General features: G+C 64.6%; 52 protein-coding genes and 1 pseudogene (1 of these 53 cut by a window edge). 35 read left to right on the top strand and 18 right to left on the bottom strand.

The annotated features are described in order from the left end of the window. Positions 1-1,244 carry the 3' portion of a phosphate regulon sensor histidine kinase PhoR gene (gene phoR / locus BLV20_RS04860; protein ID WP_256577672.1) on the top strand. Its footprint begins 49 nt before the window's first position, so only the last 1,244 of its 1,293 coding nucleotides appear in the window; its start codon lies beyond the left edge, outside the window; the stop codon is at positions 1,242-1,244. A gap of 116 nt (positions 1,245-1,360) precedes the next feature. Next, positions 1,361-2,701 carry a hemolysin family protein gene (locus BLV20_RS04855; RefSeq protein WP_092297764.1) on the top strand — a complete coding sequence of 447 codons (1,341 nt, stop codon included), beginning with the start codon at positions 1,361-1,363 and terminating at the stop codon, positions 2,699-2,701. Between the two features lie 202 nt (positions 2,702-2,903). On the opposite strand, the gene BLV20_RS04850 is transcribed toward BLV20_RS04855, so the two are convergent. The 11 genes and pseudogenes from BLV20_RS04850 to BLV20_RS04800 all read right to left on the bottom strand — a co-directional run bounded on the left by BLV20_RS04850 (position 2,904) and on the right by BLV20_RS04800 (position 14,980). Beyond that, a complete protein-coding gene (locus BLV20_RS04850; RefSeq protein ID WP_092297761.1) occupies positions 2,904-3,800 on the bottom strand; it encodes a peptidoglycan DD-metalloendopeptidase family protein in 897 nt (298 codons plus the stop codon). 62 nt (positions 3,801-3,862) lie between these two features. Beyond that, complete coding sequence (locus tag BLV20_RS04845) at positions 3,863-4,177, bottom strand: helix-turn-helix domain-containing protein (protein WP_175540140.1); 315 nt, start codon at positions 4,175-4,177, stop codon at positions 3,863-3,865. Between the two features lie 7 nt (positions 4,178-4,184). Next, positions 4,185-4,505, bottom strand: a pseudogene (locus BLV20_RS04840) (type II toxin-antitoxin system RelE/ParE family toxin); the annotation flags it as partial. 171 nt (positions 4,506-4,676) lie between these two features. Next, entirely contained in the window at positions 4,677-4,952 is a 276-nt protein-coding gene (locus BLV20_RS04835) for a hypothetical protein (RefSeq protein ID WP_092297755.1), read from the bottom strand. A gap of 383 nt (positions 4,953-5,335) precedes the next feature. After that, on the bottom strand, positions 5,336-6,292 hold the full coding sequence (locus BLV20_RS04830) for a response regulator (protein ID WP_092297752.1): 957 nt from the start codon (positions 6,290-6,292) through the stop codon (positions 5,336-5,338). A gap of 167 nt (positions 6,293-6,459) precedes the next feature. Continuing rightward, positions 6,460-7,221 (bottom strand): phosphate signaling complex protein PhoU, encoded by a 762-nt coding sequence (gene phoU, locus BLV20_RS04825; protein WP_092297750.1) that lies wholly within the window; start codon positions 7,219-7,221, stop codon positions 6,460-6,462. A 71-nt stretch (positions 7,222-7,292) separates the two neighbouring features. Beyond that, entirely contained in the window at positions 7,293-8,126 is an 834-nt protein-coding gene (pstB, locus tag BLV20_RS04820; protein ID WP_092297747.1) for a phosphate ABC transporter ATP-binding protein PstB, read from the bottom strand. A 176-nt stretch (positions 8,127-8,302) separates the two neighbouring features. Then, positions 8,303-9,973: a phosphate ABC transporter permease PstA gene (gene pstA, locus BLV20_RS04815; RefSeq protein ID WP_092297744.1), complete on the bottom strand. Its 1,671-nt coding sequence runs from the start codon at positions 9,971-9,973 to the stop codon at positions 8,303-8,305. A gap of 15 nt (positions 9,974-9,988) precedes the next feature. After that, positions 9,989-12,274 carry an ABC transporter permease subunit gene (locus BLV20_RS04810; protein ID WP_092297741.1) on the bottom strand — a complete coding sequence of 762 codons (2,286 nt, stop codon included), beginning with the start codon at positions 12,272-12,274 and terminating at the stop codon, positions 9,989-9,991. 156 nt (positions 12,275-12,430) lie between these two features. After that, positions 12,431-13,429, bottom strand: coding sequence for a phosphate ABC transporter substrate-binding protein PstS family protein (locus BLV20_RS04805; RefSeq protein WP_092297738.1), 999 nt, complete (start codon positions 13,427-13,429; stop codon positions 12,431-12,433). A 252-nt stretch (positions 13,430-13,681) separates the two neighbouring features. After that, positions 13,682-14,980 carry an MFS transporter gene (locus BLV20_RS04800; RefSeq protein ID WP_092297735.1) on the bottom strand — a complete coding sequence of 433 codons (1,299 nt, stop codon included), beginning with the start codon at positions 14,978-14,980 and terminating at the stop codon, positions 13,682-13,684. Between the two features lie 387 nt (positions 14,981-15,367). Between BLV20_RS04800 and BLV20_RS04795 the strand changes: the two genes are divergently transcribed. Beyond that, complete coding sequence (locus BLV20_RS04795; protein WP_003229628.1) at positions 15,368-15,772, top strand: acyl-CoA thioesterase; 405 nt, start codon at positions 15,368-15,370, stop codon at positions 15,770-15,772. A 72-nt stretch (positions 15,773-15,844) separates the two neighbouring features. Continuing rightward, entirely contained in the window at positions 15,845-16,744 is a 900-nt protein-coding gene (locus tag BLV20_RS04790) for a D-hexose-6-phosphate mutarotase (protein WP_092297732.1), read from the top strand. A 132-nt stretch (positions 16,745-16,876) separates the two neighbouring features. Here BLV20_RS04790 and BLV20_RS04785 read toward each other — a convergent pair whose 3' ends face one another. The 5 genes from BLV20_RS04785 to BLV20_RS04765 form a co-directional block, all read right to left on the bottom strand. Further along, positions 16,877-17,413, bottom strand: coding sequence for a DUF3299 domain-containing protein (locus BLV20_RS04785; protein WP_092297729.1), 537 nt, complete (start codon positions 17,411-17,413; stop codon positions 16,877-16,879). Between the two features lie 86 nt (positions 17,414-17,499). Then, entirely contained in the window at positions 17,500-17,745 is a 246-nt protein-coding gene (locus BLV20_RS04780) for a GlsB/YeaQ/YmgE family stress response membrane protein (protein WP_092297726.1), read from the bottom strand. Between the two features lie 107 nt (positions 17,746-17,852). After that, positions 17,853-18,935, bottom strand: coding sequence for a 5-(carboxyamino)imidazole ribonucleotide synthase (locus BLV20_RS04775; protein ID WP_092297723.1), 1,083 nt, complete (start codon positions 18,933-18,935; stop codon positions 17,853-17,855). Between the two features lie 11 nt (positions 18,936-18,946). Next, a complete protein-coding gene (gene purE, locus BLV20_RS04770) occupies positions 18,947-19,438 on the bottom strand; it encodes a 5-(carboxyamino)imidazole ribonucleotide mutase (protein ID WP_020298262.1) in 492 nt (163 codons plus the stop codon). A gap of 307 nt (positions 19,439-19,745) precedes the next feature. Further along, the gene (locus BLV20_RS04765) at positions 19,746-20,663 is read right to left on the bottom strand and encodes a LysR substrate-binding domain-containing protein (protein ID WP_092297720.1); all 918 of its coding nucleotides are present in this window, start codon (positions 20,661-20,663) and stop codon (positions 19,746-19,748) included. A 181-nt stretch (positions 20,664-20,844) separates the two neighbouring features. Here BLV20_RS04765 and aspA point away from each other — a divergent pair, with 181 nt between their 5' ends. From aspA to BLV20_RS04625, 28 genes are all read left to right on the top strand, one after another. Continuing rightward, complete coding sequence (aspA, locus tag BLV20_RS04760; protein WP_092297717.1) at positions 20,845-22,269, top strand: aspartate ammonia-lyase; 1,425 nt, start codon at positions 20,845-20,847, stop codon at positions 22,267-22,269. 373 nt (positions 22,270-22,642) lie between these two features. After that, positions 22,643-23,368 (top strand): hypothetical protein, encoded by a 726-nt coding sequence (locus BLV20_RS04755; protein WP_092297714.1) that lies wholly within the window; start codon positions 22,643-22,645, stop codon positions 23,366-23,368. Positions 23,369-23,444: 76 nt separating this feature from the next. Then, a complete protein-coding gene (locus BLV20_RS04750; RefSeq protein WP_092297711.1) occupies positions 23,445-24,104 on the top strand; it encodes a YcxB family protein in 660 nt (219 codons plus the stop codon). Between the two features lie 377 nt (positions 24,105-24,481). Then, the gene (locus BLV20_RS04745; protein ID WP_256577671.1) at positions 24,482-25,318 is read left to right on the top strand and encodes an ABC transporter ATP-binding protein; all 837 of its coding nucleotides are present in this window, start codon (positions 24,482-24,484) and stop codon (positions 25,316-25,318) included. Positions 25,319-25,357: 39 nt separating this feature from the next. Continuing rightward, positions 25,358-26,350 carry an ABC transporter substrate-binding protein gene (locus BLV20_RS04740; RefSeq protein ID WP_092297706.1) on the top strand — a complete coding sequence of 331 codons (993 nt, stop codon included), beginning with the start codon at positions 25,358-25,360 and terminating at the stop codon, positions 26,348-26,350. Positions 26,351-26,378: 28 nt separating this feature from the next. Then, a complete protein-coding gene (locus tag BLV20_RS04735) occupies positions 26,379-27,155 on the top strand; it encodes an ABC transporter permease (protein ID WP_092297703.1) in 777 nt (258 codons plus the stop codon). Beyond that, positions 27,155-27,919 (top strand): SDR family oxidoreductase, encoded by a 765-nt coding sequence (locus tag BLV20_RS04730; RefSeq protein ID WP_092297700.1) that lies wholly within the window; start codon positions 27,155-27,157, stop codon positions 27,917-27,919. The genes BLV20_RS04735 and BLV20_RS04730 overlap by 1 nt, the downstream gene beginning before the upstream one ends. 13 nt (positions 27,920-27,932) lie before the next feature. Then, complete coding sequence (locus BLV20_RS04725; protein ID WP_085532783.1) at positions 27,933-28,472, top strand: cupin domain-containing protein; 540 nt, start codon at positions 27,933-27,935, stop codon at positions 28,470-28,472. Between the two features lie 4 nt (positions 28,473-28,476). Next, the gene (locus BLV20_RS04720; RefSeq protein ID WP_092297697.1) at positions 28,477-29,355 is read left to right on the top strand and encodes an alpha/beta fold hydrolase; all 879 of its coding nucleotides are present in this window, start codon (positions 28,477-28,479) and stop codon (positions 29,353-29,355) included. Next, positions 29,352-30,185, top strand: coding sequence for an IclR family transcriptional regulator (locus BLV20_RS04715; RefSeq protein WP_092297694.1), 834 nt, complete (start codon positions 29,352-29,354; stop codon positions 30,183-30,185). Before BLV20_RS04720 ends, BLV20_RS04715 begins: the two co-directional genes overlap by 4 nt. Before the next feature lies 1 nt (position 30,186). Next, positions 30,187-30,984, top strand: a complete 798-nt coding sequence (locus BLV20_RS04710) for an SDR family oxidoreductase (protein ID WP_092297691.1) — start codon at positions 30,187-30,189, stop codon at positions 30,982-30,984. After that, positions 30,977-32,659: a thiamine pyrophosphate-binding protein gene (locus BLV20_RS04705; protein WP_092297688.1), complete on the top strand. Its 1,683-nt coding sequence runs from the start codon at positions 30,977-30,979 to the stop codon at positions 32,657-32,659. The genes BLV20_RS04710 and BLV20_RS04705 overlap by 8 nt, the downstream gene beginning before the upstream one ends. Positions 32,660-32,669: 10 nt before the next feature. Continuing rightward, complete coding sequence (locus BLV20_RS04700; RefSeq protein ID WP_092297685.1) at positions 32,670-33,473, top strand: aspartate dehydrogenase; 804 nt, start codon at positions 32,670-32,672, stop codon at positions 33,471-33,473. An 11-nt stretch (positions 33,474-33,484) separates the two neighbouring features. Beyond that, entirely contained in the window at positions 33,485-34,981 is a 1,497-nt protein-coding gene (locus tag BLV20_RS04695; protein ID WP_092297682.1) for an aldehyde dehydrogenase, read from the top strand. Further along, positions 34,978-35,943: a VOC family protein gene (locus tag BLV20_RS04690; protein ID WP_092297679.1), complete on the top strand. Its 966-nt coding sequence runs from the start codon at positions 34,978-34,980 to the stop codon at positions 35,941-35,943. The genes BLV20_RS04695 and BLV20_RS04690 overlap by 4 nt, the downstream gene beginning before the upstream one ends. Before the next feature lie 13 nt (positions 35,944-35,956). Next, on the top strand, positions 35,957-37,099 hold the full coding sequence (locus tag BLV20_RS04685; protein ID WP_092297676.1) for an FAD-dependent monooxygenase: 1,143 nt from the start codon (positions 35,957-35,959) through the stop codon (positions 37,097-37,099). A 2-nt stretch (positions 37,100-37,101) separates the two neighbouring features. After that, positions 37,102-37,419 carry a hypothetical protein gene (locus BLV20_RS04680; protein WP_092297673.1) on the top strand — a complete coding sequence of 106 codons (318 nt, stop codon included), beginning with the start codon at positions 37,102-37,104 and terminating at the stop codon, positions 37,417-37,419. A gap of 1 nt (position 37,420) precedes the next feature. Further along, positions 37,421-37,648: a recombinase-like helix-turn-helix domain-containing protein gene (locus BLV20_RS04675; protein ID WP_092297670.1), complete on the top strand. Its 228-nt coding sequence runs from the start codon at positions 37,421-37,423 to the stop codon at positions 37,646-37,648. A gap of 21 nt (positions 37,649-37,669) precedes the next feature. Beyond that, positions 37,670-38,704: an aromatic ring-hydroxylating oxygenase subunit alpha gene (locus tag BLV20_RS04670; protein ID WP_007928484.1), complete on the top strand. Its 1,035-nt coding sequence runs from the start codon at positions 37,670-37,672 to the stop codon at positions 38,702-38,704. Continuing rightward, complete coding sequence (locus BLV20_RS04665; protein ID WP_092297667.1) at positions 38,701-39,147, top strand: Rid family hydrolase; 447 nt, start codon at positions 38,701-38,703, stop codon at positions 39,145-39,147. The genes BLV20_RS04670 and BLV20_RS04665 overlap by 4 nt, the downstream gene beginning before the upstream one ends. Continuing rightward, positions 39,140-40,099, top strand: coding sequence for a PDR/VanB family oxidoreductase (locus BLV20_RS04660; protein WP_092297662.1), 960 nt, complete (start codon positions 39,140-39,142; stop codon positions 40,097-40,099). The genes BLV20_RS04665 and BLV20_RS04660 overlap by 8 nt, the downstream gene beginning before the upstream one ends. Positions 40,100-41,255: 1,156 nt before the next feature. After that, complete coding sequence (locus BLV20_RS04655; RefSeq protein WP_092297659.1) at positions 41,256-42,485, top strand: hypothetical protein; 1,230 nt, start codon at positions 41,256-41,258, stop codon at positions 42,483-42,485. Between the two features lie 490 nt (positions 42,486-42,975). Continuing rightward, positions 42,976-44,430, top strand: a complete 1,455-nt coding sequence (locus tag BLV20_RS04650) for an alanine/glycine:cation symporter family protein (RefSeq protein WP_092297656.1) — start codon at positions 42,976-42,978, stop codon at positions 44,428-44,430. A 102-nt stretch (positions 44,431-44,532) separates the two neighbouring features. Beyond that, positions 44,533-45,582 (top strand): asparaginase, encoded by a 1,050-nt coding sequence (locus BLV20_RS04645; RefSeq protein ID WP_092297653.1) that lies wholly within the window; start codon positions 44,533-44,535, stop codon positions 45,580-45,582. Between the two features lie 136 nt (positions 45,583-45,718). Continuing rightward, positions 45,719-46,711 carry an AraC family transcriptional regulator gene (locus BLV20_RS04640; protein WP_092297650.1) on the top strand — a complete coding sequence of 331 codons (993 nt, stop codon included), beginning with the start codon at positions 45,719-45,721 and terminating at the stop codon, positions 46,709-46,711. A gap of 71 nt (positions 46,712-46,782) precedes the next feature. Further along, on the top strand, positions 46,783-48,702 hold the full coding sequence (locus BLV20_RS04635) for an ankyrin repeat domain-containing protein (RefSeq protein ID WP_092297647.1): 1,920 nt from the start codon (positions 46,783-46,785) through the stop codon (positions 48,700-48,702). Between the two features lie 162 nt (positions 48,703-48,864). After that, on the top strand, positions 48,865-49,896 hold the full coding sequence (locus BLV20_RS04630) for a histone deacetylase family protein (RefSeq protein WP_092297644.1): 1,032 nt from the start codon (positions 48,865-48,867) through the stop codon (positions 49,894-49,896). A gap of 14 nt (positions 49,897-49,910) precedes the next feature. Continuing rightward, positions 49,911-51,011, top strand: a complete 1,101-nt coding sequence (locus BLV20_RS04625) for a polyamine ABC transporter substrate-binding protein (RefSeq protein WP_092297641.1) — start codon at positions 49,911-49,913, stop codon at positions 51,009-51,011. A gap of 152 nt (positions 51,012-51,163) precedes the next feature. Here the strand turns inward: BLV20_RS04625 and BLV20_RS04620 are convergent, their stop codons facing one another. Together BLV20_RS04620 and BLV20_RS04615 are read right to left on the bottom strand one after the other, a co-directional pair. After that, positions 51,164-52,375 carry a YeeE/YedE family protein gene (locus BLV20_RS04620; protein ID WP_092298491.1) on the bottom strand — a complete coding sequence of 404 codons (1,212 nt, stop codon included), beginning with the start codon at positions 52,373-52,375 and terminating at the stop codon, positions 51,164-51,166. A gap of 40 nt (positions 52,376-52,415) precedes the next feature. After that, positions 52,416-53,978, bottom strand: coding sequence for a MocR-like pyridoxine biosynthesis transcription factor PdxR (locus BLV20_RS04615; protein WP_092297638.1), 1,563 nt, complete (start codon positions 53,976-53,978; stop codon positions 52,416-52,418). A 122-nt stretch (positions 53,979-54,100) separates the two neighbouring features. Here BLV20_RS04615 and BLV20_RS04610 point away from each other — a divergent pair, with 122 nt between their 5' ends. Genes BLV20_RS04610 through BLV20_RS04600 form a run of 3 tightly spaced genes read left to right on the top strand, consistent with a single transcriptional unit; the run spans position 54,101 to position 55,869 of the window. Continuing rightward, positions 54,101-54,736, top strand: a complete 636-nt coding sequence (locus BLV20_RS04610; protein ID WP_092297635.1) for an FMN-binding negative transcriptional regulator — start codon at positions 54,101-54,103, stop codon at positions 54,734-54,736. Next, on the top strand, positions 54,733-55,179 hold the full coding sequence (locus tag BLV20_RS04605; RefSeq protein ID WP_092297632.1) for a GNAT family N-acetyltransferase: 447 nt from the start codon (positions 54,733-54,735) through the stop codon (positions 55,177-55,179). The genes BLV20_RS04610 and BLV20_RS04605 overlap by 4 nt, the downstream gene beginning before the upstream one ends. Before the next feature lie 18 nt (positions 55,180-55,197). Further along, positions 55,198-55,869, top strand: coding sequence for a GNAT family N-acetyltransferase (locus tag BLV20_RS04600; RefSeq protein ID WP_092297630.1), 672 nt, complete (start codon positions 55,198-55,200; stop codon positions 55,867-55,869). Positions 55,870-55,961: the final 92 nt, after the last annotated feature.

Raw genomic sequence — 55,961 nt, 5'->3', positions numbered from 1 at the left:
TCTACGGCTGGAGCCTGGCCGTCGGCCTGGGAATCTACCTGGCCTGGACCCTCAAGCAACTGCTGCGCCTGCATGAATGGCTGCGCCTGCACCAACCCGATGAAGCACCGCCCGATGGCTACGGCCTGTGGGGCGAGGTGTTCGACAGCATCTATCACCTGCAACGCCGCGACCAACGGGTGCGCGGGCGCCTGCAAGCGGTGATCGACCGGGTCCAGGAGTCCACTGCGGCGCTGAAAGACGCAGTGATCATGCTCGACAGCGACGGCAACCTGGAATGGTGGAACCGCGCGGCGGAAACCCTGCTGGGCCTGAAGACCCCGCAGGACAGCGGCCAGCCGGTGACCAACCTGGTGCGCCATCCGCGCTTCAAGGAATATTTCGAGCAGGACAATTACAACGAGCCGCTGGAAATCCCCTCGCCGACCAACGACCGGGTACGCATCCAGCTGTACATCACCCGCTACGGCAACAATGAACACCTGATGCTGGTGCGCGACGTGACCCGCATCCACCAGCTGGAACAGATGCGCAAGGACTTCATCGCCAACGTTTCCCACGAACTGCGCACGCCGCTGACGGTGATCTGCGGCTACCTGGAGACCCTGCTCGACAACGTCGACGAAGTGAACCCGCGCTGGAACCGTGCCCTGCAGCAGATGCAGCAGCAAGGCGAGCGCATGCAGACCCTGCTCAACGACCTGCTGCTGTTGGCCAAGCTGGAAGCCACCGACTACCCGTCGGACAACCAGCCGGTGCCGATCGATGTGCTGCTGCAATCGATCAAGAGCGATGCCCAGGCCCTGTCCGGCGAGCGCAACCAGCGCATCACCCTGGAAGCCGACGCGCAGGTCCAGCTCAAGGGCAGCGAGGCGGAGCTGCGCAGCGCCTTTTCCAACCTGGTGTTCAACGCGGTGAAATACACCCCGGCCGAGGGCAACATCCGCATCCGCTGGTGGGGCGACGAGCAAGGCGCGCACCTGAGCGTGCAGGATTCGGGAATCGGCATCGACAGCAAGCACCTGCCGCGCCTGACCGAACGTTTCTACCGCGTCGACTCCAGCCGCAACTCCAACACCGGCGGCACCGGCCTGGGCCTGGCCATCGTCAAGCATGTGCTGCTGCGCCACCGGGCGCGCCTGGAGATCAGCAGCGTACCGGGCCACGGCAGCACCTTTACCTGCCATTTCGCCCCGGCCCAGGTGAAAAGATTCCGTGCCGACGCCCTGACCGACCAGCAGTGACCGCCACGCACCACTAGGCAATCGCCCTGCCAGCCGCTACATTGGCTGGCTTGCGCCTGCCATTGCGTCGCGCATTTCTCTCTTTTTCGAATACACGGAACCCGCAAAACTCCATCATGGACCCTTCCCCTGGTTTTACCCTCGCGTCTCTTTTCGCCGACTTCGGCATGATTCTTTTTGCACTGCTCCTGGTTCTGCTCAACGGCTTTTTCGTAGCCGCCGAGTTCGCCATGGTCAAACTGCGCTCGACCCGGGTCGAGGCCATCGCCCACAAGAACGGCTGGCGCGGGCAGATCCTGCGTACCGTACACAGCCAGCTGGACGCCTACCTTTCCGCCTGCCAGCTGGGTATCACCCTGGCCTCCCTCGGCCTGGGATGGGTCGGTGAACCGGCCTTCGCGCACCTGCTGGCGCCGCTGCTCAGCGCCGTGGGCGTGGATTCGCCGGAAGTGGTCAAGGGCGTGTCGTTCTTTACCGCCTTCTTCATCATTTCCTACCTGCACATCGTGGTCGGCGAGCTGGCGCCCAAGTCCTGGGCCATCCGTAAACCCGAGCTGCTGTCGCTGTGGACGGCAGTGCCGCTGTACCTGTTCTACTGGTTGATGTACCCGGCGATCTACCTGCTCAACGCCAGTGCCAACACCATCCTGCGCATCGCCGGCCAGGGCGAGCCCGGCCCGCATCACGAGCATCACTACAGCCGTGAAGAACTGAAGCTGATCCTGCACTCCAGCCGCGGCCAGGACCCCAGCGACCAGGGCATGCGCGTCCTGGCTTCGGCCGTGGAAATGGGCGAACTGGAAGTGGTGGACTGGGCCAACTCCCGGGAAGACCTGATCAGCGTGGAATTCAACGCGCCGCTGAAGCAGATCCTCGCGCTGTTCCGCCGCCACAAGTTCAGCCGCTACCCGGTCTACGACAGCGAGCACAACGAGTTCGTCGGCCTGCTGCATATCAAGGACCTGCTGCTGGAGCTGGCCGCGCTGGACCACATCCCCGAGTCGTTCAACCTGGCCGAGCTGACCCGCCCACTGGAACGCGTTTCCCGGCACATGCCGCTGTCGCAGTTGCTGGAGCAGTTCCGCAAAGGCGGCTCGCACTTCGCCCTGGTGGAAGAAGCCGACGGCAAGATCATCGGCTACCTGACCATGGAAGACGTGCTGGAAGTGCTGGTCGGCGATATCCAGGACGAACACCGCAAGGCCGAACGCGGCATCCTCGCCTACCAGCCCGGCAAACTGCTGGTGCGCGGCGATACCCCGCTGTTCAAGGTGGAACGCCTGCTGGGCATTGACCTGGACCATATCGAGGCCGAAACCCTTGCCGGCCTGGTCTACGAAACCCTGAAACGGGTGCCGGAAGAAGAAGAGGTCATGGAAGTCGAAGGCCTGCGCATCATCATCAAGAAGATGAAAGGCCCGAAAATCGTCCTGGCCAAGGTATTGATGCTCGATTGAGCACGGCCTGAGCCCCCATCGCGAGTAATCGACGCTCGATTGCTCGCGATCCCCTCCCGATACCACCTGCTCCGCCGATCACCCTGTAGCCGCTGCCGAAGGCTGCGATCGACCTGGGCGACACTCCGACGAAGCGGGCGCAGGATCTAGAGATCGCTGAAGGCCTACGGCCTTATCGCAGCCTTCGGCAGCGGCTACATGGCTATTTTTTGCCCAGCGCGAAGTTCGGCAGGCTGCCGATGGGCTGGTTGAATTGATAGGGAATCGACACCAGCCCCAGGCCGGTATTGCGCTGCACCACGAAGTGCAGGTGCGGGCCGCTGCTGTTGCCGGTGTTACCCGACAGCGCCAGCGGGCTGCCTACCACCACCCGCTGGCCTTCTCGCACGCGCACCGAGCCCCGCTTGAGATGCAGGTACACGCCCATGGTGCCGTCGTCGTGCAGCACCCGCACGAAATTGCCGGAGGGGTCGGTGCCGCGCCCGCTTTGGCGGTTCTCGGTCTTCACCACCACTCCACCGCGCGCCGCGATGATCGGCGTGCCCTCGGGCATGGCAATGTCCATGGCGTAACGGCTCTTGGGGCCGAAATGGCTGTATCGACCGTTGGCCCCCTGGGTCAGGCGAAACGGACCGCCCCGCCAGGGCAGCGGATAACGATAAACCTGCGCAGTGCCTGACGGGTCACCCAGGGAATAACGGAACTGCGGGGTATAGACCAGCGGTCTGTCCGGCTGCTTGGCCATGAGCAACGCCAGGCGCTGTTGGCTGCGGGCCGGCAGCACACGGCGGATCGGCTGTTGCGGCGCGCCCCTGACATTCTTCAGCCCGGTGAACCCCAGCTCGATCTCCACGGGCGCATGCAGCTCGTTGCGCACGAACACGCTGTCCACTCCTTTCCTCTTCTGGATATCCAGGCGTACCTGGCGCTCCAGGTGTTCGACCATGCCGTCGCGAAACACGAACACCTGGGCGCCCGGCGACGGACGGTCGCTGTAGGACACCACGCCGTTGGCGTCGGTGGACTTGTAGATGGTCATCGCCATGGCCGAGGTGGCAATCAGCAACAGACCGCAGGACAACAGCAGATGCGTGAACATGGGCAAGGTTCTGAGAAAAAGCCTGAAGTCAGGCTAGCAGCCCGACGTGGACTTTGTATGAATCAACCCGGCACCAGAGGTTCCGTTCCCGACGGACTGAAGCTGATATCGACGCCCATTTGCGCGGCGTCGGACAGATTGACCAGCGCATCCAGGGAGAATTTGTTGATCTTGCCGCTGAGCACATCGTTGAGGCGCGGCTGGGTGATGTTGAGCCGCTTGGCCGCCTCCTTCTGCGAAACGCCCCAGGCCTTGATGGTCTTGCCCAACTCCAGCATGAGCTTGGAGCGCAGGCGCATATTGGCGGCTTCCTGGGGCGAACCTTCGAGCGCGTCCCAGACACTGGCGAAACGCTCGGTATGCATGTGATCGGTCATGGCGTGCACTAATCTCCTGAAGTCTGGCCCGGGCCAGTTCGATGTCCCGCGTTTCGGTTTTCCGGGTGGTCTTGCGCGCGGCGTGCAACACATAAATGGCCGCAGGCCGGTTGGCCACGTAAAACACCCGAAACGCCCCTGAATCCTCACTGATCCTGATCTCGAACACCCCTGGGCCCACGGTTTTCATCGACCGGCAGTCATAGGGCTGCTCACCCTGCTGCAACAAGTCCAGCTGAAAACCCGCCGCTCTTCGCGCATCCAGCGGAAAAGCCCGGAGGTCCCGGAGCGCGCTCCCGACAAACACCACGTCCTTGTGCCTAGGCATCGAACCTCTCCTCGTGACTGACCCAGAGAGGTTAAACAGCCGACCGCCACAGCGCGCGGCCGGGTTGTTTCAAAGCGTGGCCAGGCACAAGAAAAGCCAAAAGCACAGATCACAAGCTATATCTGTACGGATATAAATCAACCTGAAAAACCGAGAATCGGACGCACGGCATCAAACCACCGCCCCCTCCCCCAACGCCTTGCACTGCGCCGCCTGCAACACATCACACCCATCATCCAGCAACAGATACAACGCCTGAGTGACACGCCCAAGATCACCCTCGTCAGCGTGCAAAAGCGTGGTACAGGAAAGTGTTTGCAGCAGGTTTCGCGCCGCATTCAAACGCAAACTGGCACTGGCCTGCAGATCGACCAGCGACGCATCCGGGTTGATCAGCAGAACGGGCGAGTCGCCGGTATTGGACTTGAGGGGAATTGGCTTGGACATCGATAACGCTCCTATTTTGGGAGCTGTCAGCCATCGTCGCCAAACGATAGGGTGGCAGCTGTACGCAGGTTGGCGAACCGGGTAAATAGGAAAACCGGCAGACCCGAAGGTCTCCCACGCACAGCCGCCATAACACGGCGAACACGAAATGCCCGACATGATACATGGCGCTGTTACGCCTATTAACACGAGTCGCCAAACCCGGTCGCGGAATTGGCCGCGACAAACCAGAGCCTAGGTTTGAGCCCAGAAGGAAGCAATCGAGGGATTGTGTGGGGATGTGAAAGGTCGGGGGCCAGCCGTCCGGAAAATGCAGGGGCAGGACGGACGTCATCGCGGGCAAGCCTCGCTCCTACGGAAGCGTGGCTGCCCGTGATGTGGCATCAGGCGCCGGGGACGAAGTGCTTCTGGGCGGTGCCGCGGGCGATCAGGCGGGAGATGTAGTCGAGTTTCTGTGCGTCCTGGTCGACGAAACGGAAGGTCAGCTGCAGCCACTCGCTGTCCGGCTTGGGCTCATAAGCCACCACGGCATGCAGGTAGCCGTTCAGGCGGGCCACTTCGGCATTGTCGCCCTGCTCCAGGTCCAGCACGGCACTGTCGAGCACCTGGGGCAGCGTGTCAGTGCGTTTCACCACCAGCAGCGCCTCCTTGATGCTCAGCGCCTTGATCACGCATTGCTGATTACCGCTGGGCAGGCGCAGTTGGCCCTGGCCACGACCACCGGCCGCGGCAGCAGCGGCGGGAGCCGGCGCCTTCACCGGCGGGCTGTTGAGCAAACCACGGGCCGGTGCAGCCGTTGGAGCCGAGACGACGGCGGGCTTGGCGAACGGATTGACCACCGCGGCCGCCGGCGCGCTGCCAAGCACTTCCGCCTTGCCGCCGGTCAGGGCGCTCAGGGAGTCATTGCCAAAGGCCGAGTTCATCTTGGTCGGCGCGCTGTTCATCAGGGTGTCGAGCTTGCCGACCTTGTTCAGCGCCTGCTTGACCTTGGTCAGCAGCTGCTCGTTGGTGAACGGCTTGCTGACGTAGCCGGAGACGCCCGCCTGGATCGCCTGCACCACGTTCTCCTTGTCGCCACGACTGGTGACCATGATGAACGGCATGGCCTTCATGGTTTCCTGGCCGCGACACCAGGTCAGCAGCTCCAGGCCGGACATTTCCGGCATTTCCCAGTCGCACAGGACCAGGTCGAAGGCTTCACGGGCCAGCAGGGCCTGGGCTTTACGGCCGTTGATGGCGTCCTCGATCTTGATGCCAGGGAAGTAGTTGCGCAGACATTTCTTCACCAGGTCACGAATGAACGAAGCGTCATCCACCACCAACACACTTACCTTACTCATCGACCACCCCTTTAAAAATCCCGGCTAGCATAACGCTTTACTGATGGCACTTTGCCAAAACTCTTCAGTCACGCCAGGACTTTTCGTTCGCGGGCGCTGCTTTTCAAGTTCGATCCCCATAAACGAAAACGCCCGGCCAAAAGGCCGGGCGCTTCTCTCGGGCAACCTTACTTATCGTCAGCTTCACCCGGAACATTAGCGGTTTCGGCACTTGTGCCTTCAACTTCTTCCTTCATCCGCTTGAGCCCCAAATGACGCACATCGGTGCCGCGGACCAGGTAGATCACCAGCTCCGAGATGTTGCGCGCATGGTCGCCGATCCGCTCCAGCGAGCGCAGGACCCAGATGATGCTCAGAACGCGCGAGATCGAGCGCGGATCTTCCATCATGTAGGTGGCCAACTCGCGCAGCGCGGTCTTGTACTCGCGGTCGATGATCTTGTCGTACTGCGCCACCGACAGCGCCAGGTCGGCGTCGAAGCGGGCAAAAGCGTCCAGCGCATCGCGGACCATGTTGCGCACCTGGTCGCCGATATGCCGCACTTCCACGTAGCCGCGTGGGGCTTCGCCTTCTTCGCACAGCTGGATGGCGCGACGGGCGATCTTGGTCGATTCGTCGCCGATGCGCTCCAGGTCGATCACCGACTTGGAGATGCTGATGATCAGGCGCAAGTCGGAAGCGGCCGGCTGGCGACGGGCAAGAATGCGCAGGCATTCTTCGTCGATGTTGCGTTCCATCTGGTTGATCTGTTCGTCGATCTCGCGCACCTGCTGGGCAAGCCCCGAGTCGGCTTCGATCAGCGCGGTGACGGCGTCGTTGACTTGTTTCTCGACCAGCCCGCCCATCGCCAGGAGGTGGCTGCGCACCTCCTCGAGTTCGGCGTTGAACTGCTGGGAGATGTGATGCGTGAGGCCTTCTTTACTAATCATGGTTGGCGTCCTTGGAGCGTCCGGTAAGGTGCGGTGGACCGCAGCGTCAGTTCAGTGAGCAATACAGCTTCCTAGCCGTAACGACCGGTGATGTAGTCTTCGGTCTGCTTCTTCGCCGGATTGGTGAACAGGGTGTCGGTGTCGCCGAATTCCACCAGTTTGCCCATGTACATGAACGCCGTGTAGTCGGAGACACGCGCGGCCTGTTGCATGTTGTGGGTCACGATCACGATGGTGAACTTCGATTTCAGTTCGTAGATCAGTTCTTCGACCTTCAAGGTGGAGATCGGGTCGAGCGCCGAGCACGGTTCGTCGAGCAGCAGCACTTCCGGTTCCACGGCGATGGTGCGGGCGATCACCAGACGCTGCTGCTGACCACCGGACAGGCCGAGTGCCGATTCATGCAGGCGATCCTTGACCTCCTCCCACAGCGCCGCGCCCTTGAGGGCCCACTCGACGGCTTCGTCGAGGACGCGCTTCTTGTTGATGCCCTGGATGCGCAGGCCGTAGACCACGTTCTCGTAGATGGTTTTCGGGAACGGGTTGGGCTTCTGGAACACCATGCCCACACGGCGACGCAGCTCGGCGACGTCTTCGCCCTTGCGGTAGATGTTGTTGCCGTAGAGGTTGATCTCGCCTTCCACGCGGCAACCGTCCACCAGGTCGTTCATGCGGTTGAACGTGCGCAGCAGGGTCGACTTGCCACAGCCGGACGGGCCGATGAAGGCGGTCACGCGCTGCTTCGGAATGTTCATGCTGACGTCGAACAGCGCCTGCTTTTCACCGTAGTACAGGCTCAGGCCCGGGACTTCGATGGCCACGGTCTCCTGGTCCAGGCTCAGGCTCTGCTTGTCCCGGCCCAAGGCCGACATGTTGATGCCGTGGGTATGTGCTTCTTGCTGCATGGGTCACTCCCTACGCTAACAAATTCGTTTCAGTGAGCCGCTGGCCTCACAAGATGGGCCAGCGGTGTTGCCGTTTTGCAGGAGCGAGGCTTGCCCGCGAAGGCGTCGGCACATTGGATAATGATGCGACTGACAGACAGCTTTCGCGAGCACGCTTCGCTCCTACAGGGGCGGTATTAACTATCCAGTGCCTTGTATTTCTCGCGCAGGTGGTTGCGAATCCACACCGCCGACAGGTTGAGCGTCGCGATCACCAGCACCAGCAGCAGCGCCGTGGCGTACACCAGCGGCCGCGCGGCCTCGACGTTCGGGCTCTGGAAGCCGACGTCGTAGATATGGAAGCCCAGGTGCATGATCTTCTGGTCCAGGTGCAGGTACGGGTAGTTGCCGTCCACCGGCAGCGACGGCGCCAGTTTCACCACACCCACCAGCATCAGCGGCGCCACTTCACCGGCGGCACGGGCCACCGCGAGGATCATGCCGGTCATCATCGCCGGGCTGGCCATCGGCAGCACGATCTTCCACAGGGTTTCCGCCTTGGTCGCGCCCAGGGCCAGGGAACCTTCACGCACGGTGCGGGGAATCCGCGCCAGGCCTTCCTCGGTGGCCACGATCACCACCGGCACCGCCAGCAGCGCCAGGGTCAGGGAAGCCCAGAGCAGGCCCGGAGTACCGAAAGTCGGGGCCGGCAGCGCCTCGGGGAAGAACAAGCGGTCGAGCGAGCCGCCCAGCACATAGACGAAGAAGCCCAGGCCGAACACGCCGTAGACGATGGCCGGAACGCCCGCCAGGTTGTTCACGGCGATGCGGATCACCCGGGTCAGGGTGTTCTGCTTGGCGTATTCGCGCAGGTACACCGCTGCCAGCACGCCGAACGGGGTGACGATCATCGCCATGATCAGGGTCATCATCACGGTGCCGAAAATCGCCGGGAAGATACCGCCCTCGGTGTTGGCTTCACGCGGGTCGTCGCTGAGGAACTCCCAGACCTTGCTGAAGTAGAAGCTCAACTTGGTCAGGGTGCCCATGGCGTTCGGCTGGTAGGCATGCACCACCTTGCCCAGGCTGATTTCCACTTCCTTGCCGTTGGCATCGCGAGCGGTCAGGCTGTCGCGATTGAACTGCGCGTGCAGGTCGCTCAGGCGCGCCTCGATGTCCTGGTAACGGGCATTGAGCTCGGCGCGGTCGCTTTCCATGTCGGCCTGGGCAGCGGCATCGAGCTTGCCGTCCAGTTCCAGCTTGCGGCTGTGCAGGCGGATGCGTTCGAGGCCGGCGTTGATCGCGCCGATGTCGACTTTCTCCAGGGTCTTGAGCTGGGCTGCCAGCGCGTTCACCCGGTCGATGCGTGCCTGCAGCTCCGGCCAGGCGGCTTCGCCCTCAGCGATGACCTTGCCATCCTGCTTGACGTTGACCAGGTAGCCGTAGAAGTTGCCCCACTCGCGACGCTCGATGGCCATCAGCTCCGGCGGCGTGGTCTGGTTGGTCAGCCAGTCGCCGACGATCCACGTGAAGTCGTTGCCGTTCAGGTCACGGTTGCCGACCTTGAGCAGCTCGCGGGTCATGAACTCGGGGCCTTCGTCCGGCACCGGCAGGCCGGCGCTCTTCAGGCGTGCGCGTGGCACTTCTTCCTTCTGTACCACTTCGCCGATGATCAGGTGGTTGGCCTGGCCCGGCACATCGTAGTGGGCATGCACCAGGTCCGCCGGCCAGAAGTGGCCCAGACCGCGCACGGCGATCACCGCCAGCAGGCCGATGGTCATGATGACCGCGATGGACACTGCGCCACCGCTGATCCAGACGCCCGGGGCGCCGCTCTTGAACCAGTCTTTTAGGGAGTTCTGTTTCACAGACTTCTACCTTTCTTAAAGCGACGAGTATTTCTTGCGCAGACGCTGACGGATCAGCTCGGCGAGGGTGTTCATGATGAAGGTGAACAGCAGCAGCACCAGCGCCGAGAGGAACAGCACGCGGTAGTGGCTGCCGCCGACTTCCGACTCCGGCATTTCCACCGCGACGTTGGCCGCCAGGGTGCGCAGGCCTTCGAACAGGTTCATTTCCATGACCGGGGTGTTGCCGGTGGCCATCAGCACGATCATGGTTTCGCCGACCGCGCGGCCCATGCCGATCATCAGCGCCGAGAAGATGCCCGGGCTGGCGGTGAGGATCACCACGCGGGTCATGGTCTGCCACGGCGTGGCGCCCAGAGCCAGGGAGCCCAGGGTCAGGCCGCGCGGCACGCTGAACACGGCGTCTTCGGCGATCGAGTAGATGTTCGGGATTACCGCAAAACCCATGGCCAGGCCGACCACCAGGGCGTTGCGCTGGTCGTAGGTGATGCCCAGGTCGTGGGAGATCCACATGCGCATGTCGCCGCCGAAGAACCAGTTCTCCATGAACGGGCTCATGTACAGCGAGAACCAGCCCACCAGGATGATTACCGGGATCAGGATCGCGCTTTCCCAGCCGTCCGGCACCTTGAGGCGCAGCGACTCGGGCAGGCGGCTGAAGATGAAGCCGGCCAGCAGGATGCCGATCGGCAGCAGCATCAGCAGGCTGAAAATGCCCGGCAGATGGCCTTCGACATAAGGCGCGAGGAACAGGCCGGCGAAGAAACCGAGGATCACCGTCGGCATCGCTTCCATCAGCTCGATCACCGGCTTGACCTTGCGGCGCATGCCCGGAGCCATGAAGTAAGCGGTGTAGATCGCCGCGGCCACCGCCAGCGGGGCTGCCAGCAGCATCGCGTAGAACGCCGCCTTGAGGGTACCGAAGGTCAGCGGCGAGAGGCTCAGCTTGGGTTCGAAGTCGGTGTTGGCCGCGGTCGATTGCCAGACGTATTTAGGCTCGTCGTAGTTCTCGTACCAGACCTTGCTCCACAGTGCGCTCCAGGACACTTCCGGGTGCGGGTTGTCGAGCACCAGCGGTTGCAGCTTGCCACCGGCTTCGACGATCACCCGGTTGGCCCGTGGCGACAGACCGAACAGGCCTTCGCCTTCGACCACCTGGTCCACCAGCAGAGTGCGATGCGCGGTGCTGTGGAACACGCCGAGCTTGCCCGAGGCATCCAGGGCGATGAAGCCCTTGCGGCGCTCCTCGGCAGTGATTTCGGTGATCGGCGTGGTGCCCATCTGGAAGGTACGGATCTGCTTCAGGCGCAGCTCGCCGTCCGGGTCGCGGGCCATGAACCACTGGGCCAGGCCGCCTTTGGAGTTACCGATGATCAGCGAGATGCCGCCCACCAGCTGGGTACTGGCCGTCACTTCGGTATCGGCGTCATCCAGCAGCTTGTAGCGACCGTTGAGGCTCTTGTCGCGCAGGCTGAAGACGTCGGCCTGGGCGCGCCCGTTGATCACGTACAGCCATTGCTGGCGTGGGTCGATGTACATGGCCTTGACCGGTTCGGTCATCTGCGGCAGCTCGATACGGTTCTGCTCGCTGGTGACTTCGCCGGTCATCATGTTTTCTTCGCGGGTCAGCTGCAGCACGTGCAGTTGCGCGCCGCTGGAACCGGCCACCACCAGCGCCGAATCGGTGGCGTTGAGGTTAACGTGCTCCAGCGCACCGCCCTGCTCGTTCAACACGATCGGGGTTTCGCCGTAGGGGTATTCGATGGCCGGCGAGATGGTTTTCTTGCCGTCCGGGTAGCTGACCTTATAGGTGTGACGGAACACCAGCGCCTGGCCGTTGGACAGGCCAACCACCACCAGCGGGCTGCCCGGCTGATCCTTGCCGATGGCGGTGACGGTGGCGCCGGCCGGAATCGGCAGGTCGACGCGGCTCAGCTGGGCACCGCTGTCGATGTCGAAGAACAGCGCCTGGCCCTTGTCGGAAACCCGCATGCCGACCTGGTTCTGCTCTTCCAGGGAGAACATCAGCGGCTTGCCGGAGTCCTGCATCCAGGCCGGTGTCAGCGGTTCCTTGGCGGTCAGGTCGGCACCCTGGAACAGGGGCAGCACGATGTAGGCAAGAAAGAAGAAGATCAAGGTGATCGCGGCCAACACGGCCAGGCCGCCGACGAGGACGTACCAGCGGGTCAGGCGATCTTTCAGCGCACGGATGCGACGCTTGCGTTGCAGCTCAGGCGTATTGAAGTCAATGCGCTTGGGGGGAGAAGTCGGAGTCATGGTGGAGTTGGCCAGATCATTCATGCGCACACCCTAGCGATCCTGTATGACAGAAAGATGACAATGCAGTGACGCAAAAAATCCGCCGCGTAGCAGAGCTGGCAGCGGATCGAAAATTGGGAGTGTAGGAGCGAGCTGGCTCGCTCCTACAGGGCCCGGGGCAAGCCCGGGCCTAAGGTGTTACTTCTTTACGACGTTGCCGCCTTCTTGCAGGCCCAGGTCAGCCAGTGCCTTGGCGGCGACTTTGGCTGGCAGTGGGATGTAACCGTCTTTCACCACCACTTCCTGACCCTGCTTCGACAGAATCAGCTTCACGAACTCGGCTTCCAGTGGGGCCAGAGGCTTGTTCGGGGCCTTGTTGATGTACACGTACAGGAAGCGCGACAGCGGGTACTTGCCGTTCAGGGCGTTTTCTTCGGTGTCTTCGATGAATTCGCTGCTGCCTTTCTTGGCCAGGGCCACGGTCTTCACGCTAGCGGTCTTGTAACCGATGCCCGAGTAGCCGATGCCGTTCAGCGAGGAGCTGATGGACTGGACCACGGAAGCCGAACCTGGCTGTTCGTTGACGTTAGGCTTGTAGTCGCCTTTGCACAGGGCTTCTTCCTTGAAGTAGCCGTAGGTGCCGGATACCGAGTTACGGCCGAACAGTTGCACTGGCTTGTTGGCCAGGTCGCCGGTCACGCCCAGGTCGCCCCAGGTCTTGACGTCGGCCTTGGCGCCGCACAGGCGGGTCGACGAGAAGATCGCGTCAACCTGTTCCATGGTCAGGTGCTGGATCGGGTTGTCCTTGTGCACGAACACGGCCAGGGCGTCCACGGCCACCGGGATGGCGGTTGGCTTGTAGCCGTACTTCTGCTCGAAGGCCGCCAGTTCGGTGTCCTTCATCTTGCGGCTCATCGGGCCCAGGTTGGAGGTGCCTTCGGTCAGCGCAGGTGGCGCGGTGGCGGAGCCAGCGGCCTGAATCTGGATGTTTACGTTCGGGTATTCTTTCTTGTAGTGCTCGGCCCACAAGGTCATGAGGTTGGCCAGGGTATCGGAACCGACGCTGGACAGGTTGCCCGACACACCAGTGGTCTTGGTGTAGCTCGGGATAGCAGGGTCAACAGCGGCAACCGCGTGGGCAGTCGCAACGCCAGCAGCGACAAAAGTCATTGCCGCCATCAAACGCTTCAGTTTCATGCCTTACTCCTAGCAGATAGGGTGTGTTAAGTCGGGCCAAGTATCTGTAGGCCGTGTGAACACTCTATGGCTGAAATATGACAATTAGATGAAAGGCCAGCATTCGCGATGGAAGGCTGGCCTTTCTTTATAGGGCGTTTTGTAGCCGCTGCCGCAGGCTGCGATAGGGCCGCAGGCCCTTCTGCGCACTGAAGGTCGTCGCGCCCCTTCGGGTCGTTCGCAGCCTTCGGCAGCGGCTACAGGGTCACAGGATCAGCGATCCTTTTTCCACAGGTACAGGCCGACCAGGATTCCGATGCTGCAAATAACCGCAACATAATAAGCCGGGCCCATCGGGCTCTCCTTGAGCAGCGCGGTCACCACCATCGGCGTCAGGCCACCGAAGATCGCGTAGGCCAGGTTGTAGGAGAACGACAGGCCACTGAAGCGCACCACCGCAGGAAAGGCCTTGACCATCACATACGGCACCGCGCCGATGGTGCCCACCAGCAGGCCGGTCAGCGCGTACAGCGGGAACAGCCAGTCCGGGTGATCCAGCAGGCTGTGATAGAAGGTCCAGGACGTCGCCAACAGCAGTGCGCTGCCGAAAACGAACACCCGGCCGGCGCCAAAGCGGTCGGCCAGCACGCCGGACATCACGCAACCCAGGCTCAGGAACACGATCGCCAGGCTATTGGCCTGCAACGCGGTGGTCGGGCTGAAATGGTAGACGGTCTGCAGCACGGTCGGGGTCATGAGAATGACCACGATGATCCCGGCGGACAGCAGCCAGGTCAGCAGCATCGAAAGAATGATCGCGCTGCGGTGGTCGCGCAGCACCGCGCGCAGCGGCACTTCCTCGGCCAGCGCCTTGCGCAGTTGCAGCTCGGCGAACACCGGGGTTTCGTGCAGCCAGCGGCGCAGGTACACCGAGAACAGGCCGAACACGCCGCCCAGCAGGAACGGAATCCGCCAGGCGTAATCGGCGACTTCAACCGGCGTGAAGAGGCTGTTGATCGCGGTGGCCACCAGCGAGCCCAGAAGGATGCCGGCCGTCAGGCCCGACGTCAGGGTGCCGCAGGCGTAGCCGATATGCCGCTGTGGCACATGCTCGGAAACGAACACCCAGGCGCCCGGGACTTCCCCGCCGATGGCCGCGCCCTGGATCACCCGCATCAGCAGCAACAGGATCGGCGCCCACATGCCGATCTGCGCGTAGGTCGGCAGCAGGCCCATGATCAGGGTCGGCACCGCCATCATGAAAATGCTCAGGGTGAACATCTTCTTGCGCCCGAGCAGGTCGCCGAAGTGCGCCATGACGATCCCGCCCAGGGGCCGGGCCAGGTAACCGGCGGCGAAGATGCCGAAGGTCTGCATCAGGCGCAGCCACTCGGGCATGTCCGCCGGGAAGAACAGCTTGCCGACCACCGTGGCGAAGAACACGAAAATGATGAAGTCGTAGAACTCCAGCGCACCGCCCAGGGCAGACAGCGACAGGGTCTTATAGTCATTGCGGGTCAACGGACGAGCAGGTTGCGCGGGCTGCGCGACGCTCGAGGGCACAGTGGTCATGGCAAGGGCTTCTCTTATAGTCGGTTCTGGAAGCCGCAACAGCGCTGGTTGTGGCCTGGCAGGTTCGGCACGATAGCAAATTGTTCGAAAAAGCACATAGACGTGCACAATTGCCAGTCAAAATCAGAACCGGATGGTCGTCGTGGAGCCTGTCGACCGATATACTCGCAGGCATTGGAACAACGCCGCCCCGGCAAGGGTTGCTGTGCGAAAACGCCGCTGGCGCCCCAGGCGCCGACTGGGCCAGCCGGTTTCGCAGAGTTTCCCTTTAGTACGCCTTACGAAGAACGTGACGAACGTAGTATGTTCGGGCTGAATCGTTTTTCCTCAAGACGGCTATTCACCTGAAGTACCAATGAAGAGTCACGGGTCAGAGGCACCCCCGGAATGATAGAGCTCGAACAAGAAGATCCGATCCCGCAAGGCGACCTGGCCCTGCAAATCACCGCGCTTCCCCGCGAAACCAACGGCTTTGGCGATATTTTCGGCGGCTGGCTGGTGGCCCAGATGGACCTGGCGGGTACCGCCATGGCCAGTCGCGTGGCTGGCGGGCGCGTCGCCACCGTCGCCATCGACCGCATGGCATTCCTGGTGCCGGTCGCGGTCGGCGCGCAGCTTTCCTTTTATACCCAGACCCTGGAAATCGGTCGCAGCTCGATCCAGATGATGGTCGAGGTCTGGAGCGACGATCCCCTGTCCAGCGAATGGCGCAAGGTCACCGAGGCGGTGTTCGTGTTCGTTGCCATCGACGGCAGCGGCCGCACTCGCTCGGTTCCGCCCAGAGCCCGTTAATTGCGGCGAGGGTTAAACCCGACGGCTGTTACGTGGTCCATAGCAGCCCTGCTTTTGAACGAGAACAGCACCATGCCTACCCCTCACGTTGAAACGGTGAAACTCGATGAGCTGAACTGCTGGCGCATCCGCCACGGTCAGGCCGAACTGCTGGTGGCCCAGCAAGGCGCGCACATCCTCAGCTATCAATTGGCCGGGCAACCGCCGCTGATCTGGCTCAACGACGAGGCCGTGTTCAAGACCGGCAAAAGCATCCGCGCCGGTGTTCCGGTGTGCTGGCCGTGGTTCGGCAATTTCGCGCGCAACCCGCAAAGCGTCCAGGCCATGCGCCAGGGCAGCGAACCGGCCGGGGCCCACGGCCTGGTCCGCGCCACCGACTGGGAATTGCTGGGCATCCAGGCCGAAGGTGAAAGCCTGCTGGTGGAATTGCAACTGCCGATCCCCGAAGGCGGGCTGCCAGGCTGGCCGCACCAGGTCGAATTGAAACTGAGCATTCGCCTCGACGAGCAACTGCACATCAACCTCACCAGCCACAATCTGGGCAGCGACACCGTCACCATCAGCCAGGCGCTGCACAGTTACTTTGCGGTCAGTGACGTGCGCAAGGTGCATGTCGAGGGGCTGGACGGCCTGAACTACATCGAGACCCTGGATGACTGGAAGACCCGGCAGCAGTCCGGCGACCTGCATTTCACCGGCGAGACCGACCGCATCTACCTCGACCCTCCGCCACGGCTGAGCATCGTCGACCCGGCCTGGGAGCGGCGCATCCAGCTGACCAGCAGCGGCTCGCGCTCGGCGGTGATCTGGAACCCGTGGACCGCCCGCGCCGCGCAGTTCAGCGACATGGCCGACGATGGCTGGCAACGCATGCTGTGCATCGAGACCGCGAACGTGATGGATGACGTGGTGACCCTGGCGCCGGGTGCCAGCCATACCCTGGGCGTGAGCGTCACCAGCGTGCCGCTGTAACGCCGGCCTCTTCTGTAGGAGCGAAGCTTGCTCGCGATAAGTGGTCAACACACCGCAAGATTTCAGTGAACCCGCGTAATCGTTGAAGTCCATCGCGAGCAAGCTTCGCTCCTACGGGAAAGGCACCACGTCTTACAGATCCGACTCCTGCACCACCCGCACTTTCTGCGCATCCAGCGCATAGGCCGCATCGGCCAGGTCGTTGCTGACCGTCTCGACTTTCAAGTGGCCGGTCACCCACAGCGGCGTGTAGATATCGTCCAGCTTCACACCCTTGGGAAAACGCACCAGCACCAGCTGATTAGGCGGCGGTGGCGGCACATGGATGCAGGCGCCCGGGTACGGCACGAGGAAAAACAGCGTGCTGCGCCCCTTGGCGTCGGCTTCCAGCGGCACCGGATAACCGCCGATACGGATGTCCTTGCCGTTCATGGCCGGCACGGTCTTGGTCGAATACATCACCGCCGGCAACCCCTTGCTCTGCTTCAGGCCGCCCTTTTCGGTAAAGGTGCCATTGGCTTCGGGGGAGTTGTGATCGATTTCCGGCATTTGTTCGAGGGCTTTCTGGTCCGACTTGGGCATCAGTTCGAGCCAGTCGGTTTCCGGCAATTCGCCGGCATGGGCCAGGCCGGAGGCCAGCAGAATGAGAGTCAACAGAAGACGGCGCATGAAGGAGCTCGGCAAGAAAGGGACAAGACAACGCCGGGCATTCTAGCCCTCTCTACCTGCGCAGCAGAGAGGGCCTTGTCGCTAAATCAGTTCTTTTTGACCAGGCCGTAGATCACCAGCAGCACGACCGCGCCAACCAGCGCGCCGAGGAAGCCGGCACCCTGGCCCGCCTGGTAGATGCCCAGGGCCTGACCGCCGTAGGTGGCCGCCAGCGAACCGCCGATACCGAGCAGGATGGTCATGATCCAGCCCATGCTGTCGTCGCCCGGTTTGAGGAAGCGAGCCAGCAGGCCAACGATCAAGCCGATAAAGATGGTTCCAATAATTCCCATGGCATTTCCCTCTGTATGAGTTAGGTATGCCAAAGCCTAGTTAGCGCATTGGCATCCTGCCATCAGAGAACGGCGGCCCCGATTGGTTCCACCGCAGCCCCAGGAAGTTATTCGGCGATCAGTGCTTCGACCTTGAGGATCTGCGCCTCGAGGGTCGCCTTGTCCTTGCAGCGCAGGTTGGCGTGACCGACCTTGCGCCCGATCTTGAAGGCCTTGCCGTAGTGGTGCAGGTGGCAATCCTCGATGGCGATGACCTTCTCCACTGCCGGCACTTCGCCGATGAAGTTGATCATCGCGCTCTCGCCGACCTTGGCGGTCGAACCCAGCGGCAGGCCGGCAACCGCCCGCAGGTGGTTTTCGAACTGGCTGCACTCGGCGCCTTCGGTGGTCCAGTGCCCGGAGTTGTGCACCCGTGGCGCGATCTCGTTGGCCTTGAGGCCACCGTCGACTTCAAAGAACTCGAACGCCATCACGCCGACGTAGTCCAGCTGCTTGAGCACCCGGCTGGAATAGTCTTCGGCCAGGGCCTGCAGCGGGTGGTTGGAGCTGGCCACGGACAGCTTGAGGATGCCGTTGTGATGCGTGTTGTGCACCAGCGGATAGAAGCAGGTTTCGCCATCGCGGGCGCGCACGGCGATCAGCGAGACTTCGCCGGTGAACGGCACGAAGCCTTCCAGCAAGCAGCCCACGCTGCCCAGCTCGGCGAAGGTGCCGGCTACATCTTCAGGGGTGCGCAGGACTTTCTGGCCCTTGCCGTCGTAGCCCAGGGTGCGGGTTTTCAGCACCGCAGGCAGGCCGATGGTGGCCACGGCGGCCTCCAGGTCGGCTTGCGACTGGATGTCGGCGAACGCCGGGGTGGGAATCCCCAGGTCCTTGAACATGCTCTTCTCGAACCAGCGATCGCGGGCGATGCGCAGGGCTTCGGCACTCGGGTAGACCGGGACGAACTGCGACAGGAAGGCTACGGTTTCCGCCGGTACGCTTTCGAACTCGAAGGTCACCAGGTCCACTTCGTCAGCCAGCTGGCGCAGGTGATCCTGATCGCCGTAATCGGCCCGCAGGTGTTCGCCCAGGGCAGCGGCACAAGCGTCCGGAGCCGGGTCGAGGAAAGCGAAGTTCATCCCCAGCGGAGTACCCGCCAGAGCCAACATGCGGCCCAGCTGGCCGCCACCGATTACACCGATCTTCATCGTCAAAAACCTCAGGCGACGCGTGGGTCTGGATTGTCCAGGACGCTGTCTGTCTGCTCAGCGCGGAATTTTTTCAGCACGGTATGAAATTGCGGGTGCTTGGCGCCGAGGATGCTCGCCGACAGCAGCGCGGCGTTGATCGCGCCGGCCTTGCCGATGGCCAGGGTGGCGACCGGAATGCCCGCGGGCATCTGCACGATGGAGAGCAGCGAGTCCACGCCCGAGAGCATCGACGACTGCACCGGAACGCCCAGCACCGGCAGGTGGGTCTTGGCCGCACACATGCCTGGCAGGTGGGCCGCGCCACCGGCACCGGCGATGATCACCTCAATGCCACGCGCCTCGGCCTCTTCGGCGTACTGGAACAGCAGGTCCGGGGTGCGGTGGGCAGAGACCACTTTCACCTCGTAAGGGATGCCGAGCTTTTCCAGCATATCGGCGGTGTGGCTAAGGGTGGACCAATCGGACTTGGAGCCCATGATCACGCCAACCAGTGCACTCATCGTCGTGCCTCTTCTCTCTGGGCGCCCGGGGGCGCGTCAAAAACAACAAGCCACGCGGAGTGCGTGGCTTGAATGTACGAATTATGACCGGACGAACCGGCCGAAGGCCGCGCAGTATACCGAAAAAGGTGCATTAAACGCACTTTTGCCGACCATCTGTCATACACCATGTTTCAGGCGCAAAGCAGCGGTTTTATTGACTTGCGGGTCAGCCGTCGAGCGCGATTTCGCGCGGATTGACGACATCGCGGGCAAGCCTCGCTCCTACAGAAGATTCCGTAGGAGCGAGGCTTGCCCGCGAAGAGTCTCACGCACCTGTCGTGCCCTGCGCCGCGCCGCCTTCCAGCTTGCGCCACAGCAACCGGACGTTGGCCTTGCGCACCAGGGCGCAGCGGTACAGGCGGATCTCCAGCGGCACATGCCACTGCGCGCCGCCGCAGACCACCAGTTCGCCACGGGCCAGTTCGGCACGCACGCTCAGGTGCGGCACCCAGGCAATCCCCAGGCCTTCCAGCGCCATGCTCTTGAGGCTGTCGGCCATGGCGGTTTCATACACCGTGGTGAACCGCAGGTTGCGCTGGCGCAGCAGCTGGTTCACCGAACGCCCGAGAAACGCCCCGGCGCTGTACGCCAGCAGCGGCACGCTGGCCTCGCCTTCCAGGTCGAACAGCGGCTTGCCGGCCGCGTCCGCCGCGCACACCGGCAGCATCTCGGTCTGCCCCAGGTGCAGCGAAGGGAAGATTTCCGGGTCCATCTGCATCGCCGAATCCGGGTCGTAGAAGGCCAGCATCAGGTCGCAGCCGCCTTCGCGCAGGGCATGCACGGCGTCGCCGACGTTGGTCGCCACCAGCCGCGTGGCGATGTTCAGCCCTTCGTTGCGCAGCTGGGCGATCCAGCGCGGGAAGAAACCCAGGGCCAGCGAGTGCGCCGCGGCCACCTGCATCACTTCGCCCTGCCCGCCTTCGAGGTGATGCAAATGGCGCAGCACTTCACCCAGTTGCTCGACCACCGTGCGCGCGGTGACCAGGAACAACTGCCCCGCCGCCGTCAGTTCGATCGGCGTGCGCGAGCGGTTCACCAGCGTCAGCCCCAGCGCCGCTTCCAGGCTGCGGATCCGCCGGCTGAAGGCCGGTTGGGTCACGAAGCGCCGTTCGGCGGCCTGCGAAAAACTGCGGGTGGCGGCCAGGGCACTGAAGTCCTCGAGCCATTTGCTTTCCAGATTCATCACGTCCTCCCGGGGAACGCACCATTTTAGGTCACACGCTTGCCGCGCAAGCGGCGTCACATGGGCATTATGCCGTTTATGCATAGGCCAGTGTTTAACAGCATTGGCCCAAATTTTCCCACAAGCCTAGGATTCGCAGCGTTCCGGCACAGACCGGGTCCATATCGAGATGATTTCTATCATGTCCTCCGCTGCATCTTTCCGCACAGAAAAAGACCTGCTTGGCGTACTCGAAGTACCTGCTCAAGCGTATTACGGCATCCAGACCCTGCGAGCGGTGAATAACTTCCGCCTCTCCGGCGTTCCGATTTCGCACTACCCAAAACTGGTCGTGGCCCTGGCAATGGTCAAGCAGGCAGCTGCTGACGCCAACCGCGAGCTGGGTCACCTGAGCGAAGCCAAGCACGCTGCCATCAGCGAAGCCTGTGCACGTCTGATCCGCGGCGACTTCCACGAAGAATTCGTGGTGGACATGATTCAAGGCGGCGCTGGCACTTCGACCAACATGAATGCCAACGAAGTCATCGCCAACATCGCGCTGGAGGCCATGGGCCACAGCAAGGGCGAATACCAGTACCTGCACCCGAACAACGACGTGAACATGGCGCAGTCGACCAACGACGCCTATCCGACCGCGATCCGCCTGGGCCTGTTGCTGGGCCACGATGCGCTGCTGGCCAGCCTCGACAGCCTGATCCAGTCGTTCGCCGCCAAGGGTGAAGAATTCAGCCACGTCCTGAAGATGGGCCGCACCCAGCTGCAAGACGCCGTGCCGATGACCCTGGGCCAAGAATTCCGTGCCTTCGCCACCACCCTGGGCGAAGACCTGGCCCGCCTGAAGACCCTGGCGCCAGAAGTGCTGACCGAAGTGAACCTGGGCGGTACCGCCATCGGTACCGGCATCAACGCCGACCCGCGCTACCAGGCCCTGGCCGTCCAGCGGCTGGCCACCATCAGCGGCCAGCCGCTGGTTCCGGCCGCCGACCTGATCGAAGCCACCTCCGACATGGGCGCCTTCGTGCTGTTCTCCGGCATGCTCAAGCGCACCGCGGTCAAGCTGTCGAAGATCTGCAACGACCTGCGCCTGCTGTCCAGCGGCCCACGTACCGGGATCAACGAGATCAACCTGCCAGCGCGCCAGCCAGGCAGCTCGATCATGCCCGGCAAGGTCAACCCGGTTATCCCGGAAGCGGTCAACCAGGTGGCGTTCCAGATCATCGGCAACGACCTGGCCCTGACCATCGCCGCCGAAGGCGGCCAGCTACAACTGAACGTGATGGAGCCGCTGATCGCCTTCAAGATCTTCGACTCGATCCGCCTGCTGCAACGCGCCATGGACATGCTGCGCGAGCACTGCATCACCGGCATCACCGCCAACGAGCAGCGCTGCCGCGAACTGGTCGAGCATTCGATCGGCCTGGTTACCGCGCTGAACCCGTACATCGGCTATGAAAACGCCACCCGTATCGCCCGCATCGCCCTGGAAAGCGGCCGCGGCGTACTGGAACTGGTGCGCGAAGAAGGCTTGCTCGACGACGCCATGCTCGCCGACATCCTGCGCCCGGAAAACATGATTGCCCCGCGTCTGGTCCCGCTCAAAGCCTGACCAACGCCCGCCCTGGCCACAGGGCAACGCTCACCAGGTCGAGGGACTAGACACCTCTCACCTTTTGAGGGCTTGGAGATTCTTCTCCAGGCCCTTTTTTTTGCCTGCCGTTCTCCCTCCCGACCTGCTGCCGACGCTCTTCGTCCTTAAAATCGCCACGCCCGCTTCGCGACCGATCGCAGCCTTCGGCAGCGGCTACAACATTGGCCCCGTAGCCGCTGCCGAGCCCGCGAGGCTGCGACCGGCACCGCAGGGGCCGCAAAACCTGGCAGCACAATCTGTCCGGCAAACCACTCGCTTTAAACAAGCACACTCCCCCGACGCGGAGGATAATCGGCTTTCCGCCCAATCAGACCCCGAGGCACCGCCGTCGATGGACCCGACGCACATCCAGGCGATACAGCAACTGCGCAGCTTGATCCCCGTGGGCCTGCGCCATGCCCAGGCCTTGCTCGAACGCTGCGCAGGCAACCCCCAGCAAGCCGCCGAGCACTACAAGAACGAGTTGCTGCAAGTGCTGGCGAGCAAGTCCGGCCTGCCTCCCGAGCAAGCCCGGGAACACCTGCACAACGCTGGCTACGACCTGAACCGTGCCCTGCACGCTATAGAAGAAGCACGCTTCACCCTGACCCAGCGCATCCTGCGCAAACATCACCGAGACAAAGGCCGGGCCCTGGACCTGATCGCCCAGGCCATCGAAACCGAGGAACAGCTGCCGCGCCAGTACTGGCTGGCCTTCGAGCCACTGGAACAACTGGCACCGGCACCGCGCTGCTTCATGGTACTCCACGAGTGGCTGGCCTTTGAGGACTGGGAAGGCTTTGACAGTGCCCTGCACTTTCACCTGCCCCAGGCCATCGCCCAGTTCAGGCATCTGCAACTGCACGCCCTGGCGGACACCCTGGCACAGGCCGATCAGCGACAAAAACACCTGAGGGCAAACCATGCCGGGAGCGACAGCCCGACCGCGCTGGCCGCGCGGATCAATCAGGACCCACTCTTCAACAGCCACCAGGACGCCTACGACCGCTACCGACCGCTGCTCGACGAGCGCCTGTTCGAGTGGGTGGAACAGCATGTACCGCAGTTTCCAGCCTGAACGGCGAGCCGCCGGGCATTGCCCAAACCGCTAGACTGCCGCCCTCAACCGAACATGGACCTCGGAATCAGCCCCCATGGAACTGCAATTCAGCATCACCCCCGCACACACCGAAACCAGGCTCGCCGAAAAGCTGCGCCAGGCAATGCTCGAGCATGATCAGCAGCAGGCGCGGATCATGGGCAGCGTCGCCCATTGGCAGAGCCGCCTGCTCGGCCCCCTGCTGCTCGTCCTGTGCCTGGTCGGCGGCGCCCTGGCGATCTATTTCCCCGAGCGGCGCTTCACGCCAGAGAAGCTCATCGCCCTGGCGCTGTTCGCGCTGGTCTTCATCCCGCTCTGGTGGCGCTATTGCGGGCGCTGGCTCCAGCACCTGCAAGCCCGTATCGCCGCCAAGCCGGCCAAGCCCAACCCACCGTTGCGCGGGCTGAACCAACGCTTGATCGAATCCAGGTTGCGCGCGTCCCTGAAGGCCGCCGAAGGCATTTATTGCCTGGCGTTCGACGACCGGGGCTTTACCTTGAGCAACGCCAAGGGCGGCAAGAGTACGCTGGCCTGGGAGCGGATCGCGCACCTGCGGGAAACGCCCGACTTCTACGCCGTGGCCTGCGCCGAGCTGGAACATAAGGGCCTGGCCTATCACATCGCCAAACACAGTGACCTCATGCCGCCCCAGGCATATCAACAAGGACTGCAACAGTTCTTGAGCAGATGCCCGGTCCTCCCCCAGCCGACCTGATCCCGCCCTGCCGATACTGACCTTGAGGACTACCAATGTCCTCAAGATTCTTCCCTGATAAACCAGTAACTCTTATTGGCTCTGTTTCATATACAAAACAAATAAGCGATTTATTGCGCTTTTTGCGTTACCTGAACAAGCACCGACTTCTTGCAACTTCCCAGGCTATGCCCGGGCAGTGTGCAGTTTCGTGCCAAATAAGAAACCGTGTTTCATATATAAAACATTTCATTTTCAACTAATTATCTATAAGTAATTAATAAACAAGAGTTTTTAAACAAAACCAAAGCAAAGGAAAGCACTGGCATTGTTCATGCACTAAACGGCGTATCACCTATAAAACAGACCAGAGTACCTTCCCAATGGCTGTGAAAGAGATGTACGCCGTCGCCTCTCAATGGAATAAGCCCGCTCCCAAGGAAGATCAGGAGCCGACTGAAATTGAATTTCGCAATGTCGGCAAATGTTTCCCGGCCAAGGGCCAGTCCGAAGCGCCGTTCGCCATTCGCGAAGTGAACTTCAAGATTCGCCGCGGTGAAGTGGTATCGATCATCGGCCCTTCCGGTTGCGGCAAGAGCACCATCCTCAATATGGGCTCGGGCCTGTATCGCCCCAGCGAAGGCGAAGTGTTCGTCAGCGGCGAGCCGGTCACCGGCCCGGTGCGCCAGGTCGCCTTCATGTTGCAGAAAGACCTGCTGATGCCCTGGCGCAGCATCCGCCGCAACGTCGAGCTGGGCCTGGAGATCCAGGGCGTGCCCGCCGCCACCCGGCAGACCGTGGCCAACGACCTGCTCGAACGCTGCCACCTCAAGGGCTTCGCCGATCACTACCCGTTCCAGCTGTCCGGCGGCATGCGCCAGCGCGCAGCCCTGGCCCGGACCCTGGCCATCGACCCGCAGGTGCTGTTCCTCGACGAGCCGTTTTCCGCCCTCGATGCCCAGACCAAGATGATCCTGCAGCAGGACATGGCGCGGATGCTGTACGACGAAAAGAAGACCGCCCTGTTCATCACCCACGACCTGATCGAAGGCATCGCCATGTCCGACCGGTTGCTGGTCATGAGCGCCCGCCCCGGCACCATCATCGAAGAAATCAGCATCGACCTGCCGTTTCGCGACAACCCGCTGGAGCGCCGCAAGCTGCCGGAAATCGGCCCGCTGGTGGGCCGCCTGATGGAGTTGCTGCAAGTCGGCGCAGACACCGAACTGCATTGATCACCGCCCTCGCGGCCCCCAACCGATTCAGGAGTCCCCATGCTCAAGTCTCTGTTTCAACGTCTTTGCGCCCTCAGCCTGGGCCTCGGCATGGCCTGTGCCGTCCAGGCGCAACCGACCAAGGTCACCTACCTGCTGCCGGCACCGCCCAACTCGCCGGCGTTCGCGCCCTGGATCATCGCCAAGGAGAAGGGTTACTACGCCGCCCAGGACCTGGACCTGACCTTTATCGCCGCCAAGGGCGGGGTCGACGTGGCCAAGCAGATCGGCGCCGGTAACGCCCTGCTCGGCGGCGCCATCGGCGACACGCCGATCGTGGTGCGGGCCAATGGCATCCCGGTACGCGCCGTGGCGGTGCTGGGCGCCGGCGGGGTGACCATGATCGCCACCAACGCCAAGGAAAACATCGGCTCCATCACCGACCTCAAGGGCAAGACCATGACGGTGATGTCCTACTCCGACACCACTTACTACGCCCTGCTCGCCTCGCTGCGCAAAGCCGGCCTGAGCAAGACCGACGTGAACATCCAGGCCGCCGGGCCGGCCGGGGTCTGGCAGCTGTTCTCGGCCGACAAGGCCCAGGCCATGGCCGGCGTGCCGGACTGGGTGGTCAACGCCGAAGAAGCCGGGATACAGATCAAGCTGATTCCCCAGGCGCAGATCTTCGAAAGCATGGCCCAGGCGATCCTCGCCTCCGACGACGCTATCAAGAACCAGCCCAAGGTGGTGCGCGGCGTGGTCCAGGCCACCCTGCAAGGCATGCGCGACATCATCCAGGACCCGCGCGCCGCCGCCGTGACCTTCGCCAAGGCCGTACCGGCCTATGCCGGCAAGGAAGACTCGCTGGAGAAGGTCTTCAAGCTCTACGTCGAGCATGTCTACGCCAACCAGCGCGTGCTTGGGCACATCGACCCGCAGCGCCTGGACAAGGTCCGCCAGTTCTACGTCAGCGAAGGCATCGTCAGCCAGGAGCCCAAGCTCGAGGACCTGTTCACCAACCAATTCGTCGACAGCCCGGTCGCCGCGCAATGAGCCACCGGGACAACAAGGTACGCACACGATGAAAAGCCTGAATAACTCCATGCTCGGCAGCGCCGCGCTGCTGGTCCTGTTCCTGGTGCTCTGGCAATGGGGCCCCGGCCTGCTCGACATGCCCGAATTCGTCATGCCGCAGCTGAGCCGCGTCGCCCAGGAAAGCCTGGTGATGTGGCACAGCGGCGGCCTGCTGCAGCACACCCTGATCACCGCGCTGGAGATCATCGTCGGCTTCGCCCTCGGTGCCTTGCTGGGGGTAGTGATTGGCGTGTCCCTGGGCCTGTCGCCCGCCGCCGAAGCCATGTTGTCGCCTTACATCCTGGCATTGCAGATCGCCCCGAAAGTCGCCTTCGCGCCGCTGTTCGTGATGTGGCTGGGCTACACCATCTACCCGAAGATCCTGATCGCCATCCTGATCGTGTTCTTCCCGGTGATGATCAACGTGCTGTCGGCGATCCGCACCGTCGATCCGGACATGATCAACCTGGTGCGCACCATGAACGCCAGCCGCTGGCAGATCTTCCGCCTGGTGGAGTTCCCCTCGGCCATGGCCGCGCTGTTCTCCGGCCTGCGCATCGCCTCGACCCTGGCGGTGATCGGCGTCACCGTCGGCGAGCTGGTCGGCGGCAACCAGGGCCTGGGCTTCCTGCTGGTGGACGCCGAGGGCCAGGGCAACACCGCCGGGGTGTTCGTCGCCATCGTCATGCTCACCCTGATCGGCGTGATCGCCTATGGCGCCGTGGTCTGGGCGGAAAAACGCGTCCTGCACTACATGCCCAAAGCCATGCTGAGCACCCAATAATGAACAGCCAGAATCTTCTGCTAGAAGGGCGCCGGGTGCTGGTCACCGGCGGCGCCCGCGGCCTGGGCTATGCCTTCGCCCAGGCCATCGGCCGGGCCGGTGCCCGGGTGGTGATCGCCGACGTGCTGCAAGAGCGCGTGCAACAGGCCGCCAGCGAACTGCAAGCCCAGGGCCTGGATGTCCAGGCCGTGACCCTCGACCTGACCCAGCCAGCCTCCATCGATGCCTGCATCGCCGCCACCCTGGGCCTGCTCGGCGGCCTCGACGGCCTGGTGAACAACGCCTCGATCACCAATTCCGGCGGCAAGGGCTGCGAAGAGCTGAGCATCGACACCTGGGATCAGGTAATGCAGGTCAACGTGCGCGGCACCTGGCTGATGACCACCGCCTGCCTGCCGGCCCTGCGCGCCAGCGGCCGTGGCGCCATCGTCAACCTGGCTTCAGACACCCCGCTGTGGGGCGCGCCGAACCTGCTGGCCTACGTCGCCAGCAAGGGCGCGATCATCGCCATGACCCGCAGCCTGGCCCGCGAGCTGGGCGCCGACAACATCACGGTCAACGCCATCGCCCCCGGCCTGGTGCTGGTGGAGGCCACCGCCTACGTGCCCGAGGCGCGCCACCGTTTGTACAACGACCAGCGGGCCATCCAGCGCCCGCAACTGCCCGAAGACGTCAGCGGCGCCGTGCTGTTCGCGCTGTCCGACCTTGCCCGTTTCATCACTGGACAAACCCTGCCGGTCAACGGCGGGTTCGTCATGCCTTGATCTGGAGACTGTCATGACCGATCTATCTGCCCAAAACGCCACCCCCAAGAGCTGGGACCGCCCTGCCGGCGCCAGCCTGGAAAGCTGGATGAACACCCGCATCGCCCGCTACCAGACGCGCAAGTACGACTGGGACGCGCTGAAGTTCCAGGCCGACTACGACCCGAAATTCCGCCGCGCGCAAATGCGCTACATCGGCACCGGCGGCACCGGCGTCAGCAGCGACATGAACACCATCCCGTCGGAGCACTTCACCTTCTCCACCATGGTCATCCCGGCCGGTCACGAAGGCCCGCCGCACCTGCACATCGACGTCGAGGAAGTGTTCTTCGTGCTGCGCGGCAAGCTCAAGGTGGTGCTGGAGAAGGACGGCGAGCGCTTCGAGACCATCCTCACCGACCGCGACGTGATCTCCGTGCCGCCGGGCGTGTACCGCGAAGAGATCAACATCGGCGACGAAGACGCGCTGATGTGCGTGATGCTCGGCGCGAAAAAGCCGATCACCCCGACCTATCCGCCAGAGCACCCTCTGGCCTCGATCAAGCGCGGATAAGCCCATGTTGCCAGGCCTCTCTCAAGCCGCACCGACGGCGGACCTGCAAGCCCGACTGGCCCGCGACTTTGCCCAGCGCCTGGTGCCCGTGGCCGGCGGCCGGCAGGCCCTGCGCGAATGCGGTTCGGGCCCGGCGATCGTGCTGCTGCACGGCATCGGTTCCGGGGCGGCGTCCTGGCTGCAGGTGGCGCAACAGTTGGCGCCGCAGGCCCGGGTCATCGCCTGGGACGCGCCCGGCTACGGCGATTCCAGCCCCCTGGAATACCCCGCGCCCAAGGCCGAGCAGTACGCCGCGCGCCTGGTGCAGATGCTCGATGCGCTGGACGTCGAGAAATGCGTGCTGGTCGGGCATTCCCTCGGCGCGCTGCCGGCCCTGGCCTTCGCCCGCAGTTCACAGGCGAGCCGGGTGAGTCGCCTGGTACTGATCAGCCCGGCGCGGGGTTATGGCGCGCCGCAGCGGGCCGAGCAGCGCCAGCAGGTACGCCGCCAGCGCCTGGAGAACCTGGAGCACCTGGGGATCGCCGGCCTGGCCGAACAGCGCAGCGCCCACATGCTTTCGCCCAACGCCGCGCCGCAAGCCCTGGCCTGGGTGCGCTGGAACATGGCGCGGCTCAACCCCGCGGGTTATCGCCAGGCCATCGAGCTGCTGTGCGGCGACGACCTGCTGCGCCACGGCCAGCCCGGCATGCCCTGCGAAGTGCATTGCGGCGAGGCCGACCGCATCACCCCGGCCGAGGCCTGCCTGACCCTGGCCAAGGCGCTGGGCGCCAGCTTCAACCTGATCGCCGACGCGGGCCACGCCAGCCCCATCGAACAACCGCTGGTGGTCGCGGGCCGCCTGGCCTTTGCCATCAAAGAATCCCTGACAGGTAGAACCCTATGAACGACTCCGATCTGCTGAAGGACGCTCAGGACAAATACATAGTGCCGGGCCTGGAGCGTGGCCTGTTGCTGCTCTGCGAGTTCAGCCGGCGCAACCGCACCCTGACCGCGCCGGAACTGGCCCGCCGCCTGGCCCTGCCGCGCTCGACCATCTTCCGCCTGCTCGCCACCCTGGAAACCATGGGTTTCGTCACCCGCAGCGGCAATGAATATCGCCTCGGCATGTCGGTGCTGCGCCTGGGCTTCGAGTACCTGGCGTCGCTGGAGCTGACCGAACTCGGCCAGCCGCTGCTGGCGCGCCTGTGCGACCGCCTCAACTACCCGAGCAACCTGGTGGTGCGCGACGGCCGCTCGATCGTCTACGTGGCCAAGGTCTCGCCGCCGTCGGTGTTCTCCAACGCGGTCAACGTCGGCACCCGCCTGCCGGCCCACGCCACGGTACTGGGGCGCATCCTTCTGGAGGACCTGTCGCTGGCCGAACTGCGCGAGCTGTACCCCGAAGAGCACCTGGAGCAGCACTCCCACAGCACGCCGAAAACCGTGCTGGAGCTGTTCGACATGGTCCAGGCCGACCGCCAGCGCGGCTTTGTCAGCGGCGAAGGTTTCTTCGAGTCGGCGATCTCCACCGTGGCCGCGCCGGTGCGCGACCAGAGCGGGCGCATCGCCGCCGCCCTGGGCGTGACCATTCCCACCACGCAGATCGGCCACGTCAACTTCGAGGAACTGCTGTCGCAGGTCCGCCGCAGCGCCGACGAACTGTCGCGCCTGCTCAACTACAACGGCGTGGCCCATGACGGGCAACAGCGCGTGACCGCCTTGATGAGGGATTGAGATGAGCCTTTATCAACTGCAAGGCCGCACCGCGATCGTCACCGGCGGCTCCTCGGGCATCGGCCTGGCCTGCGTCGAACTGCTGCTGGAAGCCGGCGCCGCCGTGGCCTTCTGCGGACGCGACGGCGAGCGCCTGCGCAGCGTCGAAGCCGGCCTGCGCCAGCGCTTCCCGCAAGCGCAACTGCTGGCCCAGGTGTGCGACGTGCTCGACGCCGAGTCGGTCCGCGCCTTCGCTCATGCCAGCCAGGCCGCGCTCGGCGCCGCCAGCGTGCTGATCAACAACGCCGGGCAAGGCCGCGTCTCGACCTTCGCCGACACCAGCGACGCCGCCTGGAGCGAAGAGCTGAACCTGAAATTCTTCTCGGTGATCCACCCGGTCCGCGCCTTCAAGGCCCAGCTGGAAAGCCAGGCCGAGGCCGCCATCGTCTGCGTCAACTCGCTGCTGGCCTGCCAGCCGGAACCGCACATGGTCGCCACCTCCGCCGCCCGCGCCGGGGTGATGAACCTGGTGCGCTCGATGGCCACCGAATTCGCCCCGCAGGGCATCCGGGTCAACGGCATCCTCATTGGCCTGGTGGAGTCCGGGCAATGGCGCCGGCGCTTCGAGGCCCGCGAAGAACGCGACCTCGACTGGGCGCAATGGACCGCCCACCTGGCCCAACAAAAACACATTCCCCTGGGGCGCCTGGGCCTGCCGCTTGAAGCGGCCCGCGCGATCCTGTTCCTGGCCTCGCCTCTGTCGGCTTACACCACAGGCAGCCATATCGATGTATCCGGAGGCCTGTCCCGCCATGCGTAACGAAAACACTGTCACCGTGGGCGCTGCCATCACCGCCTTTCTCGAGCAATGCGAGGTCAAGGCCGCGTTCGGCGTGATCTCGATCCACAACATGCCGATCCTCGATGCCTTCGCCGTGCGCGGCAATATCCGCTTCGTCATGGCCCGTGGCGAAGCCGGCGCGGCCAACATGGCCGATGCCTATGCCCGCACCACCGGCGGCCTCGGCGTGTGCCTGACCTCCACCGGCACCGCGGCCGGCAACGCCGCCGGCGCCATGGTCGAGGCGCAGACCGCCGGCACCCCGCTGCTGCACATCACCGGGCAGATCGAAACGCCGTACCTGGACCAGGAACTGGCCTACATCCACGAGGCCCGCGACCAGCTGAACATGCTCAAGGCGGTGTCCAAGGCGGCGTTCCGCGTGCGCAGCGTCGAGACCGCCATCAGCACCCTGAAGCTGGCGGTGCAGACCGCCCTGACCGCGCCGACCGGGCCGGTGAGCGTGGAAATCCCGATCGACATCCAGTCGACCTTTATCCCGATGCCCACCGACCTGTCGCCGCTGCCGATTCCGGTCGCGGTGCCCGCGCCGGAAGCCCTCGACCTGGTGGCCGAGCGCCTGGCCGGGGCCAAGCGCCCGATGCTGTGGCTCGGCGGTGGCGCCCGGCATGCCGGGGCACAGGTCAAGCGCCTGCTGGCCATGGGCGTGGGCGTCATCACCTCGACCCAGGGCCGCGGCGTGGTCAACGAAGACGACGAGCGCTGCCTCGGGGCCTTTTCGCAGAACAAGCGGGTCGAGCAGTTCCTGCAAACCTGCGACGCGCTGCTGATCGCCGGCTCGCGGCTGCGCAGCAACGAGACCTTCAAGTACGCCCTGAAGCTGCCGCAGAACACCCTGCGCATCGACGCCAACCCGGCCATCGAAGGCCGCAGCTACGCCAGCGAACTGTTTATCTGCGGCGATGCCGCGCTGGCCCTGGAAGGCCTGGCCGACCGTCTTGAAGGCCGCTTGCAGACCGACCCGAACTTCCTCGTCGAACTCAAGGCGGTCCGCGAGCAATCGCGCAGCCAGCTGGTGGCCGACCTGGGGCCGTACTCGGCGATGGTCGAACAGCTGCAGGCCAGCACCGGCCGCAACTTCTCCTGGGTACGCGACGTGACCCTGTCCAACAGCATCTGGGGCAACCGCCTGCTGACCCTCTACCACCCGCGCGCCGGGGTCCACGCCCTGGGTGGCGGCATCGGCCAGGGCCTGGCGATGGGCATCGGCGCGGCCGTGGCCGCCGCCGAAACCGCGCCCGAGCGCAAGGTCTTCGCCCTGGCCGGCGACGGAGGTTTCATCCTCAACCTCGGTGAGCTGGCGACCCTGGTCCAGGAGCGCGCCAACCTGGTGATCCTGCTGATGAACGACCAGCGCTACGGGGTGATCCGCAATATCCAGGACGCGGTCTACGGCAGCCGTCATTGCTACGTCGACCTGCACACCCCGGACTACACCAAGCTCGCCGAATCCCTGGGGCTGCGCCACGGCCTGGTCACCGACCTCAAGGACTTCGGCAAGGTGGTCGACAGCGCCCTGAGCCAGCCCGGCCCGTTCCTGCTGGAAGTCGACATGCTCAGCGTCGGCAACTTCGCCACCCAGTTCGCCGGCCCGCCCAACAGCGAAACCAAAGCCCAGAAGGCCACCGCCTGAGGATCGCGCCATGTTGCATATCACCATGATCGGCTGCGGCGCCATTGGCGTCGGCGTGCTGGAGCTGCTGGAGAACGATCCGCAGTTGTGCGTGGACTACGTCATCGCCTCCCAGGGTTCCGAAGCCCTGGTGCGCCAGCGCCTGGCCAGTTTCAAGCAGCCGCCGCAGGTGCTCACCGCGCTGCCGGCCGATGCCCGTCCGGACCTGCTGGTGGAGTGCGCCGGCCACCGCGCCATTGAAGAACACGTGCTGCCGGCCCTGGAGCGCGGCATCGCCTGCCTGATCGTCTCGGTCGGCGCGCTCTCCGAAGTCGGCCTGGTGGAGCGCCTGGAAGCCGCCGCCGAACGCGGCCAGACCCGTATCGAACTGCTGCCCGGCGCCATCGGTGGCATCGACGCGCTGTCGGCGGCCAAGGTCGGCGGGCTGGACTCGGTCGACTACACCGGGCGCAAGCCGGCCCACGCCTGGAAGAACACCCCCGGCGAGCAGGCCTGCGACCTGGACAGCATCAGCGAGGCCACGGTGATCTTCCAGGGCAGCGCCCGCGAAGCGGCGCGGCTGTACCCGAAGAACGCCAACGTCGCCGCCACCCTGTCGCTGGCCGGCATCGGCCTGGATCGCACGCGGGTGACGCTGATCGCCGACCCGCACAGCGAGGAAAACGTCCACCACTTCGAAGCCCGTGGCGCCTTCGGTGGCTTCGAGTTGAGCCTGCGCGGCAAGCCGCTGCTGGCCAACCCCAAGACCTCGGCGCTGACCGTGTACAGCGTGGTCCGCGCCCTGGGCAACCACGCCCACGCGATTTCCATTTAAGGAGCCGGTCGATGACCCTCGAACAGACTTTACCGATCTGCATCGCCGGCGAATGGCGCCTGGGCCGCGGCGAACGCTACGCCAGCCGCTACCCGGCCACCGGCGAAGCCGTGGCCTGGCTCAACGCCGCCGATTTGCAGGATGTCGAAGACGCCATCCAGGGCGCGCACCAGGCGTTCCTGCACAGCGGCTGGGCCCAGCGCAAACCCCACGAACGGGCCGGCGTGCTGTACCGCATCGCCGAACTGATCCGCCTGCACGGTGAAGAGCTTGCGCAATTGCAGCGCCAGGACAACGGCAAGCCGATCAATGAAACCCGCGCCCTGGTGGCCAGCGCCGCCGGCACCTTCCAGTTCTTCGCCGCGGCCTGCGAAACCCTCGAAGAAACCATCACCCCGTCGCGCGGCGATTTCGTCAGCATGAGCGTGTATGAGCCGATGGGCGTGGTCGCCGCGATCACCCCGTGGAACTCGCCGATCGCCAGCGAGGCGCAGAAGGTCGCGCCGGCCCTGGCGGCGGGTAACGCGGTGGTGATCAAGCCGGCGGAAATCACCCCGCTGCTGGCCCTGCGCCTGGCGCGGCTGTGCGAAGAAGCCGGCCTGCCCAAGGGCCTGGTCAGCGTGCTGCCCGGCAAGGGCTCGCTGCTCGGCGACGCCCTGACCCGCCACCCGCTGGTCAAGCGCGTGTCGTTCACCGGCGGCACCCGCACCGGCAAGCACATTGCCCACATCGCCGCCGACAAGATGATGCCGGTGTCCCTGGAGCTGGGCGGTAAGTCGCCGACCATCGTTCTCGACGACGCCGACCTCGACCACGCCGTGGCCGGGGTGCTGTACGGCATCTTCAGTTCTTCGGGCGAAGCCTGCATCGCCGGTTCGCGGCTGTTCGTCGCCCGCGCCTTATACGAGCCGTTCATGCAGCGCCTGGTGGCGGCCGCGGCCAACCTGCGGGTCGGCGATCCGGCCGACGAAAGCACCCAGATGGGCCCGCTGATCAGCGCCGGCCATCGCGAATCGGTGGAGCGCTATGTGGCCCTGGGCCTGGCCGAAGGTGGCCGCCTGCTGCTCGGCGGTCAGCGCCCGACCGGCGGCCTCTATGACCAAGGCTACTTCTACCCGCCGACCATCCTCGAAGGCCTGAGCAACAGCCAGCAGACCTGCCAGGAAGAAATCTTCGGCCCGGTGCTGGTGGCCATGCCGTTCGACAGCGAAGCAGAGCTGGTGGAGCAGGCCAACGACAGCCTCTACGCCCTCGCGGCCGGTATCTGGAGCCGCGACTACAAGCGCGCCTGGGCCCTGGGCCGCCGGATCCAGGCCGGCACGGTGTGGATCAACACCTACAAGCAATTCTCGATCTCCACGCCTTTCGGCGGCTGGCGCGACAGCGGCCTGGGCCGCGAAAAAGGCCGCCTGGGGATCCTGCAATACATGGAACAGAAGAGCCTCTACTGGGGCATGAACGAACAGCCACTGGCCTGGGCCGGTGTGCCACAAGAGGTAGCGCTATGAGTGTGTTAGGCATCGATGAAGTCACCTATGGCGTCGAGGATCTGGACACCTGCGTGCGGTTTTTCAGCGACTGGGGCCTCAAGCAAGTCAGCGCCGAGCCCGACCAGGTGATCTTCGAAACCCTCAACGGCTGCCGCGTAGTGCTTGCCAACCTGGACAAGCCGGGCCTGCCGCCCGCGATCGAAGCCGGCTCCACCGTGCGCGAAGTGGTCTGGGGCGTGGCCGATGCGGCCGACCTGGCGCTGTACCGCCAGCGCATCGCCCATGACCCGGGGTTTGTCGAGGCCGACGGGCGCATCGGCTGCACCGATCCCAACGGCCTGGCGATCCGCCTGCAAGTGACCCGCAAGCGCGAGATCGACATCGAGTGCAGCGGCCACAACACCTGGCAGACCAAGGGCCGGATCAACAAGGCGGCGCCGGTCTATGAACGCGCGACGCCGATCGAAGTCGGCCACGTGGTGTTTTTCGTCAAGGACGTGAACGCCTGCGAAGCCTTCTACCACGAGCGTTTCGGCTTCCAGGCCTCGGACCGCTACCCGGACCGCGGGGCGTTCTTGCGCACCGCCGAGGAAGGCGGCCACCACGACCTGTTCATGCTGCAACTGCCAGCGCCGCGGGCCGGGCTCAACCACGTGGCGTTCACCGTGCGCGACGTGCACGAAGTGTTCGGCGGCGGCATGCACATCTCGCGCAGCGGCTGGACCACCGAGATCGGCCCGGGCCGCCATCCGGTGTCTTCGGCGTTCTTCTGGTACTTCAAGAACCCCGCCGGCGCGCTGGTGGAGTACTACGCCGACGAAGACCAGCTGACCGGCGAATGGCAGCCACGCACCTTCGAACCGGGCCCCACGGTGTTCGCCGAATGGGCGATTGCCGGCGGCATCGACGGCCATACCCGGCGCCAGCAGAACGTCGAGGCGCCGCAAGGCAAGTTCCTTACCGACAAACCGAAACCCTGAGCAGGAGTCGCCCATGTCTTCCCTGAACATTGCCATCGCCGGTGCCGGTATCGGCGGCCTGACCGCCGCCATCGCCCTGCACCGCGCCGGCCACCGGGTCACCGTGTTCGAACAGTCGAAAGCCTTCCTGCGGGTCGGTGCCGACATCAACCTCACGCCCAACGCGGTGCGCGCGCTGGACGGCCTGGGCATAGGCGCCGCCGTGCGCCTGCCGGCCGCCCGGCCGACCCACCGCATCAGCCGGATGTGGGACAGCGGCGAAGAAACCTCGCGCCTGGAAATGTCCGACGCCGCCGAGCGCAAATACGGCGCGCCGCAACTGACCATCCACCGCGCCGACCTGCTGGCGGCCCTGGCCGAAGTGTTCCCGCTGGAGCAGGTGCAATTCGCCAAGCGCGCCGAGCGGGTTGAGCAAGACGCCGACGGCATCGCGCTGCATTTCAAGGACGGCAGCCAGCATCGCTGCGATGTATTGATCGGCGCCGACGGCATTCACTCGGTGGTGCGCAACGCGCTGTTCGGCGAAGAGCATCCGCGCTTCACCGGGGTGGTGGCCTACCGCGCGGTGGTGCCGGCCGAGCGCGTGGCCCAGGTGCCGAACATCCAGGCCTTCACCAAATGGTGGGGCCCCAATCCGCAAAGCCAGATCGTCACGTTCCCGCTGAACCAGGGCAAGGACATCTTCATCTTCGCCACCACCGCCCAGGACAGCTGGCACGAGGAGTCCTGGACCAGCGCCGGCGACGCCGAGGAACTGCGCAGCCATTACCGGGCGTTCCACCCGGACGCCCGCGCCCTGCTCGACGCCTGCACCGACGTGCTCAAGACCGCACTGTACGAGCGCGACCCGCTGCCGTTCTGGTCCAGGGGCGCGATCACCCTGCTGGGCGATGCCTGCCACCCGATGATGCCGTTCATGGCCCAGGGCGCCGGCCAGGCCATCGAGGACGCGGTGGTGCTCGCCCGCCACCTGCGCGACCTCGACAGCCCGGCGTCGGTGGCCGCGGCCTTGCAGGCCTACCAGCAGGCGCGCCTGGCGCGTACCAGCCAGATCCAGATCGGCTCGCGGGGCAACCAGTGGCTCAAGGACGGCGGCAACGCCGACTGGGTCTACGGCTATGACGCCTGGGCCGTGCCCACCGACAGCGCGGCCTGAACATGAGCGAGACCTTGCTGGTGAGCGTGCTGCTCAAGCACGACCAATCGAAGAACCTGGAGGACATCCAGCGCCACATGAAGCAGCAGGACTGGTGGGAGCGGTTTCCCCCGCCAGGCGTCGAGCTGGTGTCGTGGACCGTGGCCATGGGCCTGGGCCAGATCGTCACCCTGCGCTTGCCGCCGAGCCTGCTGCCGGCCCTCAACGTCGAGCTCGAACGCTCGGCCTGGGGCGTGTTTGGCACTGAGGTCTTTCCGACATACGACTTTATCCCGGTGCGCGAAACGATCCGCGAACGGGTACGCAACGGAGGTCAATGAAATGAGCACCCAAGAACGATTCCTCGAACCCCACCAGGCGCGCAAGCGGCCCAACACCCAGTTCGAAGAGCTGCTGGGCGATTCCATCGAGCGCGCTTTCGGCAATGGCGTGACCGAGCTGCCGGCGCTGCTCGCCCACCTCAACCTGGCCGGGCCGCCCTGCCCGCTGACCAGCGGCGAGTGGACCGCCGACGCCTATAAAACCCTGATGGCCCGGCTGGGCGAATGACCCGGCAGAAGGAATAACAAGATGAATACGCAACTGACCGTCGACCCTGTTGAAAATCACCTGGCCAATGGCCTCAAGGACCTCTGGTTCCCGGTATTGCCCTCGGACCTGCTGGGCGAGAAGCCGGTATCGGTGCGCCGCCTGGGCTACAAGATCGCCCTGTGGCGCGACAACGATGGCAGCGTCCATGCCCTGGAAGACCATTGCCCGCATCGCGGCGCGCCGCTGTCCCAGGGGCCGGTGCTGGGCGATCGCCTGCAATGCCCTTACCACGGCGTCGAAGTGCGCTGCGACGGCACGGTAACCAAGGTGCCCGGCAGTCCCGGCTGCAAGCTCGAAGGCAGCCGCCCGACGCGCATGTTCCACACCCGCGAGGCCGCCGGCGCGATCTTCCTGTTCAACGCCACCGACCCGCACCTGGAGACCCCGCCGGAACTGGTGCTGCCGGAGCAACTGAGCTCCCCCGAGTGGAGCAGCTTCGTCTGCTACACCGAGTGGAAAGGCGACTACCGCTACGTGCTCGACAACGTCATGGACCCGATGCACGGCACCTACCTGCACAAGATGTCGCACTCGATGAGCGAAGGCGAAGCCACCGCCAAGTTCGTCACCCGCGACACCGACAACGGTTTCTTCTTCGAGAAGGAAGGCCAGCGCGGGGTGAACTTCGACTGGACCGAGTTCATGGACAACGGCTGCCACTGGCTGCGCCTGGAAATTCCCTACCCGAAAACCGGCGGTCCGGGCGGCAACTTCACCATCATCGGCAGCTACACCCCGAGCAGCCGCTCGCTGGCGGCGGTGTTCCACTGGCGCTGCCGCCCGCTGACCGGCTGGCAGCGCGACACCTGGCGTTTCCTCTACAAGAACCGCCTGGAAGCGCGGCACTGGGCGGTGCTGGAGCAGGACCGGGTGCTGCTGGAATTCATGGAGCCGGACGCCAACCAGCGCGAGAACCTCTACCAGCATGACCTGGGCGTGGTGCGGCTGCGGCGCTACCTGAAGAACGCCGCCAAGGCCCAGCTCGAGCTCATCGAAGCGAAGCAGCTGCCATGAACCAGGCCGTGCACCGGGTTCGCAGTGCAGCCGTGGCCGAGCCGGCCGGGGCCAGTTGGTCGAATGCCTTGGTGATTGGCCACGAGGTGCTGCTGTCGGGCATGACCGCGCACCCCGCCAGCCGCGAGGCCGCGCAAGCCGGCGCGGCGCTGGACTGCTACGCCCAGACCCTGCTGGTGCTGGGCAAGATCCAGGCGCTGGTGGAAGCCGCCGGCGGCCATGTCGGCAATATCTGCCGGCTGACGGTGTACCTCACCGACATCGCCGACAAGGAGCAGGCAGGCCGTGCCCGGCGCGATTTCTTTGCTGGCCAGGCGCTGCTCCCGACCTCCACCCTGGTGGCGGTCAGCGCGCTGGTGTTTCCCGAACTACGGGTCGAGATCGAGGCCGACGCCCGGCTCGATGTCGACCTGCGTACCGTCTTAGAGGTGAACGATGTCTAAACCCTCCCTCCTCACCGCGCGCGTCCATACCCTGCGCTACGAAGCCGAAGGCATCATCAGCGTCGAGCTGCGGCCCCTGGGCGACACGGTGTTCCCGCCATTCGACGCCGGCTCGCACATCGACCTGCATCTGGCCAACGGCCTGGTGCGCAGTTACTCGCTGCTCAACTCGCCCAGCGACCAGGGCCGTTATGTGGTCGGCATCTTGCGCGACCGCAACAGCCGCGGCGGCTCGGAGTACGTGCACAGCCAGCTGCGGGTCGGCATGCAGCTGTCGATCGCCGCGCCGCGCAACAACTTCGAACTGGACCCGAGCGCCAGCCACAGCGTGCTGGTGGCCGGCGGCATCGGCATCACGCCGATCTACTGCATGTTCCGCCAGTTGCTGGCGCTGGGGAAATCCGCCGAGCTGATCTACTGCGCGCGCTCGCGCCAGGAGGCCGCGCTGGTGGAAGAACTGGGCGGGCTCAAGGCCCGGGTGATCTACCATTTCAACGATGAGAAAGGCACGCCGCCGGACCTCGCCTCCTACCTTGCCGGCCAGCCGGCGGACACGCATTTCTACTGCTGCGGCCCGACGCCGATGCTCGACGCCTTCGAAGCCACCTGCGAACGCCTGGGTTATCCCCATGCGCACATCGAGCGCTTCGCCGCCGCCGAGCTGCCGCCCAGCGAAGACGCCCAGAGCAGTTACAGCGTCGAGCTGAAAAAGTCCGGCAAGACCCTGTCCGTGGAACCCGGCCTGAGCCTGCTGGATGTACTGCTCGAAGCCGGTTGCGACATCGACCACAGCTGCCGCGAAGGGGTCTGCGGCTCCTGTGAAACGAAGGTGGTGGAAGGCGAGATCGACCACCGCGACGGCGTGCTGACCAAGGCCGAACGGGCAGCCAACCGATCGATGATGGTCTGTGTTTCCGGCTGCAAGAGCCGCCGATTGGTGCTGGACCTCTAACGCGCTATGTAATCGCTATGTAACTGTTACGTAATCGCTACGTAATTGTTGCCAGGCAAAGCCTGTACGGCTATTACATACCGCCAAACCCGCTGAAAGGCTGCAAAACGTCCGCTGTAGCCGCTGCCGAGCCCCGCGAGGCTGCGATCGGTTGCACAGCAACCGCAAAACCTGCCAATCGCGTTTCAATTGATACCCCGCAGCGCCCGCATGGCGGCCCCTGCGGGGCCGTTCGCAGCCTCGCGGGGCTCGGCAGCGGCTACAGAATCCAGGTTCCCACCGAAGGTCCACAAAATGGCCGCACCCTGCAAAACAACCGCCAAAACCGCTGAAAACCTGCAAACGCTGTAGCCGCTGTAACCGCTGCCGAGCGGGCGAGGCTGCGATCAGTTGCGCAGCAACCGCAAAACCTGCCAATCGCGATTCAATTGATACCCCGCAGCGCCCGCATTGCGGCCCCTGCGGGGCCGTTCGCAGCCTCGCGGGGCTCGGCAGCGGCTACAGAATCCAGGTGCCCGCCGAAGGCCCACAAAACAGCCGCCCCCGCAAAACAACCGCCAAAACCGCTGAAAACCTGCAAACGTCCGCTGTAGCCGCTGCCGAGCCCGCGAGGCTGCGATCGGTTGCGCAGCAACCGCAAAACCTGCCAAGCGCGATTCAATTGATACCCCGCAGCGCCCGCATGGCGGCCCCTGCGGGGCCGTTCGCAGCCTCGCGGGGCTCGGCAGCGGCTACAGGGGATTTTGTTTATGCGGGTGGTTTATTGGCGGTAAATAAACTTTTGCGACCCAGGGTTGTTCATGGATAAAACAACTGGATGCCCGCTTATTTAACAGCGTGCAATAAAGTCGCACCTATAACGCGCAACTTTGTTACCGACTTTCCCCGCTGTTTCACTGGCTGCACAAAGTGCCGTGTTTCCCATATAAACAATTGTTTTCAATCAACTTTCCGCAAGCAGTCAATATTCCGGGTGCCTGGCACAGTTCCTGCTCTAGCCCTTGTAAATCCACAGGCCAAACGGCGTTCCGCCGATAAAACAACAATAAACCGCACTTAACCCGGCAAGACCCGCTCCCCCACAGTTGCCTTATCTGGCAAGCGGACGAGTGTTGCCGATCGTCAGGTAGCGCCGAGCATTAAAGGTGAGGTCAAAATGAAACGTCATGTCTTCTGTGCAGGATTGATGGTAGTCAGTTGCGCAAGTTTCGCCGTCGAACCCATTCCTTCCGCCCCCGTGCGGGCCAACGCCGCCAACAAGCCTTTCCCGCATATTTCCTGGCGCAGTGACGACGGCGACAGCAGCCTGGATATCGGCGGCGCGCTGCGCACCAACTACCGCGACGAACATTGGGACACCACCGAGAACAACGGCAGGTTTCTGTTCGACACTTTCCGCCTGGATGTGCAGGCCACCTACAAGAACCTCTACAGCGACATCGGCTACTGGTTCCAGGACGACGGCAAGCGCTCCATCGACCGCGGCTTCGTCGGCTACCGGCTCAACGCCAACTCCAACCTGCAACTGGGCGCGCCGTTCAAGCCCTTCGGCCTGGAGCCCTATCCGCAATTCGGCTGGAGCTATCACATCCCGTTTTTCATGGGCTACGGCGTGAGCGCCGGCTCAGGCCTCAAATACACCTACAAGGATCAGGACTGGGACGTGCAGCTCGGCTACTTCCCGCGCATGTTGCCCACGGACATTCGCTACTCGCCGGAAGTCGGGCGTTACGCCGACCTCGATAACAACGCCATCGCCTTCACCCAGTCGCGCCAGGACAACGAGAAGCGCAACCAATTCAACGCCCGTGTGGCGCGGACCTTCAACAGCGATGGCTGGAAGACCGAGATCGGCGCCTCGCTGGCCACCGCCCAGCTCTACAACGCCACCACCAAGGACGATGGCGACTACTGGGCCGCGGGCGTGCACGCGGTCATCAGCAAGGGCCCCTGGACCGTCACTACCCAAGGCATCCGCTATGAGTTCGACCCCGAGAACCCGGCCGGCGTCAGCCAGGACTCGGTGCTGATGGGCGGCAACGGCCTGACCCCGGCGTACCTGATCGCCTCCAAGGCCACGATCGCCTCGTTCAACGTCGGCTACGACATCTACACGCCCAAGCTTGGGCAATTGAAGAAGATCAAGCTCTACAACGACTACAGCCGGATGATGAAAGACAAGAGCGGCTGGGACGACTCGCAGATGTACACCGTGGGCGCGCAATTCCTGGCCATGCCGATCATGGCCTGGGTCGACCTGACCTGGGCCCGGAACGCCAACCCCTACGGCGGCGCGGAGAACGGCAGCGGCTTCACCAGCACCAGCTCGGTGGGCAGCAACCAGTGGTACTACCGGACCAACGTCAACATCGGCTACTACTTCTAAGGCCTGGCGGACTGCGCCGCGCTTATCGCGGGCAATCGAGCGTCGACCGGCCCGCTCCTACGAAAACGCCCCCATCGCCCCGTAGGAGCGAAGCTTGCTCGCGATAGCCGCAAAGCGGCGCCCTGCCAGCCACAGCGCATTTTCGTTGACGTTCGTCGCGAGCAAGCTGCGCTCCTACGCAGGCGATAAAGCTTGCCGGGGCGCTTGCGCGAGAACCGATTCAGCCCCTTGCCCCGCCTGCCGTTCCTCGGCTCGACGCGCTACATGCAGACGGCGAGCGCGCGCACCGGTATAGTGCGCCCCCTCTTCACGTAGGCAGCCGTCGGTAACGAGGCTCAACCTCACGGGAAACCCGAACTAATAACAACCCGCGAATTGGAACCGGGACGAACACTCGGCCCACCTGTCGTGCTGCCTGCGCGACGGTGTGTAACTCGATGTTTCGGACTGTCCAGCTTCTGCCTTTACAAAAAACAGCGAGGAATACTCCATGCTCGAAGTCATCAACGACTTCCTCTCAGGGAAAGTACTGATCGTGCTCATTGTCGGGCTCGGTAGCTACTTCACGATCCGCTCGCGTTTCGTCCAGCTGCGCCACTTCTTCCACATGTTCGCGGTATTCCGCGACAGCCTGAAAAGCAGCGCCGGCCAACTCAGCTCCTTCCAGGCCCTGATGCTCAGCCTCGCCGGCCGCGTCGGCGCGGGCAACATCGCCGGTGTCGGCATCGCCGTGACCCTGGGCGGCCCGGGCGCGGTGTTCTGGATGTGGGTGACCGCGCTGGTCGGCATGTCCAGCAGCTTCATCGAATGTTCCCTCGGCCAGCTCTACAAGCGCTGCGATTCCGAAGGCCAGTTCCGCGGCGGCCCGTCCTACTACATCCAGCACGGCCTGCAGAAGCGCTGGCTGGGCATGGTCATGGCCTTCCTGCTGCTGGTGACCTTCGGTTTCGCCTTCAACGGCCTGCAAGCCCACGCCGTGACCCACTCGCTGAACAACGCCTTCGGCTTCGACACCACCTACACCGGCGTCGCCCTGGCGATCCTGCTGGGCCTGGTGTTCATTGGCGGCATCAAGCGCATCGCCAAGGTTGCCGACCTGCTGGTGCCAGTGAAGACCCTGGCGTACATCGGCGTGACCATCTACGTGATCGTGCTGCAGTTCGACCAGGTGCCGGACATGCTGATGACCATCGTCAAGAGCGCCTTCGGCCTGGACCAGGCCTTCGGTGGCCTGATCGGCAGCGCCATCATCATGGGCGTGAAACGCGGCGTATTCGCTAACGAAGCCGGCCTGGGCAGCGCGCCGAACGTGGCCGCCGTGGCCTCGGTCGAGCACCCGGTCGCGCAGGGCGTGGTCCAGGCGTTCAGCGTGTTCCTCGACACCTTCGTGATCTGCACCTGCACCGCACTGCTGATCCTGCTGTCGGGCTTCTACACCCCGGGCTTCGAAGGCGACGGCATCGCCCTGACCCAGAACTCCCTGGCCGCCGTGGTCGGCGAATGGGGCCGGATGTTCATTTCCGTGGCCCTGGCGCTCTTCGTGTTCACCTCGATCCTCTACAACTACTACCTGGGCGAGAGCAACCTGCGCTTTTTGATCGGCGACAACCGCAAGGCGCTGATCGGCTACCGCGCCCTGGTGCTGGTGCTGATCTTCTGGGGTGCGATCGAGAACCTGAGCACCGTATTCGCCTTCGCCGACATCACCATGACCCTGCTGGCGTTCGTCAACCTGATCGCCCTGGCGCTGCTGTTCAAGATCGCCATGCGCATCCTGCGCGACTACGACGACCAGCGCGCGGCGGGTATCAAGACCCCGGTGTTCGACTCCGCCAAGTTCCCGGACCTGGACCTCGACACCCAGGCCTGGCCGGCCAACCCGCAACAGGCCCAAGCCTCGCAGGCCGCCCCGCAGCCTGAAGGCGCGACCGCAGCGCAACGCTGATCGGTCAGAGTCGGGCGCAACCTCTGGTTGCGCCCGACGTGACACACCCTGCGGTCGGCGTCATGCTCGACCGCACGCTGTCATCGTTCCGGAGACTTCCCAATGAATTCCACTACCTATCCTGCCGCGCAGAACGTCATGGTGCTCTACACCGGCGGCACCATCGGCATGCAGGCCAGCGCCCACGGCCTGGCCCCGGCCTCGGGCTTCGAGGCGCGGATGCGCGACTACCTCGACAGCCAGCCCGGGCTGGTGGTGCCCAACTGGCGCTTTCGCGAGATGGCGCCGCTGATCGACAGCGCCAACATGACCCCCGCCTACTGGCAGCGCCTGCGCGAAGCCGTGGTCGATGCGGTCGACGCGCAGGGCTGCGACAGCGTGCTGATCCTGCACGGCACCGACACCCTGGCCTACAGCGCCGCGGCCATGAGCTTCCAGCTGCTGGGCCTGCACGCGCGCGTGGTATTCACTGGCTCGATGCTGCCGGCCGGCGTGGCCGACAGCGATGCCTGGGAAAACCTCGGCGGCGCGCTGGTTGCCCTCGGCCAGGGCCTGGCCCCGGGCGTGCACCTGTATTTCCACGGCGAACTGCTGGCGCCGACCCGCTGCGCGAAGATCCGCAGCTTTGGCCGTCATCCGTTCGCCGCGTTGCAGCGCCAGGGCGGCGGAGCCAAGGCGGGCTCGATTCCAGCGCAGCTGGATTACCGCCAGGCCAAGCAACTGGCCAGGGTCGGCGTACTGCCGCTGGTGCCGGGCATCGCCGCCGAACAGCTCGACGCCCTGCTGGGCAGCGGCATCCAGGCGCTGGTGCTGGAGTGCTTCGGCAGCGGCACCGGGCCGAGCGACAACCCGCAGTTCCTGGCCAGCCTGCAACGTGCCCGGGACCAGGACATCGTGGTCGTGGCCATCACCCAATGCCATGAAGGCGGCGTGGAGTTGGACATCTACGAGGCCGGCAGCCGCCTGCGCGGCGTCGGCGTGCTGTCCGGCGGCGGCATGACCCGCGAAGCGGCGTTCGGCAAGCTCAACGCCCTGTTGGGCGCCGGCCTGGACAGCGCCGAAGTGCGGCGCCTGGTGGAACTGGACCTGTGCGGCGAGCTGAGCTGCCCCTCCCCTCGCTCCTCCCGTAGGAGCGAGGCTGGCCCGCGATAGCCGCAAAGCGGCGCTCCAACAGTCACACCGCAGCGCCGTTGGAATTCATCGCGAGCAAGCTTCGCTCCTACAGAGAATCACGTGGCGCGGCATACAAATTGCTCCGTTTTCAGCATCCCCCGGGCTGGAAACGGACATGCTGCATTCCCACCTCACCACCCTCAACGCCGTCTCGCTGGTGCTCAACACCTTCAAGGACCAAGGGCTGCCCAGCGATGCGCTGCTGGCCGGCAGCGGCATCAACGCCGCCGACCTGAGCCGCGCCGACACGCGCATCACCACCAACCAGGAAATGCTGGTATGCGCCAACGCCGTGGCGCTGCGCCACGATATCGGCCTGGAGCTGGGCCGGCGCATGCACGTTTCCAGCTACGGCATGCTCGGTTATGCCCTGCTCACCAGTGCCACCTTAGGTGACGCTTTGCGCCTGGCGCTGCGTTATCCGGCGCTGTTGGGAACACTTTTCGAGCTGAGCCTGGAGGCGGACGGCGAGCTGATCTGGCTGACCGCCGCCGACTACCGCGAGAACCCGGCGCTGGCGACCTTCAATATCGAGTTTTGCCTGGTGTCGATGAAGGTCATCTGCGACGACCTGCTGGGCCACCCGCTGCCCTTGCGCGGCGCCCGCTTCGACTACCCCGCGCCCGACTACCAGAGCCGCTACGCCGAGCGCTTCGACTGCCCGCTGCAATTCGACGCGGCCAGCAACGCCTTCGCCTTCGACCGGCGCTGGCTCGAGCAGCCGCTGCCCCTGGCGGACGCCATCACCCACCAGGCCATGGCCGAACGCTGCCGCAAGCAAAACACCGAATTCACCGGGCGCCAGGCCTGGCTGGGGCGCATCCGCCAGCTGCTGGCGGCGCAACTGGACGCCGCGCCGGGCCTGGAAGGCCTGGCCGAACAGATGAACTGCTCGGCCCGCACCCTGCGCCGGCACCTCAAGGACCTGGGTTGCAGTTACCAGGAACTGCTCGACGAGCTGCGCTTCGAGCGGGCCAAGCAGATGCTCTGCGAGGACGACCTGCCGATCTACCGCATCGCCGAAGCCCTGGGCTTCAGCGAAACCGCGAGTTTCCGCCATGCCTTCGTGCGCTGGAGCGGCGTCGCCCCGAGCCAGTTCCGGCCCTGACACAAACCCCGGCATAAAGCCGCCGATTGCATTACATTGCCGACCTTTCATATCGGCAAGGGACTGCAAACGTGAACTTCTTTACAGGCATCGTCGCCAGGCACCTGCGCTGTTGCGCGAGCGGCCTGGCGCTGCTGATGCTCGCCATCGCCCCCGCCGTCCAGGCATTCGACCTGGACCTGGCCAAGATCAAATGGTGGCAAGTCTCCCGCGGTATCGTCCTGGACGAACCGGAAACCGCCACCTTGCAGATCAAGCCGTTCCCCCTGCCGGGCCTCGAGCAGTTGCCGGCGCGGATCGTGCTCAGCCAGTATCGCGGGCTGTTTTATCTCAACGCCTATCAGGACGAGCAGTACCAGCAGCGCATTTACAAGTCGCCGCCCCTGCCGCTGTTCAGCCCCGAGGAGCTACGGGCCTGCGTCTCGCCGGACGACCCGATCCAGGTCTCGGACAACTGGCCGCCGAGCAATCAACTCGAAGTCGGGCTGAGCCTGACGCCCTTGAGCTTCAACTGCATCAGCCCAGGCTGGCAGCTCAGCCAGCGTTATCTGCTGATCGACCAGCGCTATCCGCAGCAGCCGATGCTGGCCGTCAGTCACCGCCGCGACCTGACCCAGATGGACTTCACGCCGCTGCAACCGATCGGTAGCGAGATCGAGCAACAGTGGCTGTACGCCCTGCAGCGTTTTCCCGCGTGGTTCCGGCCCTTCAGCAGCGGCGCAGGGCCGATCACCTTCAATGCCTATTCGCCGCCGGCCACGGCGGACGACGTCTGGACCCAGTTCCGCGAACTCCACGAGCAACTGCGCAAAGCCAAGGACAAGGCGCCGGGCATCCGCCAGGTGGAAGACTTCTTTGCCGCCCATGACTTTCGCAGCATGGCCCAGGACCGCAGCGAATACCCGGGCCTGCTCAACGACATCGCCTACTGGACCAGCGAAGCCGGCCAGCTGAAAACCGCCCGCCCCTGGCTGCTGGAGGTGTTGCGCCGGGAACCCGGGCGCATGCCGACCTACCTCAACCTGGCCGACCTGGACTGGGCCCAGTTTGAAAAGCGGCCTTTGGACAACATCCACCAGGGCCGCGCCATCGAACGCTATCGGCTGTATTGCGGCCTGCGCCTGCAACGCCAACTGAGCGTGCCGCCGCGCGTATTGCAGCGTTTGGCCCTGAAGTCCGCCAACCCGCAGGCCTGCCAGGGCTTCTGGCCGCTGGTGGCCGCCGTGGATGCCGGCGACGCGGCCGAGGTCCGGCGCTTGCTGACCAGTGGCGTCAGTGGCGAGGTCATGGCCGACGACGGGCGCAGCGCCCTGCTGCATGCCCTGGACGCTCCGAACCTGGAGATCGCCCGGCTGCTGCTGGCCCACGGCGCCCATACCAGCGGCCCGTACAAATGGAGCACCCTGGCCCTGCTGGCCATGGAGCGCGACCTCAAGGACGGCCCCGACCTGAACCAGGGCGGGCGCCTCAAATTCCTGCTGGAAGCCGGCGTCGCCGTCGACGAACAAAACAGCCGGGGCTACACCCCGCTGATGCAGCTGGCCGAGCAGAAGCGCAACCTCGAAGGCTTCACCTGGCTGCTGCAACACCCGCAGAACCTCGAACTGCGCACCGTGGATGACAACGAAACCGCGCTGTACCGGGCGTTCTGGGGCAACAACTACGCGGCAATGAGGCTGCTGATCGAAGCCGGCGCCAACCTCAACCTGAGCTACGGCCGTGGCACCTGCTCCAACCAACAACCCGGCGGCCAGAGCCTGCTGACGCTCGTCGCCGACAAGACCTCCGCCGACGACAAGTCCCCCACTGTCAGCCAGCAGGAGACCCTGGACATGTTCACCCTGCTGCTGGAGAAAGGCGCCGATCCGAATGCCGGCCAGCGCTGCGAGAAAAACGGCCGCGCCCTGCTGCTGGGTATCCTCACCCGGAAAAAACGCGAGGACATGCTCCAGGTGCTGCAGCGCTTCGATCAAGCGCCGCCCGCAAGCTGAACCCGCCGGCGCCCCGCAATGGGGCGCCGCGCTGCTTCGGGGGGCGAATTTCGGACAGAGACTTTGGCCATATTGATCCCCTTTTGGCCGCTCCTGCCGTTCTCCAAAAGCCCCGGCGCCGCAAGACTGTGAAGCACCGAACCAGCCTGCGGAGAACAAGAAATGCTGACGATCTACTCGGACGATCACCACCTGCACCACGGCCGCTGCGAACTGATCGACGGGCAACTGATGCCCTGCTTCGAAATGCCCTCGCGCGCCGACCACGTGCTGGACCGCGTGAAATACCGCAACCTGGGCCCGGTGGAGGCGCCGCGGGACTTCGGCCTGGGGCCGATCGAGCGCATCCACAGCCGCGCCTACCTGGACTTCTTCAAGGGCGCCTGGGACCGCTGGGCCGCCCAGGGCATCGACGGCGACCTGCTGCCCTACACCTGGCCGGCGCGCACCCTGCGCAGCGTGATCCCCACCAGCCTGCACGGCCAACTCGGCTATTACAGCTTCGACGGCGGCGCGCCGATTACCGCCGGCACCTGGCAGGCGGCCTACAGCGCCGCGCAAGTCGCGCTGACCGCCCAGGCGGTGATCCAGCGCGGCGCGCGCAGTGCCTTCGCCCTGTGCCGGCCACCGGGACACCACGCCGCCAGCGACCTGATGGGCGGCTACTGCTACCTGAACAACGCCGCCATCGCCGCCCAGGCCTTCCTCGACCAGGGCCACAAGAAGGTCGCGATCCTCGACGTCGACTACCACCACGGCAACGGCACCCAGTCGATCTTCTACGGACGTAGCGACGTGCTGTTCACCTCGATCCACGGCCACCCGGAAGCCGAATTCCCGTTCTTCCTGGGCTATGCCGACGAACTCGGCGAAGGCGCAGGCGTCGGCTTTAACTTCAACTACCCGCTGCCCGCCGGCAGCGGCTGGGACAGCTGGAGCGCGGCGCTGGAACAGGCCTGCGAGGAAATCCGCCGTTATGGCGCCGACATAGTGGTGGTGTCGCTGGGCGTGGACACCTTCAAGGACGACCCGATTTCGCAGTTCAAGCTCGACAGCCCGGACTACCTGGCCATGGGGCAACGCATCGCCGCCCTGGGCAAGCCGACGCTGTTCGTCATGGAAGGCGGCTACGCGGTGGAAGAAATCGGCATCAACGCCGTGAACGTTCTCGAAGGCTTTAACAACGCCCAGTGAAGGAAACCCGCCACATGAACAGGCTCAAACGCTACATCGCGCCCGCGCTCTGCGCGGCGCTGCTGGGCGGCGCGGCGCACGCCGAAGAACGCACCCTGCGCGTCTACAACTGGTTCGACTACATCACCCCCAAGGCCCTGGAAGATTTCAAGGCCGAGAACACCCAGGTCAAGCTGGTCTACGACATCTTCGACACCAACGAGGCGCTGGAGGCCAAGCTGCTGACCGGAAATTCCGGCTACGACGTGGTGGTGCCGTCCAATGTGTTCCTGGCCAAGCAGATCGAGGCCGGGGTGTTCCAGCCGCTGGACCGCAGCAAGCTGCCAAACTGGAACCACCTCGATCCCAAGCTGATGCAACTGATCGAGGCCAACGACCCGGGCAATAAGTTCGCCGTGCCCTACATGTACGGCACCATCCTGATCGGCTTTAACCCAGCCAAGGTCAAGGCCGCCCTCGGCGAGAATGCGCCGGTGGACAGCTGGGACCTGATCTTCAAGGAAGAAAATATCAGCAAGCTCAAGCAGTGCGGCGTGGCCCTGCTCGACTCGCCGTCGGAGATCCTGCCGCTGGCCCTGCAGCACCTGGGCCTGGACCCCAACAGCAAGCAGCCGGCGGACTATGCCAAGGCCGAGGCGCTGCTGCTGAAGATCCGCCCCTACGTGACCTATTTCCACTCGTCCAAATACATGGCCGACATCGCCAATGGCGATATCTGCGTGGCGGTCGGCTATTCCGGCAGCTTCTCCCAGGCCGCCAACCGCGCCAAGGAAGCCAAGAACGGCGTGGTGGTGGACATGCGCCTGCCCAAGGAAGGCGCGCCGATCTGGTTCGACATGCTGGCGATCCCCAAAGGCGCGAAGAACCCGGACGATGCCTACCGCTTTATCAATTACCTGCTGCAACCGCAGGTGATCGCCCCGGTCAGCGACTTCGTCGGCTATCCGAACCCGAACAAGGACGCCACCGAGCTGGTCGATCCGTCGATCCGCAATAACCCCAACCTGTACCCGACCGCCGCGGCGATGAGCACGCTGTACACCCTGCGGCCGCTGCCACGTGACGCGGAACGGGCGCGAACCCGGGCCTGGACCAAGATCAAGTCCGGAACCTGACCCACCCCATACCGTAGGAGCAAGGCTTGCCCGCGAACAACCTGCCCGGCACCTGCCCGTAGGAGCGAGGCTTGCCCGCGATGAACGATAACGCGGTGTAGCTGATACACCGCGGCGGCCCTATCGCGGGCAAGCCTCGCTCCTACGGAAGCTCAGCAGCCTGTCAGCCCTTGCGGCTGGCGTTCCTCGGCAAAGAACCACGGCCGCAGGCGCACGCCCACGCCGTTGCCGATGAACGCCGCCACCAGCCACAGCCAGCCGTGCAGGCTGCCGGAGGCGATGCCGCTGAAATAGGCGCCGATGTTGCAGCCGTAGGCCAGGCGCGCGCCGTAGCCCAGCAGCAAACCACCGATCACCGCCGCCACCAGCGAGCGCGCGGGAATCTTCAGGCTCGGCGCAAAGCGCCCGGCCAGCCCCGCCGCCAACAAAGCGCCGAAGACGATGCCGAGATCCATCACGCTGGTGATGTCCTGCCACACCGGCGCGGCCAGGGCCTTGGCGTTCGCTGCGCCCTGCCAGAACACCCAGCTGCCGACATCCACCCCCAGCCCGCTGGCGACCTTGGCGCCCCACAAGGCAAACGCCGACGTAATGCCCCAGGGCCGCCCGGCCAGCGCCAGGGTGGCGAAGTTCAGCAGCGCCAGGGCGACCGCGCCCCACACCAACGGCCAGGGCCCGCGCAGCAGGCGACGCCAGCCTTGGTGCGCGCTTTCGACCGGCATCTCCAGGGTGCCGTGGCGGCTCTTCTCCAGGCGTACCGTAACCAGGGCGATCAAGGCGAACAGACCCAGGCTGAGCCCCAGCGCCGGTGCCACGCCGAGGCGCTGCACGATGGACACCGGCGGCAGCGACGGCAAGGCGAACCACCAGTCCACATGATGTGTGGCGATCAGCGAGCCGCAGATGAAAAACAGCAGGGTCACCAGCATCCGCGCATTCCCGCCGCCCACGGTGAACAGCGTGCCGGACGCACAACCGCCGCCCAGTTGCATGCCGATACCGAAGATGAACGCGCCGACAATCACCGAGACCCCGGCCGGCGCCACCAGCCCCGTGACCGGCGAACCGAACAGGCTGCCCGCGCCCAACGCCGGGAAAAACAGCAGCACCGCCAGCGCCAGCATGACCATCTGCGCCCGCAGGCCGGCGCCGCGACGATCGCGAATGAATACCCGCCAGGCCGAGGTAAAACCAAAAGCCGCGTGGTACAGGGCCAGGCCCAGGGCCGCCCCCAGCAGCAACAGCCACACCTGGCGCGAACCGACCTGCACCTGGAGGAATGCGCCAGCGCCCAGCAATGCGAGTAAAGCGAACAAGGGAGCGCCGAACTTGCGTTCGGCTGCCGCAGATAGAATCAGGCTCATGAGCGGGCTCGGCAAAAGACATTGGCCGCGAGTATAGACGTCACACTTTCCAGGCCCGGCGCAGGCGCTCCAGGGCACAGGCGATATCGGCCTCGGGCACCGCGGCGAAGCCCAGCACCAGGCCGGCGCGCTGGTCCGCCGGCTGGGGCGAGTCCGGCAGCCAGTAGTTGCTCAGGCCGTTGATCTCGACATCCACGGCGGCGGCCTTTTCCACCAGTTCGCGCTCCCGCGCCAGGCTCTGCACCGGGATCGTCAGGTGCAGGCCCGCCGCCACGTTCGGCAACTTGCCCACCCCGGGGATATCCACAGGCCAGCCGGCCAGCAAGGCGTTGCGCCGGCTCAAGGCGGCGCGGCGCATGCGCCGGATATGCCGCTGGAAATGCCCGGCGGCCATGAATTCGGCCATCACCGCCTGGGTGCTGACCTCGGAGTGGCGCACATCCACCGCCCGGCGCTGGGCGAAGGGTTGCACCAGCGCCGGCGGCAGCACCAGGTAACCCAGGCGCAAGGCCGGGAACGCGACCTTGCCGAAAGTGCCGACGTACAACACCCGGCCCTGGCGGTCGAGCGCGGCCAGGGGGGCCAGCGGCGCGCCGCTGTAGCGGTACTCGCCGTCATAGTCGTCCTCGACTATCCAGCCGTTGGTGCGCTCGGCCCAGGCCAGCAGTTCCAGGCGCCGGGCCAGGCTCAGGGTCACGCCGGTGGGGTATTGGTGGGACGGCGTGACATATACCAGGCGGCAATCGCCCAGGGCCGCCAGGGCCGCGCAGTCGAAACCCTCGCTGTCCACCGCCACCCCGTGCAGGCGCGCGCCGGCAATCGCGAAGGCATGCCCGGCCGCCCGATAGCCGGGGTTCTCCACCGCCACGCCGTCGCCAGGGTTCACCAGCAACTGTGCACAAAGGCTGATGCCCTGTTGTGCACCGCTGGTGATCACAATTTGTTCAGCACTGCACTGCATACCGCGCGAACTGCGCAGGTAGGCCGCGATCAAGCCGCGCAAGCGCTCTTCGCCGGCCGAATCGCCATAACACAGTTGGCGCAGATCCGGCTTGCGCCAGAAAGCCGCATTCAGCTTGGCCCAGACCTCGAACGGGAACAGATCGAAGGCCGGAATGCCCACCCGAAAAGCCCGTGGCGGACCGCTTTGCGGGGTCGCCAAATGGTGCTCTTGTACCCTTTGCAAAGCCTCGCTGTGGATAACTTTACTGGATGTAATCCCAGGTAAAATCATGCTTTTTGTGGATAACCCTGTGGGTAAGCCTGGTGATAACCCTGTGGATACTTTTGTGGATAATTTTTTCGCGGGTTTTTCCAGCGGTAGCCGGCTGGCGGGCAATTGCGCCACATAAGTGCCGTCGCCGACCCGGCCTTCGATAAAACCTTCGGCGTACAGCTGGTCATAGGCGCGCACCACGCTGTTGCGGGAAATCTCCAGGGCCGCCGCCAGGTCGCGGCTAGCCGGCAGGCGGGTGCCGCTGGCCAGCCGGCCGTCCAGCACCCGCTGGCGCAGCGCCTGGTACAGCTGGCGGCTGAGACCCTGGCCGCGATCCAGCTCGATACCGGCGGGGTTGAAGGAAAGCGGCAATGTCGGGCTGTTCATGGACGTGCTCCTGAGCCGCTGGCTGGACCGGCGAAATGGACCTATGAAATTGACCGAAGATGGCTCTTACAACAGACCAATAGCCTGCCTAGGATGCAGCCATTCGCCAAGGATATTTTTCCATGTACCTACCCCGCGCTTTTGCCGAAGAAGACCTGCCGACCCTGCACCAGCTGATCCAGGACAGCCGCCTGGCCACCTTGGTCACCTGTGGTGAGCGCGGCTTGCAGGCCAGTCACTTGCCGCTGTTGCTGAACCGCGACCAGGGCCAGTACGGCACCCTCTACGGGCACCTGGCCCGGGCCAACCCGCAATGGCAGGAACTGGCCAGCGGCGCCGAGGCCCTGGTGATTTTCCAGGGCGCCGAAACCTATATCAGCCCGTCGCTGTACCCGAGCAAGGCCGAACACGGCAAGGTGGTGCCGACCTGGAATTACGAGGTGGTGCACGCCTATGGCGGCGCCGAGGTGTTCGAAGACCCGCAACGCATCCGCGAGATCGTCAGCGCCCTCACCCAGCAGCATGAGGCCGGCCGCGCCAGCCCCTGGGCATTCGAGGACGCCCCCGCCGATTTCATGGACAGCATGCTGCGCGCCATCGTCGCCTTCGCCTTGCCGATCCAGCGCCTGGAGGGCAAGCGCAAACTCAGCCAGAACCGCACCGCCGCCGACTTCGCCGGCGTGCGCGAAGGGTTGGCCGCCAGCGCCGACCCTCGCGACCAGCACATGTCCCAACTGATGCGCCAGGAGCAACCATGAGCCAGATCCGGATTCGCCCCGTCACCGCAGCCGACCACGCAGCCTGGCTGCCGTTGTGGCAGGCCTACCTGCGTTTCTACCAGACCGAGCTGGCCGACACGGTCAGCCACAGCACCTGGCAGCGCTTTCTCGACCCCGCCGAGCCGACCCACGCCGCCCTGGCCTGGGACGGCGAGCAGGCGGTCGGCATGGTGCATTTCATCTACCATCGCTCCAACTGGAGCATCGAGAACTCCTGCTACCTGCAGGACTTGCTGGTGGTCCCGGAGCAACGCGGCACCGGCGTCGGTCGCCAGCTGATCGAGTTCGTCTACGCCACCGCCAAGGCCGACGGCTGCTGCAAGGTCCATTGGCTGACCCACGAAACCAACGCCACGGCCATCCAGCTCTACGAGCGGATCGCCGAGTGCCCGGGTTTCATTCAATTTCGCAAAGCCCTTTAAGCGTTCAAGGAGAACCCCATGCCGACCTCACTCGCCGACTGGAAAGGCGTGCCGCCGCCGTCGACCACCCTGCTCGAAGGGCGCTTTATCCGCCTGGAAAAACTCGACCCGGCACGCCACGCCGACGACCTGTGGCAAGCCTTCCAGGGCCCGGGCGCCGACCCCAAGCTGTGGGACTACCTGCCCTACGGGCCCTTTACCGAACGCAGCGCGTTCAATGACTGGCTGAACAACCATGCGGCCAACAGCGACCCGTATTTCTTCAGCGTGGTCGACCGGGCCAGCGGCCAGGTGCAAGGCATTCTCAGCCTGATGTCGATCGTCCCGGCCCAGGGCCGCATCGAGATCGGCCACGTCACCTTCGGCGCGCCCATGCAGCGCTCGCCCAAGAGCACCGAAGCGGTGTACCTGCTGGCCAAGGAAGCCTTCGCCCTGGGTTACCGCCGCCTGGAATGGAAATGCAACAACGCCAACGCCCGCTCGCGTTATGCGGCCGAGCGCCTGGGTTTCAGCTTCGAAGGCGTGTTCCGCCAGCACATGGTGGTCAAGGGCCAGAACCGCGATACCGCCTGGTATTCGATCCTCGACTCCGAATGGCCGAAAGTCGGCGCGGGGTTCGAGCGCTGGTTGAGCGAAGACAACCAGAGCGGCTCGGGGCAGTTGAAGGGACTGGCGCAGTGCCGGGGCTAAAGCCGGTGTAGCCGCTGGCGCAGCCTGCGATAGACCCGCAGGGTCTCCAGCGTCCGCAAGATCCCTGCGAGCGTGCCGCTCGATCGCAGCCT

The sequence above is a fragment of the Pseudomonas sp. NFIX28 genome (assembly GCF_900107395.1).
GTDB lineage: Bacteria > Pseudomonadota > Gammaproteobacteria > Pseudomonadales > Pseudomonadaceae > Aquipseudomonas.
This window is presented reverse-complemented; position numbering and strand designations above follow the sequence as displayed.

Excerpts from the sequence above, each read along its gene's own strand:
- BLV20_RS04630 (WP_092297644.1), top strand. The coding sequence starts at position 48,865 with ATGCTGACGATCTACTCGGACGATCACCACCTGCACCACGGCCGCTGC.
- BLV20_RS04660 (WP_092297662.1), top strand. The coding sequence starts at position 39,140 with ATGTCTAAACCCTCCCTCCTCACCGCGCGCGTCCATACCCTGCGCTAC.
- BLV20_RS04800 (WP_092297735.1), bottom strand. The coding sequence starts at position 14,980 with ATGACCACTGTGCCCTCGAGCGTCGCGCAGCCCGCGCAACCTGCTCGT.
- BLV20_RS04780 (WP_092297726.1), bottom strand. The coding sequence starts at position 17,745 with ATGGGAATTATTGGAACCATCTTTATCGGCTTGATCGTTGGCCTGCTG.
- BLV20_RS04650 (WP_092297656.1), top strand. The coding sequence starts at position 42,976 with ATGCTCGAAGTCATCAACGACTTCCTCTCAGGGAAAGTACTGATCGTG.
- BLV20_RS04675 (WP_092297670.1), top strand. The coding sequence starts at position 37,421 with ATGAGCACCCAAGAACGATTCCTCGAACCCCACCAGGCGCGCAAGCGG.
- BLV20_RS04695 (WP_092297682.1), top strand. The coding sequence starts at position 33,485 with ATGACCCTCGAACAGACTTTACCGATCTGCATCGCCGGCGAATGGCGC.
- BLV20_RS04775 (WP_092297723.1), bottom strand. The coding sequence starts at position 18,935 with ATGAAGATCGGTGTAATCGGTGGCGGCCAGCTGGGCCGCATGTTGGCT.
- BLV20_RS04745 (WP_256577671.1), top strand. The coding sequence starts at position 24,482 with ATGTACGCCGTCGCCTCTCAATGGAATAAGCCCGCTCCCAAGGAAGAT.
- BLV20_RS04750 (WP_092297711.1), top strand. The coding sequence starts at position 23,445 with ATGGAACTGCAATTCAGCATCACCCCCGCACACACCGAAACCAGGCTC.
- BLV20_RS04790 (WP_092297732.1), top strand. The coding sequence starts at position 15,845 with ATGCCTACCCCTCACGTTGAAACGGTGAAACTCGATGAGCTGAACTGC.
- BLV20_RS04855 (WP_092297764.1), top strand. The coding sequence starts at position 1,361 with ATGGACCCTTCCCCTGGTTTTACCCTCGCGTCTCTTTTCGCCGACTTC.
- BLV20_RS04700 (WP_092297685.1), top strand. The coding sequence starts at position 32,670 with ATGTTGCATATCACCATGATCGGCTGCGGCGCCATTGGCGTCGGCGTG.
- aspA (WP_092297717.1), top strand. The coding sequence starts at position 20,845 with ATGTCCTCCGCTGCATCTTTCCGCACAGAAAAAGACCTGCTTGGCGTA.
- BLV20_RS04680 (WP_092297673.1), top strand. The coding sequence starts at position 37,102 with ATGAGCGAGACCTTGCTGGTGAGCGTGCTGCTCAAGCACGACCAATCG.
- BLV20_RS04835 (WP_092297755.1), bottom strand. The coding sequence starts at position 4,952 with ATGTCCAAGCCAATTCCCCTCAAGTCCAATACCGGCGACTCGCCCGTT.
- BLV20_RS04690 (WP_092297679.1), top strand. The coding sequence starts at position 34,978 with ATGAGTGTGTTAGGCATCGATGAAGTCACCTATGGCGTCGAGGATCTG.
- BLV20_RS04765 (WP_092297720.1), bottom strand. The coding sequence starts at position 20,663 with ATGAATCTGGAAAGCAAATGGCTCGAGGACTTCAGTGCCCTGGCCGCC.
- BLV20_RS04735 (WP_092297703.1), top strand. The coding sequence starts at position 26,379 with ATGAAAAGCCTGAATAACTCCATGCTCGGCAGCGCCGCGCTGCTGGTC.
- purE (WP_020298262.1), bottom strand. The coding sequence starts at position 19,438 with ATGAGTGCACTGGTTGGCGTGATCATGGGCTCCAAGTCCGATTGGTCC.
- BLV20_RS04640 (WP_092297650.1), top strand. The coding sequence starts at position 45,719 with ATGCTGCATTCCCACCTCACCACCCTCAACGCCGTCTCGCTGGTGCTC.
- BLV20_RS04685 (WP_092297676.1), top strand. The coding sequence starts at position 35,957 with ATGTCTTCCCTGAACATTGCCATCGCCGGTGCCGGTATCGGCGGCCTG.
- BLV20_RS04615 (WP_092297638.1), bottom strand. The coding sequence starts at position 53,978 with ATGAACAGCCCGACATTGCCGCTTTCCTTCAACCCCGCCGGTATCGAG.
- BLV20_RS04610 (WP_092297635.1), top strand. The coding sequence starts at position 54,101 with ATGTACCTACCCCGCGCTTTTGCCGAAGAAGACCTGCCGACCCTGCAC.
- BLV20_RS04625 (WP_092297641.1), top strand. The coding sequence starts at position 49,911 with ATGAACAGGCTCAAACGCTACATCGCGCCCGCGCTCTGCGCGGCGCTG.
- BLV20_RS04600 (WP_092297630.1), top strand. The coding sequence starts at position 55,198 with ATGCCGACCTCACTCGCCGACTGGAAAGGCGTGCCGCCGCCGTCGACC.
- BLV20_RS04830 (WP_092297752.1), bottom strand. The coding sequence starts at position 6,292 with ATGAGTAAGGTAAGTGTGTTGGTGGTGGATGACGCTTCGTTCATTCGT.
- BLV20_RS04715 (WP_092297694.1), top strand. The coding sequence starts at position 29,352 with ATGAACGACTCCGATCTGCTGAAGGACGCTCAGGACAAATACATAGTG.
- BLV20_RS04725 (WP_085532783.1), top strand. The coding sequence starts at position 27,933 with ATGACCGATCTATCTGCCCAAAACGCCACCCCCAAGAGCTGGGACCGC.
- BLV20_RS04710 (WP_092297691.1), top strand. The coding sequence starts at position 30,187 with ATGAGCCTTTATCAACTGCAAGGCCGCACCGCGATCGTCACCGGCGGC.
- BLV20_RS04850 (WP_092297761.1), bottom strand. The coding sequence starts at position 3,800 with ATGTTCACGCATCTGCTGTTGTCCTGCGGTCTGTTGCTGATTGCCACC.
- BLV20_RS04655 (WP_092297659.1), top strand. The coding sequence starts at position 41,256 with ATGAAACGTCATGTCTTCTGTGCAGGATTGATGGTAGTCAGTTGCGCA.
- BLV20_RS04755 (WP_092297714.1), top strand. The coding sequence starts at position 22,643 with ATGGACCCGACGCACATCCAGGCGATACAGCAACTGCGCAGCTTGATC.
- BLV20_RS04810 (WP_092297741.1), bottom strand. The coding sequence starts at position 12,274 with ATGAATGATCTGGCCAACTCCACCATGACTCCGACTTCTCCCCCCAAG.
- BLV20_RS04740 (WP_092297706.1), top strand. The coding sequence starts at position 25,358 with ATGCTCAAGTCTCTGTTTCAACGTCTTTGCGCCCTCAGCCTGGGCCTC.
- BLV20_RS04795 (WP_003229628.1), top strand. The coding sequence starts at position 15,368 with ATGATAGAGCTCGAACAAGAAGATCCGATCCCGCAAGGCGACCTGGCC.
- phoU (WP_092297750.1), bottom strand. The coding sequence starts at position 7,221 with ATGATTAGTAAAGAAGGCCTCACGCATCACATCTCCCAGCAGTTCAAC.
- pstB (WP_092297747.1), bottom strand. The coding sequence starts at position 8,126 with ATGCAGCAAGAAGCACATACCCACGGCATCAACATGTCGGCCTTGGGC.
- BLV20_RS04605 (WP_092297632.1), top strand. The coding sequence starts at position 54,733 with ATGAGCCAGATCCGGATTCGCCCCGTCACCGCAGCCGACCACGCAGCC.
- BLV20_RS04805 (WP_092297738.1), bottom strand. The coding sequence starts at position 13,429 with ATGAAACTGAAGCGTTTGATGGCGGCAATGACTTTTGTCGCTGCTGGC.
- BLV20_RS04720 (WP_092297697.1), top strand. The coding sequence starts at position 28,477 with ATGTTGCCAGGCCTCTCTCAAGCCGCACCGACGGCGGACCTGCAAGCC.
- BLV20_RS04705 (WP_092297688.1), top strand. The coding sequence starts at position 30,977 with ATGCGTAACGAAAACACTGTCACCGTGGGCGCTGCCATCACCGCCTTT.
- BLV20_RS04665 (WP_092297667.1), top strand. The coding sequence starts at position 38,701 with ATGAACCAGGCCGTGCACCGGGTTCGCAGTGCAGCCGTGGCCGAGCCG.
- BLV20_RS04670 (WP_007928484.1), top strand. The coding sequence starts at position 37,670 with ATGAATACGCAACTGACCGTCGACCCTGTTGAAAATCACCTGGCCAAT.
- BLV20_RS04730 (WP_092297700.1), top strand. The coding sequence starts at position 27,155 with ATGAACAGCCAGAATCTTCTGCTAGAAGGGCGCCGGGTGCTGGTCACC.
- BLV20_RS04620 (WP_092298491.1), bottom strand. The coding sequence starts at position 52,375 with ATGAGCCTGATTCTATCTGCGGCAGCCGAACGCAAGTTCGGCGCTCCC.
- BLV20_RS04785 (WP_092297729.1), bottom strand. The coding sequence starts at position 17,413 with ATGCGCCGTCTTCTGTTGACTCTCATTCTGCTGGCCTCCGGCCTGGCC.
- BLV20_RS04845 (WP_175540140.1), bottom strand. The coding sequence starts at position 4,177 with ATGACCGATCACATGCATACCGAGCGTTTCGCCAGTGTCTGGGACGCG.
- BLV20_RS04645 (WP_092297653.1), top strand. The coding sequence starts at position 44,533 with ATGAATTCCACTACCTATCCTGCCGCGCAGAACGTCATGGTGCTCTAC.